General features: G+C 47.4%; 63 protein-coding genes and 4 pseudogenes (1 of these 67 only partly in view). 8 read left to right on the forward strand and 59 right to left on the reverse strand.

Annotation, left to right across the window (positions count from 1 at the left end):
* Positions 1 to 320 (reverse strand): IS200/IS605 family transposase (gene tnpA / locus H8S44_RS16885; protein ID WP_186873410.1); only part of this gene is annotated, 320 nt, incomplete at its 3' end.
* Positions 321 to 494: 174 nt separating this feature from the next.
* Here tnpA (H8S44_RS16885) and H8S44_RS09210 point away from each other — a divergent pair.
* Positions 495 to 1,502: an MATE family efflux transporter gene (locus H8S44_RS09210; RefSeq protein WP_186873411.1), complete on the forward strand. Its 1,008-nt coding sequence runs from the start codon at positions 495 to 497 to the stop codon at positions 1,500 to 1,502.
* An 86-nt stretch (positions 1,503 to 1,588) separates the two neighbouring features.
* Here H8S44_RS09210 and H8S44_RS09215 read toward each other — a convergent pair whose 3' ends face one another.
* The 8 genes from H8S44_RS09215 to H8S44_RS09250 form a co-directional block, all read right to left on the reverse strand.
* Entirely contained in the window at positions 1,589 to 2,797 is a 1,209-nt protein-coding gene (locus tag H8S44_RS09215; RefSeq protein WP_186873412.1) for an ROK family protein, read from the reverse strand.
* 75 nt (positions 2,798 to 2,872) lie between these two features.
* Positions 2,873 to 3,706 (reverse strand): aldo/keto reductase, encoded by an 834-nt coding sequence (locus H8S44_RS09220; protein ID WP_186873413.1) that lies wholly within the window; start codon positions 3,704 to 3,706, stop codon positions 2,873 to 2,875.
* 155 nt (positions 3,707 to 3,861) lie between these two features.
* A complete protein-coding gene (locus H8S44_RS09225; RefSeq protein WP_186873414.1) occupies positions 3,862 to 4,638 on the reverse strand; it encodes a sulfite exporter TauE/SafE family protein in 777 nt (258 codons plus the stop codon).
* Position 4,639: 1 nt separating this feature from the next.
* Positions 4,640 to 5,074 (reverse strand): MarR family winged helix-turn-helix transcriptional regulator, encoded by a 435-nt coding sequence (locus tag H8S44_RS09230; protein ID WP_186873415.1) that lies wholly within the window; start codon positions 5,072 to 5,074, stop codon positions 4,640 to 4,642.
* A 129-nt stretch (positions 5,075 to 5,203) separates the two neighbouring features.
* Positions 5,204 to 6,640 carry a hypothetical protein gene (locus tag H8S44_RS09235; protein ID WP_186873416.1) on the reverse strand — a complete coding sequence of 479 codons (1,437 nt, stop codon included), beginning with the start codon at positions 6,638 to 6,640 and terminating at the stop codon, positions 5,204 to 5,206.
* A 53-nt stretch (positions 6,641 to 6,693) separates the two neighbouring features.
* Positions 6,694 to 7,170, reverse strand: a complete 477-nt coding sequence (locus H8S44_RS09240; RefSeq protein WP_186873417.1) for an RNA polymerase sigma factor — start codon at positions 7,168 to 7,170, stop codon at positions 6,694 to 6,696.
* Between the two features lie 210 nt (positions 7,171 to 7,380).
* Positions 7,381 to 8,055, reverse strand: coding sequence for a hypothetical protein (locus H8S44_RS09245; RefSeq protein ID WP_186873418.1), 675 nt, complete (start codon positions 8,053 to 8,055; stop codon positions 7,381 to 7,383).
* A gap of 31 nt (positions 8,056 to 8,086) precedes the next feature.
* Positions 8,087 to 9,217 carry an LURP-one-related/scramblase family protein gene (locus tag H8S44_RS09250; protein WP_186873419.1) on the reverse strand — a complete coding sequence of 377 codons (1,131 nt, stop codon included), beginning with the start codon at positions 9,215 to 9,217 and terminating at the stop codon, positions 8,087 to 8,089.
* A 372-nt stretch (positions 9,218 to 9,589) separates the two neighbouring features.
* Here H8S44_RS09250 and H8S44_RS09255 point away from each other — a divergent pair, with 372 nt between their 5' ends.
* The gene (locus tag H8S44_RS09255) at positions 9,590 to 10,048 is read left to right on the forward strand and encodes a DUF2798 domain-containing protein (protein ID WP_186873420.1); all 459 of its coding nucleotides are present in this window, start codon (positions 9,590 to 9,592) and stop codon (positions 10,046 to 10,048) included.
* A gap of 121 nt (positions 10,049 to 10,169) precedes the next feature.
* On the opposite strand, the gene H8S44_RS09260 is transcribed toward H8S44_RS09255, so the two are convergent.
* From H8S44_RS09260 to H8S44_RS09305, 10 genes are all read right to left on the reverse strand, one after another.
* Positions 10,170 to 11,450 carry an O-acetylhomoserine aminocarboxypropyltransferase/cysteine synthase family protein gene (locus H8S44_RS09260; protein ID WP_186873421.1) on the reverse strand — a complete coding sequence of 427 codons (1,281 nt, stop codon included), beginning with the start codon at positions 11,448 to 11,450 and terminating at the stop codon, positions 10,170 to 10,172.
* 88 nt (positions 11,451 to 11,538) lie between these two features.
* The gene (locus H8S44_RS09265) at positions 11,539 to 11,712 is read right to left on the reverse strand and encodes a hypothetical protein (protein WP_186873422.1); all 174 of its coding nucleotides are present in this window, start codon (positions 11,710 to 11,712) and stop codon (positions 11,539 to 11,541) included.
* Positions 11,713 to 11,829: 117 nt separating this feature from the next.
* The gene (locus tag H8S44_RS09270) at positions 11,830 to 14,334 is read right to left on the reverse strand and encodes an excinuclease ABC subunit UvrA (RefSeq protein WP_186873423.1); all 2,505 of its coding nucleotides are present in this window, start codon (positions 14,332 to 14,334) and stop codon (positions 11,830 to 11,832) included.
* Positions 14,335 to 14,346: 12 nt separating this feature from the next.
* Positions 14,347 to 15,120 carry a TraX family protein gene (locus H8S44_RS09275; RefSeq protein ID WP_186873424.1) on the reverse strand — a complete coding sequence of 258 codons (774 nt, stop codon included), beginning with the start codon at positions 15,118 to 15,120 and terminating at the stop codon, positions 14,347 to 14,349.
* 81 nt (positions 15,121 to 15,201) lie between these two features.
* Complete coding sequence (locus H8S44_RS09280; protein ID WP_186873425.1) at positions 15,202 to 15,831, reverse strand: DUF3786 domain-containing protein; 630 nt, start codon at positions 15,829 to 15,831, stop codon at positions 15,202 to 15,204.
* A 79-nt stretch (positions 15,832 to 15,910) separates the two neighbouring features.
* Positions 15,911 to 16,318 (reverse strand): hypothetical protein, encoded by a 408-nt coding sequence (locus H8S44_RS09285; protein WP_186873426.1) that lies wholly within the window; start codon positions 16,316 to 16,318, stop codon positions 15,911 to 15,913.
* 34 nt (positions 16,319 to 16,352) lie between these two features.
* Positions 16,353 to 16,802: an AAC(3) family N-acetyltransferase gene (locus tag H8S44_RS09290; protein WP_186873660.1), complete on the reverse strand. Its 450-nt coding sequence runs from the start codon at positions 16,800 to 16,802 to the stop codon at positions 16,353 to 16,355.
* A 32-nt stretch (positions 16,803 to 16,834) separates the two neighbouring features.
* Positions 16,835 to 17,404: an LOG family protein gene (locus H8S44_RS09295; protein ID WP_186873427.1), complete on the reverse strand. Its 570-nt coding sequence runs from the start codon at positions 17,402 to 17,404 to the stop codon at positions 16,835 to 16,837.
* 68 nt (positions 17,405 to 17,472) lie between these two features.
* Complete coding sequence (locus H8S44_RS09300; protein WP_186873428.1) at positions 17,473 to 17,925, reverse strand: 8-oxo-dGTP diphosphatase; 453 nt, start codon at positions 17,923 to 17,925, stop codon at positions 17,473 to 17,475.
* A gap of 71 nt (positions 17,926 to 17,996) precedes the next feature.
* Entirely contained in the window at positions 17,997 to 18,878 is an 882-nt protein-coding gene (locus H8S44_RS09305) for a helix-turn-helix domain-containing protein (RefSeq protein WP_186873429.1), read from the reverse strand.
* Between the two features lie 136 nt (positions 18,879 to 19,014).
* Between H8S44_RS09305 and H8S44_RS09310 the strand changes: the two genes are divergently transcribed.
* The gene (locus tag H8S44_RS09310; RefSeq protein ID WP_186873430.1) at positions 19,015 to 19,917 is read left to right on the forward strand and encodes a DMT family transporter; all 903 of its coding nucleotides are present in this window, start codon (positions 19,015 to 19,017) and stop codon (positions 19,915 to 19,917) included.
* Between the two features lie 181 nt (positions 19,918 to 20,098).
* On the opposite strand, the gene H8S44_RS09315 is transcribed toward H8S44_RS09310, so the two are convergent.
* From H8S44_RS09315 to H8S44_RS09385, 16 genes and pseudogenes are all read right to left on the reverse strand, one after another.
* The gene (locus tag H8S44_RS09315; protein WP_186873431.1) at positions 20,099 to 21,424 is read right to left on the reverse strand and encodes a transposase; all 1,326 of its coding nucleotides are present in this window, start codon (positions 21,422 to 21,424) and stop codon (positions 20,099 to 20,101) included.
* Positions 21,425 to 21,444: 20 nt separating this feature from the next.
* Positions 21,445 to 21,891, reverse strand: coding sequence for an IS200/IS605 family transposase (gene tnpA / locus H8S44_RS09320; protein ID WP_186873432.1), 447 nt, complete (start codon positions 21,889 to 21,891; stop codon positions 21,445 to 21,447).
* A gap of 133 nt (positions 21,892 to 22,024) precedes the next feature.
* On the reverse strand, positions 22,025 to 22,408 hold the full coding sequence (locus tag H8S44_RS09325) for a VOC family protein (RefSeq protein ID WP_186873433.1): 384 nt from the start codon (positions 22,406 to 22,408) through the stop codon (positions 22,025 to 22,027).
* 57 nt (positions 22,409 to 22,465) lie between these two features.
* Positions 22,466 to 23,266, reverse strand: coding sequence for a hypothetical protein (locus H8S44_RS09330; RefSeq protein WP_186873434.1), 801 nt, complete (start codon positions 23,264 to 23,266; stop codon positions 22,466 to 22,468).
* 55 nt (positions 23,267 to 23,321) lie between these two features.
* Complete coding sequence (locus H8S44_RS09335; protein WP_186873435.1) at positions 23,322 to 24,074, reverse strand: nitroreductase family protein; 753 nt, start codon at positions 24,072 to 24,074, stop codon at positions 23,322 to 23,324.
* A 192-nt stretch (positions 24,075 to 24,266) separates the two neighbouring features.
* Positions 24,267 to 24,773 (reverse strand): flavodoxin domain-containing protein, encoded by a 507-nt coding sequence (locus tag H8S44_RS09340; RefSeq protein ID WP_186873436.1) that lies wholly within the window; start codon positions 24,771 to 24,773, stop codon positions 24,267 to 24,269.
* Between the two features lie 46 nt (positions 24,774 to 24,819).
* Positions 24,820 to 25,015, reverse strand: a pseudogene (locus H8S44_RS09345) (cysteine-rich KTR domain-containing protein).
* A gap of 14 nt (positions 25,016 to 25,029) precedes the next feature.
* On the reverse strand, positions 25,030 to 25,644 hold the full coding sequence (locus tag H8S44_RS09350; protein WP_186873437.1) for a TetR/AcrR family transcriptional regulator: 615 nt from the start codon (positions 25,642 to 25,644) through the stop codon (positions 25,030 to 25,032).
* A 301-nt stretch (positions 25,645 to 25,945) separates the two neighbouring features.
* A pseudogene (locus H8S44_RS16240) lies at positions 25,946 to 26,067 on the reverse strand (ABC transporter ATP-binding protein); the annotation flags it as partial.
* Positions 26,052 to 26,654 (reverse strand): alpha/beta hydrolase, encoded by a 603-nt coding sequence (locus H8S44_RS09355; protein WP_186873438.1) that lies wholly within the window; start codon positions 26,652 to 26,654, stop codon positions 26,052 to 26,054. The pseudogene H8S44_RS16240 and the gene H8S44_RS09355, both read right to left, overlap by 16 nt.
* Before the next feature lie 13 nt (positions 26,655 to 26,667).
* Positions 26,668 to 27,108, reverse strand: coding sequence for an XRE family transcriptional regulator (locus tag H8S44_RS09360; protein ID WP_186873439.1), 441 nt, complete (start codon positions 27,106 to 27,108; stop codon positions 26,668 to 26,670).
* An 85-nt stretch (positions 27,109 to 27,193) separates the two neighbouring features.
* On the reverse strand, positions 27,194 to 28,771 hold the full coding sequence (locus H8S44_RS09365) for a recombinase family protein (RefSeq protein WP_186873661.1): 1,578 nt from the start codon (positions 28,769 to 28,771) through the stop codon (positions 27,194 to 27,196).
* 140 nt (positions 28,772 to 28,911) lie between these two features.
* Entirely contained in the window at positions 28,912 to 29,109 is a 198-nt protein-coding gene (locus H8S44_RS09370; protein WP_186873440.1) for a hypothetical protein, read from the reverse strand.
* Between the two features lie 58 nt (positions 29,110 to 29,167).
* A complete protein-coding gene (mobV, locus tag H8S44_RS09375) occupies positions 29,168 to 30,106 on the reverse strand; it encodes a MobV family relaxase (RefSeq protein ID WP_118519989.1) in 939 nt (312 codons plus the stop codon).
* Between the two features lie 183 nt (positions 30,107 to 30,289).
* A complete protein-coding gene (locus tag H8S44_RS09380) occupies positions 30,290 to 30,685 on the reverse strand; it encodes a replication initiator protein A (protein ID WP_186873441.1) in 396 nt (131 codons plus the stop codon).
* Positions 30,686 to 30,796: 111 nt separating this feature from the next.
* Positions 30,797 to 31,210, reverse strand: a complete 414-nt coding sequence (locus H8S44_RS09385) for a cysteine-rich VLP domain-containing protein (RefSeq protein WP_117802308.1) — start codon at positions 31,208 to 31,210, stop codon at positions 30,797 to 30,799.
* A gap of 443 nt (positions 31,211 to 31,653) precedes the next feature.
* Here H8S44_RS09385 and H8S44_RS09390 point away from each other — a divergent pair, with 443 nt between their 5' ends.
* Genes H8S44_RS09390 through H8S44_RS09400 form a run of 3 tightly spaced genes read left to right on the forward strand, consistent with a single transcriptional unit; the run spans position 31,654 to position 33,766 of the window.
* Positions 31,654 to 32,454 carry a helix-turn-helix domain-containing protein gene (locus H8S44_RS09390; protein WP_118521997.1) on the forward strand — a complete coding sequence of 267 codons (801 nt, stop codon included), beginning with the start codon at positions 31,654 to 31,656 and terminating at the stop codon, positions 32,452 to 32,454.
* A 41-nt stretch (positions 32,455 to 32,495) separates the two neighbouring features.
* On the forward strand, positions 32,496 to 33,110 hold the full coding sequence (locus tag H8S44_RS09395; RefSeq protein WP_117802310.1) for an NUDIX hydrolase N-terminal domain-containing protein: 615 nt from the start codon (positions 32,496 to 32,498) through the stop codon (positions 33,108 to 33,110).
* A gap of 26 nt (positions 33,111 to 33,136) precedes the next feature.
* Positions 33,137 to 33,766 (forward strand): HAD family hydrolase, encoded by a 630-nt coding sequence (locus H8S44_RS09400; RefSeq protein ID WP_117802311.1) that lies wholly within the window; start codon positions 33,137 to 33,139, stop codon positions 33,764 to 33,766.
* A gap of 680 nt (positions 33,767 to 34,446) precedes the next feature.
* On the opposite strand, the pseudogene H8S44_RS09405 reads toward H8S44_RS09400, so the two are convergent.
* The 15 genes and pseudogenes from H8S44_RS09405 to H8S44_RS09475 form a co-directional block, all read right to left on the reverse strand.
* A pseudogene (locus H8S44_RS09405) lies at positions 34,447 to 34,560 on the reverse strand (helix-turn-helix transcriptional regulator); the annotation flags it as partial.
* Between the two features lie 30 nt (positions 34,561 to 34,590).
* Complete coding sequence (locus H8S44_RS09410) at positions 34,591 to 35,250, reverse strand: phosphatase PAP2 family protein (RefSeq protein WP_186873442.1); 660 nt, start codon at positions 35,248 to 35,250, stop codon at positions 34,591 to 34,593.
* Positions 35,251 to 35,405: 155 nt separating this feature from the next.
* Positions 35,406 to 36,052, reverse strand: a pseudogene (locus H8S44_RS09415) (ABC transporter permease); the annotation flags it as partial.
* A 148-nt stretch (positions 36,053 to 36,200) separates the two neighbouring features.
* On the reverse strand, positions 36,201 to 36,416 hold the full coding sequence (locus tag H8S44_RS09420; protein WP_186873443.1) for a PF20097 family protein: 216 nt from the start codon (positions 36,414 to 36,416) through the stop codon (positions 36,201 to 36,203).
* 549 nt (positions 36,417 to 36,965) lie between these two features.
* Positions 36,966 to 37,148: a cysteine-rich KTR domain-containing protein gene (locus H8S44_RS09425; protein ID WP_168932829.1), complete on the reverse strand. Its 183-nt coding sequence runs from the start codon at positions 37,146 to 37,148 to the stop codon at positions 36,966 to 36,968.
* A complete protein-coding gene (locus tag H8S44_RS09430) occupies positions 37,126 to 37,758 on the reverse strand; it encodes a TetR/AcrR family transcriptional regulator (protein WP_186873444.1) in 633 nt (210 codons plus the stop codon). Before H8S44_RS09430 ends, H8S44_RS09425 begins: the two co-directional genes overlap by 23 nt.
* 99 nt (positions 37,759 to 37,857) lie before the next feature.
* Positions 37,858 to 38,484 (reverse strand): DUF998 domain-containing protein, encoded by a 627-nt coding sequence (locus H8S44_RS09435; RefSeq protein WP_186873445.1) that lies wholly within the window; start codon positions 38,482 to 38,484, stop codon positions 37,858 to 37,860.
* Complete coding sequence (locus H8S44_RS09440; protein WP_186873446.1) at positions 38,481 to 39,056, reverse strand: TetR/AcrR family transcriptional regulator; 576 nt, start codon at positions 39,054 to 39,056, stop codon at positions 38,481 to 38,483. Before H8S44_RS09440 ends, H8S44_RS09435 begins: the two co-directional genes overlap by 4 nt.
* A gap of 132 nt (positions 39,057 to 39,188) precedes the next feature.
* Positions 39,189 to 39,830 carry a GNAT family N-acetyltransferase gene (locus H8S44_RS09445; RefSeq protein WP_186873447.1) on the reverse strand — a complete coding sequence of 214 codons (642 nt, stop codon included), beginning with the start codon at positions 39,828 to 39,830 and terminating at the stop codon, positions 39,189 to 39,191.
* Positions 39,831 to 40,016: 186 nt separating this feature from the next.
* Entirely contained in the window at positions 40,017 to 40,616 is a 600-nt protein-coding gene (locus H8S44_RS09450) for a TetR/AcrR family transcriptional regulator (RefSeq protein ID WP_330593548.1), read from the reverse strand.
* Positions 40,617 to 40,793: 177 nt separating this feature from the next.
* A complete protein-coding gene (locus H8S44_RS09455) occupies positions 40,794 to 41,561 on the reverse strand; it encodes a zinc ribbon domain-containing protein (RefSeq protein WP_186873449.1) in 768 nt (255 codons plus the stop codon).
* A 317-nt stretch (positions 41,562 to 41,878) separates the two neighbouring features.
* On the reverse strand, positions 41,879 to 42,100 hold the full coding sequence (locus H8S44_RS16960) for a cupin domain-containing protein (protein WP_186873662.1): 222 nt from the start codon (positions 42,098 to 42,100) through the stop codon (positions 41,879 to 41,881).
* A gap of 133 nt (positions 42,101 to 42,233) precedes the next feature.
* Entirely contained in the window at positions 42,234 to 43,616 is a 1,383-nt protein-coding gene (locus H8S44_RS09465; protein ID WP_186873450.1) for a hypothetical protein, read from the reverse strand.
* Positions 43,613 to 44,683 (reverse strand): hypothetical protein, encoded by a 1,071-nt coding sequence (locus H8S44_RS09470; RefSeq protein ID WP_186873451.1) that lies wholly within the window; start codon positions 44,681 to 44,683, stop codon positions 43,613 to 43,615. The genes H8S44_RS09465 and H8S44_RS09470 overlap by 4 nt, the downstream gene beginning before the upstream one ends.
* Positions 44,661 to 46,091 carry a helix-turn-helix domain-containing protein gene (locus H8S44_RS09475; RefSeq protein WP_186873452.1) on the reverse strand — a complete coding sequence of 477 codons (1,431 nt, stop codon included), beginning with the start codon at positions 46,089 to 46,091 and terminating at the stop codon, positions 44,661 to 44,663. Before H8S44_RS09475 ends, H8S44_RS09470 begins: the two co-directional genes overlap by 23 nt.
* 248 nt (positions 46,092 to 46,339) lie before the next feature.
* On the opposite strand from H8S44_RS09475, the gene H8S44_RS09480 reads away from it, so the two are divergent.
* Positions 46,340 to 47,587 (forward strand): zinc ribbon domain-containing protein, encoded by a 1,248-nt coding sequence (locus tag H8S44_RS09480; RefSeq protein ID WP_186873453.1) that lies wholly within the window; start codon positions 46,340 to 46,342, stop codon positions 47,585 to 47,587.
* A 5-nt stretch (positions 47,588 to 47,592) separates the two neighbouring features.
* Positions 47,593 to 47,676, forward strand: coding sequence for a MerR family transcriptional regulator (locus tag H8S44_RS16965; RefSeq protein ID WP_408609383.1), 84 nt, complete (start codon positions 47,593 to 47,595; stop codon positions 47,674 to 47,676).
* Here the strand turns inward: H8S44_RS16965 and H8S44_RS09490 are convergent.
* From H8S44_RS09490 to H8S44_RS09530, 9 genes are all read right to left on the reverse strand, one after another.
* Positions 47,662 to 48,231 carry a methylated-DNA--[protein]-cysteine S-methyltransferase gene (locus H8S44_RS09490; protein ID WP_186873454.1) on the reverse strand — a complete coding sequence of 190 codons (570 nt, stop codon included), beginning with the start codon at positions 48,229 to 48,231 and terminating at the stop codon, positions 47,662 to 47,664. The two genes, H8S44_RS16965 and H8S44_RS09490, sit on opposite strands and share 15 nt — an antisense overlap.
* A 9-nt stretch (positions 48,232 to 48,240) precedes the next feature.
* Complete coding sequence (trpS, locus tag H8S44_RS09495; protein WP_186873455.1) at positions 48,241 to 49,293, reverse strand: tryptophan--tRNA ligase; 1,053 nt, start codon at positions 49,291 to 49,293, stop codon at positions 48,241 to 48,243.
* Between the two features lie 42 nt (positions 49,294 to 49,335).
* Positions 49,336 to 49,557 (reverse strand): hypothetical protein, encoded by a 222-nt coding sequence (locus H8S44_RS09500; protein ID WP_186873456.1) that lies wholly within the window; start codon positions 49,555 to 49,557, stop codon positions 49,336 to 49,338.
* A gap of 84 nt (positions 49,558 to 49,641) precedes the next feature.
* A complete protein-coding gene (gene codB / locus H8S44_RS09505) occupies positions 49,642 to 50,880 on the reverse strand; it encodes a cytosine permease (protein WP_186873457.1) in 1,239 nt (412 codons plus the stop codon).
* 154 nt (positions 50,881 to 51,034) lie between these two features.
* Positions 51,035 to 52,123 carry a hypothetical protein gene (locus H8S44_RS09510; RefSeq protein WP_186873458.1) on the reverse strand — a complete coding sequence of 363 codons (1,089 nt, stop codon included), beginning with the start codon at positions 52,121 to 52,123 and terminating at the stop codon, positions 51,035 to 51,037.
* Positions 52,124 to 52,268: 145 nt separating this feature from the next.
* Positions 52,269 to 53,414, reverse strand: coding sequence for an aldo/keto reductase (locus H8S44_RS09515; RefSeq protein ID WP_186873459.1), 1,146 nt, complete (start codon positions 53,412 to 53,414; stop codon positions 52,269 to 52,271).
* A 139-nt stretch (positions 53,415 to 53,553) separates the two neighbouring features.
* Positions 53,554 to 54,897: an MATE family efflux transporter gene (locus H8S44_RS09520; RefSeq protein ID WP_186873460.1), complete on the reverse strand. Its 1,344-nt coding sequence runs from the start codon at positions 54,895 to 54,897 to the stop codon at positions 53,554 to 53,556.
* Positions 54,884 to 55,339 carry a MarR family winged helix-turn-helix transcriptional regulator gene (locus tag H8S44_RS09525; protein WP_186873461.1) on the reverse strand — a complete coding sequence of 152 codons (456 nt, stop codon included), beginning with the start codon at positions 55,337 to 55,339 and terminating at the stop codon, positions 54,884 to 54,886. Before H8S44_RS09525 ends, H8S44_RS09520 begins: the two co-directional genes overlap by 14 nt.
* Positions 55,340 to 55,523: 184 nt before the next feature.
* Positions 55,524 to 55,968, reverse strand: the end of a protein-coding gene (locus H8S44_RS09530; protein WP_186873462.1) for an aminopeptidase. Its footprint extends 932 nt past the window's final position; the window shows 445 of its 1,377 coding nt (coding positions 933-1,377); its start codon lies beyond the right edge, outside the window — the gene reads right to left on this strand; it ends in the stop codon at positions 55,524 to 55,526.

The following is a 55,968-nucleotide window of genomic DNA, read 5'->3' on the forward strand; positions in this document are numbered from 1 at the left end:
TGCTTTAATTCCGGATGTACAAGAAACATTTGTCTTGCCAGATTTCCTTTCATGATTTTTATCATATCAGAAATAAAAAACTGTGGTTTACAATCCACCAGCAAATGGATATGATCCGGCATAACCTCCATGGCCAGAATCTGAAAGCGGTATTCCTCTGCCAGCTTTTGCAGCATTTCCCTGCATTCTGTATCAAGGCCATCTGTCAACACCTTTTTCCGGTATTTTGTACACCAGACGAGATGATATTGCAAAAAGTACACATAACCTCGACCATATGAAAGAGTGTTTTCTCTGATAGTGAATATATCTTTTCCCATGTTTATATCTTACCATATGTAGTACAGAAAGTAAACATCAGTTCTGTTTTTTGGTCAAAAATTTGCACGCCTAACTCATCACTGAAGTAACGAGAATGCGGCGTGCAATTATTCAAATCAGATAAACCTATACTGACATAGGCATCTGTTTTTACAAAAGAGAGGGGCTTTACCATGTCTGAAACCATAGGAAAAAAGTCCTCCGGGCAGCACGGGATGCTGATGACGGAGGAGGTGCTGGAGGACGCCGTGCTTTATCTGCGGATTTATTCCGGCGGCATGGTTTTTAATGTCCTTTACAATATGATGGCTGGTATTCTGAACGCTGCCGGCAATTCCAGGCGTTCGCTCCTCTATCTGGCTGCCGCAGCCTTCACGAACATTTTCATGGATGTACTTCTGATTGCGGTTTTGAAAATGGGCGTGGCAGGCGCGGCTATCGCTACGGATATGAGCCAGGCGGCGTCCTGTATTCTGGCTTTTCTGTTTCTGCTTCGCGTTCCGGCGGATTATCAGGTGCATATTCCAGAGCTTCGCCTGAATGGCTTCATGGCTTTACAGATTTTGCGGGTGGATCTTCCCACGGGTATCCAGAATATGGTCATTTCTCTGTCCAATATTCTGGTACAGGCTGCCGTCAACGGATACGGCACGGCTGCGATGGCCGGTTTCGGCGCTTACTTAAAGATCGACGGCTTCAATATCCTTCCGGTTTTGAGCTTTAGTATGGCGATCACAACCTTCGTGGGGCAGAATTACGGCGCCGGAAATCTGAAGCGCGTGAAAAAGGGCATGTGGGTGACTCTTGGCATGTGTATTATATACACGATCGTTACCGGCGCGCTGCTGCTGTTCTTCTCGCGCCCGGCTCTCGGACTTTTCACAAGGGACGCCACGGTCATCGACTTCGGGCAAATCGCCATGCGGTATTTCTGCCCCTTTTATTGGCTACTTGCCATTCTTCACGCGCTGGCGGGCACCGTCCGTGGAACCGGCAAAACGGTGCCGCCCATGGTGGTTCTGCTTCTGTCCCTCTGTCTGTTCCGTATTCTCTGGATCCGGCTCATTCTGCCCGGCTTCCACGGGATCGAAGGCGTCTACATCCTGTACCCGGTTTCCTGGGCGCTGGGTATGCTGCTGATGATTTTGTATACCTGGAAGGGAAAATGGATGAGTGCATAAAAGAAGCTCCCCGATATTCTAAATATAAAAATATCGGGGAGTTTTTATTTTTCTGAAATGCTGTCTGTAAAAGGTTTATCAAAACCTCAAATTAATGCTCCATGAAAAATCGTGGTCAGCAGTGCTCCGGTGCAGCCCACCACTGTAGCCTCGGATCCAAATGCGGATTTTACAATCGGTATCCGCCGGTAACGTCTCGCAATCTGACGGCTGTTCAGAAGCCGTTCTGTCTGCTCAAGATACAGATCCGGAAGCCAGAAGCCTTCATGGCCGATGATGATTTTCTGTGGATTCAGGCCGTTACAGAAGTTCACAAGCCCGCAGGCCAGCTTCTCCGTCATTTCCGAAAATATTGCATCTATCCGGTTTTCCTGCTCCGTAAAGGGACGCCCTTCCGCCTCTTTTTTCTGAATTGCCTCGCTCATCTGCAGACAAAATTCCGCAAAGCTTTTCGTCTCCCCTGCTGCTTCCTGCAGCTGCTTTTCCAGTACATTGCTGGAGATATAGCGTTCCAGACACCCACGGTTTCCACAGCTGCAAGGAATCCCCCGCCAGTCGATGCTGGTGTGGCCCAGCTCGCAGATCATGCCGCTGGTGTTCTGATAGATCTGGCCGTTCACCACCAGTCCTGCGCCCACGCCATTTGCCAGATCCAGGTAAATGAAATCCTCACAGTCGCTGCCATTTCCGTAATACTTTTCCGCAATAGCCGCGCAGTTACTCTCCACATCAAAATAGGTGGGTAACTGATACCGCCTTTCAGTTTCCCGTTTCAATTCCAGATCGTGAAGTCCGTAAAAATTCGGCGGTTCCAGAATCTCCCCGTATTTCGTATCCACCGGACCGATAGCACCGATGCCGATACCATAGACGCGTTCCCCGTCTGCTTCCGCAAGCGTCGCGTCAATGGCCTGAAAAATACGGTCCAAAAGCTCCGGCGCAACATCTTCATTTAACGGAATCTCCGTTTTTCGCAGGATATGAAGCTGCATATCACAAAGCACCACGCTGCATTTCTCCCGGTAGACATGGACGCCAATGAGCTTCGGCGCGCCAGACGCGATGCAAAGTTGCACCGGATTACGGCCCTTGCCCTCGATCTGCACCTTTTCCCGTTCCTCCAGAATCCCCTGCTCCAGAAATTCATTGACAATATAAGTTACCGTCATTTTTGACAGCCCGGTTTTCTGTGCCAGCCCGATACGCGAGCTGCATTCCCCCGTGGCAATAAGCCGGAGAACCAATCCCCGGTTTTGCTGCTTCAGACTTGTGTTGTTGACTCCCGCTTTCGGCATGCGACTTGCCTCCGATATCTTTTTCTCTCGTCTCAAGATTTAGAGACAGGGACGTTGCTTAAGTAAACTCTTACCTTAAAAAGTAATCTGATCCGGATCATTTCCCGTTCCAAAGCCTTCCAATACATCCAGGGCTTTCATGTCCTCTTCTTTCAGTTCAAAATCATCTACACTTCGATTCATTTTCATTCTCTCCTCATGCAGAGACTTTGGTAATGGCAAAAATCCATGCTGGATACTCCATTTTACACAGATCTGGGCCTGACTTTTTCCATAACGCTCGGCAATCATTCTAAGGGAATCGGAATTCAACAGTTTGCCGTTTCCTAAAGGGCTGTACGCTTCCGGAAGAATATCGTATTCCCGGCACAGAGCTATTGTATCATCCTGCGTCATTCCCGGATGCAGTTGCAACTGATTCACCATGGGAATGATTTCTTCTTGTAACAACGGGAGTAAATGCCGGCGGCGGAAATTCGATACGCCAATCGCTCTTACTTTTCCTGCTTTATAGAGATCCGTTAATGCTTCCCACGTTTCACTGTTCAGTTCTTTCCAGCATTTATACTGACTCGGGGAAGCGGGCCAGTGAATCAGATAAAGATCCAGATAATCTGTCTGCAAGTCCTTACAGGTTTTTTCAAATGCGCGCATGGTACGTCCGTATCCTCTCTCCGTATTCCACACCTTTCCTGTAATAAACAATTCTTTTCTTTCTACTCCGGAATTTTGAAGGGCAATTCCAACACTTACCTCATTTCCATATACTGCCGCCGCGTCAATATGACGATAACCTGTTTTAATTGCTGTTTCAACTGCTTGAATACAGGTGTCTCCATCTGGCGTTTTCCAGGTTCCATATCCGATTTTCGGAATTTCAACTCCATTTCTCAGAACATAATTCTCCATGGCAAATCCTCCTGCGCTCATTTTATACCTTATATAATACATCTCTTTTACTATTTGTCAAGTTAAAAGTAAAACTATTTTACAAATATAAAAAAATCGAGTAGGAGGCGGTGACTAGCCGCCTCCTACTCGATCGCTCCCGCGTCATGCCCTTTTTACGCAAACATGGAAAACGCCATCACCACGATTCCCAGAATCACCAGAATCACACCCGTCACCCGGTTCAGGGTCTTCGGGGTCGCTTTATTGGCAAACACCGCCGCAATCCGCGCCCAGAGCAGTGTAAATACTACGCAGAGAATCCAGACCGTCCAGTCCGGCATGCCGCCGATGGCGAAATGAGATACCGCGCCGGTCAATGCTGTGAAGGCCATGATAAATACGCTGGTTCCAACCGCTGTTTTCAGTTCGTAGCCCAGCACGGAGGTCAGGATAAGAAGCATCATCATACCGCCGCCTGCGCCCACGAAGCCACAGATAAAACCGATGAGCACGCCACAGATCACCGACTGAATGGCCCGCTTCTTCGCGGATACGCCCTGCATGGCTTCCTTCGTGGTCATAACCGGCCGCACGATGAATTTGATACCAAGCAGGAAGGTCATGAAGACAGAAAAGGTACCCATGGTCGTGGAAGGCACCAGACTGGAAACCCAGCTTCCCACCACCGTAAATACCAGCACGCTGACCATCATAATCAGACCGTTTTTCACATCCAGATTTCCGTTTTTCTTATAGGTATAAGCAGATACAGCACTGGCAAGCACGTCCGAGGACAGGGCGATGCCCACCGCCATGTAAGGCTCCATACCCAGAAAGGTGATCAGCATGGGGCTGATGACTGCCGCCGCGCTCATGCCGGCGAATCCGGTTCCCAGGCCTGCGCCCATACCGGCAAAAAAAGTCACAAGTAAAGTAAATAAGATTTTCATTTTAATATTCTCCCTTCAGGATTTCTTCTACGTTTTTTCCAATGCTGTTCAAAGTCTTCATAAAAGCCTTCCGGGCTTCCTGATCCATTCCGTCAAACAGCTTTTCCCCAAAGGCCTGCTGCACTGCCCGGCCCTCTTCCATCAGTGATTTCGCCTTTTCTGTACAGATGAGCTCCGTCTTCCGACGATCCATCGCCACGCTCCGGCGCTCCAGATATCCCTCCTGCACCAGCCGATCCACATTGACAGAAACAAGATTAGCCTTGATATTCCGCACCTCTACGATATCCCGAGCTGTCTTGTATTCCGGGTTATTGCCGAGAAACATCAGAATATCGAAGGCCGTCTGGGGCAATCCCAGCTTTCTGCACAGGGGTTTGCACATGGCATTATAAGCCAGCAGAAGTTTCCTTGGAAATTCAATTTCCGTAACCATTTGATTCTCCTTTTATTCTTTTTTGGATAATTCATTTTTGAACTATTATAACACAGACAATGAAAAACACAAGAGAAAAAGACCGGAAACTTGATTCCGATCTTTTTCCTTTATTTTGGATTCCATATCTTACTTCCGGATATCCACCATCCATCCATTTTCCAGTGCACTCTGCGCTTCGCCCGTGCCGTCCAGGTTCAGATACATTTCGCCAAGCTTGTCTGCAGGAACCGCAAACGCTTCGTGAACGGTGACCGTCTCGCCGGGTTTCAGTGTATCAATGTAATTGTTCCCCCGCTCGCCGCCGCGAACATCGTAGGCGCCTACTTCAGCCGTCAGCATCAGGCCTTCCTCCACGACATAGTTCCACTCATCGCCTGCAGCGGGTGTTTCCAGTTCCCGATGCCATACGCTCGCCCGGTCGCCTTTGGTCTCCAGAAGCTGGATTGAACCGTTGTACATGATATCGGTCAGTATGTCGCTTCCTGTATTGGTATATTCGACGGTCACATAGATCAGCTTATTTTCGGATTTTTCCGTCTTTACTACCTGATCCAGGGTATCGACACCGTCTCCTTCCCGGATATAGGAAATGGTGCTGCTCTTCAGGTTTCCATTTGCGTCAAAGGCAGTGGCTGCGTCCGCGTCCAGCATGCCCTCCGGCAGGATGTTTTTGTTATCAGCCACCTGTACATCCGTCACCTTCGCGGTCAGACCCGGCAGCTTCTCCAGACTGTTGTTTTCCATATCCATGGTCGCGCCGATATTCTCTGCTTTTTCCAGCAGCTTTTTGGAAAAGGTCATTCCTACCGAATCCGTACTTTCTTCTGCCAGGGCATTCGCTTTCTCTGCTTCCAGATAGCTGCTCCAGTTGTAGCAGAGCAGCACATCGTCCCCGGTGGTCTCCTCTGTCGGCATTACGGTTACGCCCTGAGCGATTTTCAGGGCTTCTTCTTTTGATACATCAGAGCTTATCAGCATTTCCAGTACCAGATGCTCCTCCGGGTAGGCCACATACAGACTCTGGTTGTAGGCATTCAGCGCGGTTTTCAGATAAACACTGTCGCGCCCATTGACCTTCCGTTCTTCTTTTTCCGTCACGTTGTAGCTGAGTTTTTCAAAGGAAGTGTCTCCGGTGTCCATGTAGTAGCAGCCCATGGTCACACCGCCCCGGCCATCCCGGTAGTTGTATTTGCCCTCCTCGGTCTGTACCATGCCGTCAGGCAGGTAGGATGCCTGTATCTTCACATAGTGCTGTTCGTCTGCGGCGGACACTGCGCTGTCCTGCGCGCCGTCCTGACGCTCCAGCTTCGTCTCGTAAGCATATCTACCCACCCGGTTATTTTTCAAGCCATAGAGAACCCCTGCAAATACTGTAGTACCAAGGGCCAGTGTGGCCGCTGCCACAGCGATGGCCAGCCGTTTCTTTGAAATATGGCGTCCGGTTTTTCGATTTCCGGGAAGCATATCCGGTTTTGCCAGCTGCTTTTCTACCTCCTGTTCGATCATCTGCCGCATCTCCTCCGGCATTTTGGGAAAATCACGGTTCATATTTTCTAATTTCATACCCTGCTCCGTCCTTTTCTTTTTACTAAAATTTGTTCTACATTACATTCCTTTTACTGCGCTGCCCGTTCGGCCAGTTCGTTTCTAAGCCGCTGTCTGGCCCGGGCCAGGCGATTTTTCACGGCGCTTTCTGTGGTCTCCATCATAGTCGCAATCTCCCGCACGCTGTACCCCTCCAGATAGTAGAGAGTCACGCTTAACCGCATCTCCTCCGGCAGCCGGTAAATGGCCTCATAAAGATCCGAATAATCCTTCTGCTCCTCCGCCTTTTCCTCCTGTCGGTAATCCTCCAGAGATACGACGCGCTTTTCCTTCCGCATGACGCTGTAGCATTCATTAAGCAGAATCCGCATGAGCCAGGTTTTCGCATAAGCGTCCTTTTTCAATGTATATAATTTGGAAAATGCCTTTACAATGGCCTCCTGAATGGCGTCGGCGCAGTCCGCGTCGCTGTATAACAGGGTCTTGGCCACATGATACATGGCGTCCTCCGATGCCATGATCAATTCTCCCAGTTCTTCTTTTTTCATTGTTTCCTTCCCGCCGGCTTTGGTTATTTGCTTGCGCGCTGCATTTGCTTTACATAGATTAGATGCATGGGAACAGGGTTTGGTCGCATACGTCCGGAAAAAATTTATTTCCACTGTATTATATCAAAAAACGACTGTCCGGATCCTACAGCAGATCCATTCAGCCGTTTTTATTATTTCACTTTCTATTTTCCAAAACAGTCCCCTACCTTAGCCGCCATAATCACTGTTGACCTTATATCGGATCCCCAGGAACGCGCACATCTTATCTCCGAAATCCATCTTTCGTTCACTTCCTTCTTCCTCCTTCACCTCGATGGTATACTCATCGTAATGGAAGAATCCGCCAAAGGAAAAACTGCCCGTGGCAATCACATTTCCATCGTAATCAAAGATCCGCATGATATCGTCATCGGCCAGATAATCTTTTGGATTGCCGTCTGCGTCCATGAATACCGTATACCAGTCCCTTTCCAGGGTATCCGTTTCCAGGATCTGCTTCTGGGCGTAACCCAGACAGTTATCATTCATGTCATAGTATCCGTAGGTGTTGCCGCTGATGACCCCCTCCACATCGTTGATGGGCTCATCGGTCACATAGCGCAGATAAAACCAGGATTCGTCACTGCCTGTGCTGATGGTGTATTTACTGTCCCAGAAGCCCCGCTCCTGTATGTGTCCGGCTGCCTGTCCGTCTGCCCAGATATCCGAATCCGCCACGATATCATCCAGATCCCCTTTCATGGTAAGGACACTGGCATTTTGAAGAGCCTCCTGCCCTTCCTCCGTGGGCGGCAGCTCCTCCTTTGAACTGCCGCAGCCCGTCACGGCCAGAAGCAGCACTGCCGAAATGAAGGCTGCACCAAACTGTATCTTTCTTTTCATAGCATTCTCCTTTATCGGAAATGTTTCAGAACTATGCGTTCTCCTTCTCGTCGTCTCTCGCAATCTCCCGCGCCACCATAATGGCCATTGCAGTCAGCAGAGGCAGATACTGCTCCTCATAGCAGATGACCACAGAATTGTCAAAGACCACATTTTTCAGGGTAAATTCCAGATTCTCCATGATACTGCCCAGCATCCGGTCATTCAGCAGGACGAAGAAATTATGCCCCAGGGAGCCTGCGTACTCCCGCAGCACCAGCTTACCTTCTTTGACATTCATGGTAAAGGTATCCCTGATCAGCTGAAACTTCTTTTCCAGTCTGCCATACTCCTCTCCCCGGTAATAGAAATCGTAGGTGGGAAGGGCGTGGAGGATCCGTTTTTCCACCCGGAAAATCTCGGTATTCTGAGCGTCATAGATGTAAAACTGCTTCAGCGGCATGGTTCCCTCGATATGGTAAATCAGTTCGCCATCTTCGTTCCGCAGATCAAAGCGCTGTCCCATGAGCTTGAAATCCTCGGTAAAGGTGTAAACTGTGGAATGCCTGGACTCCAGCACCGGAAGTACCTCTCCCGTTTTTACGAAATGCTCCATGCTTTTCTTAAGTCCCTTCTGCATCAGCATAATGTCTGAATGGTAACAGATATAAGCCGCAGCATTGGTTCCGAAATTCTCATTTAACGGATGCAGAGGCTCAGTGATTCTTTCTTTTATCATACTTGTCAGGAACGAATAACCGATGTAGCCCAGATTACCGTCACCAGTCAGCCAGAAATACAGATAATCTCCCTCGCTGCTGGGGCCAAAGGCCAATGCGGGCCGTCTCATGGTGCGGAATTTCGCCAGATAGCAGGAACCCAGAGGTGTGGGCACATCTTTATAGGCCTCGTAAAACTCTTCAATTTTTCGGGGACGATCCATGGCAATCATCTGTACCATATCCGTGGACGAGTTATAGCTGTCCGGTGACGCCATCATCCACATGGCGATGCCGATAATCAGAATTACCGTACCGACACTGATGAAAAACCTACTGTAATAGCCTTTCACGATAAACATGGCCCCAGCCACGATCACTGCCAGGCTCAGAAGCCGGTAAATCACGTAACGCAGCTTCAGGCTCGCCGACATATCACTGAATTTCATTTTTTCCTCTGACATAAGATTTCCCTCCCTTGTCTATCCTGCCTAAATTATCTGGGACTGTATGTCTCAAATTATGCCTTAAAAAAGTGTCGACTACAACATTTGCCACAGTTCGACACTTTATTTTACCAGTTTCCGGGTGGTTCGTCAATTCTATTATACCTTCCATATTTATTTTCCAAAGGATAATATGTAACATGTAAAAGTAATTTGTCAAATTTTTTTCTTGACATTTGAATCCCTTTTTCCGTATAATAAGCGGCGGACAATTTCACAGAACAAATCAGAACTGGTATAGAATTGGAAACGACACAAGCGCTTCGCTCTTGATAACGAACAACACATGTGTCTTTTTTGTACCCATTTTTCGAAAAGGAGAACAATTTTATGCCAAAAACAAAGTTTCAAAATGTCATTTTCACTCTTATGATGGCTTTCCTTATGGTCTATGCCATGATCTGCTACAACATTTCCCTGAATATCGGAGAAATGAGCAATCAGGTCTTTCTGATGGCTTTTCATGAAATGGTCATCATGTGGCCGGTAGCTTTTATCCTGGAGTTCTTTGTGGTTGATAACCTGGCTCACAAGCTCGCTTTCCGCATGGTAACGCCGCAGGATCGCCCGATCGTTATCACGCTGGCTATCTCTGTCATGATTATCTGCATCATGTGTCCGGTCATGAGTCTGATTGCAACCCTGCTGTTCAAAAACGCCGGCTCTCAGTTTATTGCTGTTTGGCTGCAGACCACTTTCATGAATTTCCCGGTGGCTTTCTTCTGGCAACTGATGTACTGCGGACCGTTTATCCGGCTGATTTTCCGGAAAATGTTCCCGGAGAAATAAGTGATATTGAATGGGATTCCAAAGGATTTTCCCCTTGCATAAAATCGTCTGTATCTGCACCATTCCTGAAAAACAGTTGCAAATACAGACGATTTTTTCACAAAAATTGAATTCTATTGCATTAAATCGCATCCAGCGCCTGGGCGATATCCGCAATCAGATCCTTCTTATCCTCCAGTCCGCAGGAAATCCGGATGAGCCCGGCCGGAACCCCGGCAGCGGCCAGCTGCTCATCGTTCATCTGTCTGTGGGTGGATGTGGCCGGATTCAGGCAGCAGGTGCGGGCGTCCGCCACATGGGTCTCAATGGCCGCCAGCTTCAGGTTCTTCATGAATTTTTCCGCCGCTTTTCTTCCGCCCTTCAGCTCGAAGGAAACCACGCCGCAGCCGCCGTTGGGCAGATATTTCTTCGCCAGTTCATAATATTTGTTGGAGGGCAGCGTCGGATAATTGACAAACTCTACCTTCTCATGCTGCTCCAAGAATTCCGCTACAGCCTGGCCATTTTCCACATGGCGGGGCATCCGCACATGCAGGGACTCCAGACCCAGATTCAGGATAAAGGCGTTCTGGGGAGACTGGACACAGCCCAGATCCCGCATGAGCTGGGAAGTACATTTCGTGATAAAGGCTCCCTCTTTACCGAATTTCTCTGCATAAGTGATACCATGATAGGATTCGTCCGGCGTACAGAGCCCGGGAAACTTGTCTGCATGGGCCATCCAGTCAAACTTACCGCTGTCGATGATGGCTCCGCCCAGGGCTGCGCCGTGGCCGTCCATATATTTGGTGGTGGAATGGGTGACAATGTCAGCGCCCCACGCAAAAGGCCGCAGATTTACCGGCGTCGGGAAGGTATTGTCCACAATGAGCGGTACGCCGTGGGCGTGGGCCGCCTTTGCGAATTTCTCGATATCCAGTACCGTCAGGGCCGGATTGGCAATGGACTCTCCGAATACAGCCCGGGTATTATCCCGAAATGCCGCGTTCAGTTCTTCCTCTGTGCAGTCCGGGGCCACGAAGGTGGATTCCACGCCCATTTTCTTCAGGGTCACATCAATCAGGTTATAGGTACCGCCGTAGATGGAGGAAGACGCCACGATATGGCTGCCTGCCTCGCAGATATTAAACAGGGCGAAGAAGTTCGCCGCCTGTCCGGATGAGGTCAGCATACCTGCCGTACCGCCCTCCAGGGCCGTGATCTTCGCTGCCACATAATCATTGGTAGGGTTCTGCAGTCTGGAATAGAAATAGCCTTCCGCTTCCAGATCAAAAAGCTTTCCCATATCCTCGCTGGTGTCATACTTATAGGTGGTAGACTGAATGATCGGAATCTGTCTGGGTTCTCCGTTTCCCGGTGTGTAACCGGCCTGTACGCATTTGGTATTTAATGAATAATCCATGTGTATTCTCCGCCTTTACTTTCATTTTCATGGCTTCTATGTTACACCTATTTTACATATCTGTAAAGATAGTGAACGCATGTTTTGCTTATTCCTGTCGCTTTTTGATCTGCGGCGGCCGATAATGATAGAGTTCGTTGTAGGCCTCCAACTCGTCCACATCCTTCACCCCGCCTGGAATCAGGCCCGTACAGTCCTGGGCTGATGCAGCATTGGCCAGATAATCATAGGAATCAATGAGCTGCTCGTTCGGTTTTCGCATGGCAGAACCTCCTGTTATCTATAAGAAAAATCATGAAAAAGGGACAATCCGCTGTATTTTCTGTGACACAGCTATTGTCCCCTGCTTTTGTATTCTTATGTCTGCCGTTTTCTGGCTTTATTTTTTCTGCATATATTTTCCGGTCACACTTTCCGGATTGGCTGCCACCTGCGCGGGCGTACCGGCAGCTACAATGTATCCTCCGGCTTCTCCGCCGCCCGGTCCCATATCAATGATATAATCAGCGTTCCGGATCACATCCAGATCGTGTTCGATAACCAGCACCGTAGCGCCATTGTCCACCAGGGTCTGGAAGACCTGCAACAGAGTCCGGACGTCCAGCGGATGCAGACCGATGGTGGGTTCATCGAAGACAAAGACCGAATCAGACTGACCTTTCCCCATCTCACTGGCCAGCTTCAGACGCTGGGCTTCGCCGCCGGACAGGCTTGGCGTCTCCTCGCCCAGGGTCAGATAGCCCAGCCCCAGCTTTTCCAGAATCTCCAGGCGCTGATGAACAGTCTTCAGATCTTTCGTGGCCTCCAGCGCCGTATGCACATCCATTTCCATAAGCTCCGGCAAGGAATACTGCTTTCCTGATTTCGTTTCATACCGAATCTGCCAGGTCTTTTTCCTGTACCGGGATCCGCCGCACTCAGTACAGGGGATATCCACATCCGGCAGAAACTGCACATCCAGGCTGATTTCTCCGGTGCCATCGCAGATTGGACAGCGCAGCGCCCCTGTATTGTAGGAGAAATCGCCCGCCTTATAACCGTCTCTTTTTGCGTCTGCCGTTCTGGCAAATACCTTCCGCAGTTCATCATGGACGTTGGCATAAGTGGCCACGGTGGAGCGTACATTGATCCCGATGGGCGTGGCGTCGATAAGCTTTACATGGGAGATGCCTTCGGCTGAAATCCCTTTCACATGCTCCGGCAGCTTTGTTCCGGTTGTCACTGCCTGCAGACCCGGTACCAGACTTTCCAGTACCATGGTAGTTTTTCCGGAACCGGATACGCCGGTTACGACCGTCAGTCTGCCTTTGGGAATGTCTGTTTCCAATGGTTTTACCGTATGAATCTGCGCCGTGGAAAGATGAATCTTTCCCAGGGAAAACAAGTCTGTTTCTGCCGCCTGGCAGCGTATCCGAGTGTCTGCCTTTCCTGACAAAAACGGGCCAATCATGGAAGCCGGATTTGCCACAATCTCCGGGATACTGCCCTCGGCAATCACGTGTCCCCCGCCTGCGCCTGCCTCCGGTCCCATCTCGATAATCCAGTCGGATTCTGCAAGGATCTGGATATCATGGTCCACCAGAATGACAGAATTACCGTCGGCGATCAGATCCTGCATCACTGCATTCAGCCCGACGATATTGGAAGGATGCAGACCGATAGAGGGCTCGTCCAGCACGTAGAGCACGCCGGTGGTCCGGTTCCGGACGGCTCTGGCCAGCTGCATCCGCTGACGCTCTCCGGTAGACAACGTCGAAGCCGCCCGATCCAAGGACAGGTAAGAAAGTCCCAGATCCATCAGACGCCTTGCCGCGCTCCGGAAGGACTCGCAGATGCTTTCGGCCATGGGACGCATCTCTTTTGGCAGAGATGCAGGCACACCGTCCACCCAGTCCGCCAGCTCCCCAAGGGTCATCCGACAGGCCGCCTCTAACCCGATGCCGCGAAGTTTCGCCGCTCTGGCCCGTTCGGAAAGTCTGCTTCCGCCGCATTCCGGGCAGATCTCTTCTTTTAGAAAACGCTCTACCCGCTTCATGCCCTTGTCATCCTTTACCTTCGCAAGAGCATTTTCTACGGTATAGACTGCGTTAAAATAAGTAAAATCCAGTTCTCCCGCCTGATTGGTCTTCTTTGCTTTATAAAAAATGTGTTTTTTCTCCGCCGGACCGTGGTAAACGATCTCCTTTTCCCGCTCTGTCAGATCCCGGAAAGGCACATCGGTACGAACGCCCATTTCCCGGCACACATCGGTCATCAGGGACCACATGAGGCTGTTCCAGGGAGCCACCGCACCCTCATCAATGGTCAGGGACTCATCGGGCACCAGCGTATCCAGATTTACCGTATGAACACTTCCGGTACCGCCACATTTCGGGCATGCCCCCTGGGAATTGAAGGCCAGCTCTTCCGCCGACGGCGCATAGAAATGCTCGCCGCATTCCGGACAAATCAGCTCAGAACCGGCCGCTACCGCAAGGCTTGGCGCCACATAATGGCCGTTCGGACAGCGGTGGCTTGCAAGTCTCGAGTACATCAGTCTTAAAGAATTCAGAAGTTCTGTTCCGGTACCGAAGGTACTTCGGATGCCCGGAACGCCGGGCCGCTGATGAAGAGCCAATGCCGCAGGGACATACAAAACCTCATCCACCTGGGCCTTGGCTGCGCCTGTCATACGCCGCCTGGTGTAGGTGGACAGGGATTCCAGGTAACGCCTGGAGCCTTCCGCATACAGAACGCCCAGAGCCAGAGAGGATTTCCCTGAACCGGAGACACCTGCGATTCCCACGATTTTATTCAGAGGCACATCCACGTCAATATTTTTCAAATTGTGTACTCTTGCGCCGCGCACCCGGATGCACGCAGGCGCTGTATGCAGTTCTTTCATTTATTTCCCCTTTTATCCGATAATGGTGGAACCGTTTCCATAGAGATAAACGAGAAGCAGACCCATCAATACCAGATGCCCCACATAAAACCAGTAGAAAAACCACTTCATGCCTTTCCAGCTTCCCCTGGTTCCATTATAGTAATACATAAACGGCCACACAAGGATGATGCCATATTGCAGCAGACCATATACCACGTCGATGCAGAGACACCATACCAGCACATACATGGAGATGTAAGCCAGCATCCCAAGCACCTGTTTTCTCAGATTTCCCCGGTTGTTGTAGATATGCAGGGAGCATAAGACCGGAAAACAGGACCAGTCAGACGGAAACGCCAACAGACATAGCAGAAGAATCAGCAAATTCTTCTGCCACTCCGTCAAAGCAAAGCTCCGGCGTTCATTATCATTCACATACAACGCCAGCGCCGCGCAGAACAGAGCCCAGATTACGCTGGTCTGATTCAGCACGGAACTCCGGAATGAGATCCAGGAAATGCCGAAGCAAAAGGTGTAAGCAAAATGGGATATGACTGCGAAAACGAACAGCCTCTCCAGATACTTTTTCAGATTTCTCGTATAATGATAGCCCTCGGCAATCATAAACCACATGGTGGGAGCCGCCAGGCGGCCAATCAGGTGAATGCCCAGAAGCCACCAGGCCTTGTTATCGTAGCCCGGCCACAGGGTCCAGGCCAGATGGTCAAGAGCCATGGCCAGGATGGCAAATACTTTCAACTGATTTCCGGAAAAGCCGGTAAAATTCTTTCCTTTCGTCTGCATTCTCTCCCCCTTTCTGAAGTAACGAGAATGTGGCGTGCAGTTATTCATCATGCCATCTCCTTTCTTCGCGTTTTTGTCATTTCATGATTTTGCCGCAAACATTTTCAACCGTTCCAGCAGATCACCCTGTAAATAGTATGTCGTCTCGAAATTCAGATACCGCATGGTCTGGTCGTCCCACATGATTTTGATCTGTGCCGGGAATTCGTCGTCAGCGTCCCAGAATTGAATCAAAACCGGGAAAAAGGGAAATGCAGAGATCTCTGCCGTCACGTCCGCGCCTGCCAGCCTGGGCTTTATCTGACCGCCCAGGCGAATGCAGGATTGTTTTAATTCTTCCACTTTTCCGGAAAAATAATCGGCGTATTTTTGTGAGAAAATATCCGCGCTGGGGCTTGCGCCTGCTGCTGCGAAATTCGCCACCAGCGTCCATTTCCCACTGAGGGGCGGAAGCTCCGGCTCTGAACTGTGGCAGAGCATGTCGTAGATGGTCATGACGGTCTCGTAGGAACGGCACTCTGTATATGCCTCCCCATTCTTTTCATAGACCGTACCGGTGACCCGCTCGATGCGGCAGGGTGTCCCGATATAGGTCAGGTACAGATACCGCTCATCCATTTCCAGATAGAATTTCACTGCTAACTTTTCCTGATCATATTTCAAAAAATAACTCTTTCCGATATCAACCTGTTTGTCATAGTTTGATGCCATTTGTTTCATCCTTTCCTGCATTAGCCCTTCCCGTTTCTGCACCTTTCCTGGAAAAAGCTTGCCAAAGCTATGCTCTCTTTTATAACTTTATTTTCAGAGTACTGAGCGCCGCAATCAGAATTCCCACACAGGCAATCACTATATCAAATCCATAGGGAATCCCAAGCATAAGCGACACCACCGTATACGCCAGAAACGCCAGCGCAAAGTACCCGAACCGCTTCATATGCGCCAGAGCGAACGCCTTTCTCCGCTCGCTGCCTGCGGCTTTGGCTTCCTCGTAGCTGGTACCGTTGTACCAGTAGACAGACTCTGTCTGATAAATCAAAAGAGTCAGGATAAAAATGCCAATGGTCGACGCATTATCTACGACAGCCAGCGTAAGCTGTATTCCAAGATTTGGCAGAAAGCACGCGCCCACCACAACCACGCAGAATCCAATGAGCCAGACCACAAACCCGGTGTAGCTTTTCTTATATACCTCCATGAATAACTCCTCCTTAGTTGACTGATACACGTTTTCACGCCCTGTTTGTCTCCATCCATTTCACCGCAAAATCCACAAGCTCTCTCTGATACATCAGCCTGACAAGGGCATTGCCAATCCGGACCCCAGGAACCACATACGCTTTCTCATAATCCTCTCCGATTTTTTCAAAATCATTGCCATCCACAAACAGGGTTTCGTAGGCTTTCCAGACTCTTTTCCCCGCTTCTGACACTGCGCTGTGTTCCACACAGGTATGCTTGCCCGGATATTTCGCATATCTGCCCCACGCGCACACAGACCGAGCCGGATGGTCGCTCCGGACACTGCCGGGCACCTGCCGGAACATTTCCGCAACAGCACCCATCGTATTGGTCGGGGTCAGATTTTTGTCATAAGCCGGCCAGTTGTCCCGAATGAGCTGCCAGTCCTTTTCCTCTGCTTCCCAATGAACCCCCGTCTCCGGATCCAGGTTTATTCCAATCCCCCTCCATGTCTTGAAATCAACGCTATCCCCTACAAAACCTTCCGCCCGTTCACCGTCAGCTTAAACGTGGTTCCCAGAATCTCTTGAATTTCTGACAGATTCCCCGCAAAATAAATGCCCTGCTGCCGTTCCCCGGAAGAAAGCCCCTTTGCAATCATATGTTCAAGCAGCGCCTTCAGGCTATCGTAGTACCCGTTCAGGTTGTAGAGAATACAGGGCGCATCAAGCTGCTTTAAAGATACCTTTGACATGACCTCCGCAATCTCCTCCAGGGTTCCGGTGCCGCCCGGAAAGGCGAGAAAAGCATCCCCAAGCTCTATCATTTTCGCCTTCCGCTCCGCCATGGTGGGTGTCACATGAAGCTCCGTCAGGCCTTCATGCTGCACGTCCTCGTCCACAAAGCACTGGGCTTCAATTCCGATCACTCTTCCGCCTGCTGCAAGCGTACTGTCTGCCAGCTCGCCCATCAGGCCGGTTCTGGAACCGCCATATACCAGCGTATTGCCGCTTTTACCGATCCATTTTCCAAGCTCCTGTACAGCCGTTTTTAAAGCCGGATCATTTCCTTCATTTGCCCCCAGATAAACGGTTATCTTCATATTCTATCCTCTCTATTCCTGTTCTTCCGCAGCCTTTTCAAAAAATGCGTGAAAAAACCGCTTGACTGCTATTGCATCTTTGTAAGAATTCCATCTTCCGTTAAAATCTGAAGGCATTCCATGGCATGATCGGCGTGCATCATCTGCCACACCTGTTCCATCCCGGCTGCCAGCGGCTTCTTCAGAAATTCCTCTCCGGAGATCCAGTACACACGCCCTTCCTCCGAGGAAATCAATTCGCCCTCAAATTCATTGGTCTTATAAAGGAGCCCCACATTCCGCACATTGCCTTCCATCCAGTGATAGACACCCGTCAGCCTCGGATTTTGAATGGTCAGCCCGGTCTCTTCCCGGATTTCCCGGATCACCGATTCCCGAAAGGTCTCGCCCGGCTCCACATGCCCGCCCGGAAATGTGGTTCCCTCATAGCTTTTGCTTACTTTATCCAGCGCCAGCACCCGTCCATGTTCGTCATAAACCATGCACATATTCATAAAGACTGCTTTTTCGATTCCTGCCATAATCTCTCCTCTTTTGCATTTTCTTATATTATAGCCCTTGCTTTCACGTATCGCAATGAAATTCAGGCTGATTAGCCTTGCCGTAACCGATACTGCTTCGGCGTCATTCCTGTCAGCTCCCGGAATCTTTTCGTATAGTAGCTCTGGCTGGAAAAGCCACAGGCCTGCGCCACCTCTGCAATCCCCGTGTCTGTCCCGGTCAGCAGATTCATACTTTTGTGAATCCGGTACTGAAGCAGATAATCGGAAATGGTCTGTCCCGACTGTTTTTTGAAATAGCGGCAGCACTCGCTCCGGCTGAGACCAATATAATCTGCTACCGCATCCAGGCTGAATTCCACAGCGTAATGCTTCTGCAAATACGTCAACATGTTCTGAAATCGAATATCCACTGTGTCCATCTGCTGCGTCAGTTCCCCATCCAGAAGTGTCCGCATCCGCTTCCAGATTTTGAACACATTTCCCATAAGATCGAACTGATAACCATCCTCTTTCGCATCAAAGGTTCTCGCCATTTCCGTCAGAATATCCAGAATTTCCGCGCCATGTACCGTATGACAATCTATCACCTTCCGGTTCAATGCCGGACCCTGCAGCACCGGAAGCACACTGTTTTCATACAGGCTTTCCTCCCGGACCGGGCAGATAAAATCCGGTGAAAAGTTTACACAAAAGAAAGCTGCTTCTTTTCCGAGTGGCTTCGCCATATGGGTTCGTTGGGAATTGATAAATATCGCTTTTCCCTCCGAAACCGCATCTCGGCATGACTCGGTACTCCAAAGAACCGTTCCACGCACCGTCAGACAGAACTGAAAATCCACATGCCAGTGCCAGTCAATATAATCGTAGGTGTCCTGGCTAAAACGGCTGTAATAACAGGATATGGGAAAGCCAGGAATATTCTTCATGATTTCCTGCTTCCGGGAATCCAGATTGATCACTTTTTCTCTCATGATACGCCTCCTGTCCCAAGCATAACACGCATTTTTCCCAAGCGCAATATTTTTATAAATTTATGCAAACACAAGTCTATAAGTGAAATATTAATCGCAATATAATAACACTATAAATCAATGGAGGATATGACAAATGAATCGTTTTAATACAACCAAAGGCTTTCTGTACGCTTCTCTTGGCAGCATCGGCTGGGGTGTCTCCGGTGTGTGCAGCCAGTCTCTTTTCATGAACTATGATCTGAGTTCGGAATGGCTGACCGCTATCCGCATGGTCTGCTCCGGCGTCGTCCTGCTTCTGCTTACCCTTCCCAAGGCCAAATCAGACACCTTCCGGATCTGGGCAAAAGCCAGGGACGTCCTGCAGCTCCTGGCTTTTGCGTTAATCGGTCTTCTGTTGTGTCAGTATACGTTTCTCGGAGCAATCAAGTATTCCAATTCTGCCACTGCCACGGTGCTCCAAAGTCTCAACGTGATCCTGATGGCTGTTTTAATGGCTGTGTGGAGCCGGACACATATGAGCGGGCGGCAGCTTCTCGCAATTCTTCTGGCTATGGCCGGTACTTTTCTCATCGCCACCAATGGCGATCCAGCCCGCATGAGTCTCTCAACTGCAGGTCTGATACTCGGTCTACTGGCCGCCTTAGGCGTAGTTACATATACTCTTCTGTCCCGGCCCATCATTGCCTCCTGGGGCAACCTGACTGTCACCGGCTGGGGTATGCTCATCGGCGGTCTGGTGCTGGCTGTGGTCACAAAAGCCTGGATACTCCCGGAAAATCTCGATGGAACAGCGTGGCTTTTGATTGCCGCTATCGTCTTGATTGGCACAGCTCTCGGTTTCTCTGCCTTTCTGGAGGGTGTCAAGCTCATCGGTCCCGTAAAGGCAACCCTCATCGGCTGTCTGGAACCTGCCTCCGCCACGGCACTTTCCGCCCTGTTTCTGGGAACCCGCTTTTCCCTGCCGGAGCTTAGCGGATTCTGTTTTATTATTCTGACGGTATTTTTATCTGTGACGGGATCTGAAAAGCAGACATGATTTTTGTTTATTCGTGAACCTCACATGACTAAAGTCACGTGCTTCTCAGCCGCTTTAAGCGGCAAGACTCTATATCGGCGGATACGCCTGTGACTTAGAAGCTGTACGATTACGCACATATCCCCGGCCGGTTTCGGCCGGTTTCCACATCCCAAGTAGTCCGCTGCATATCTGCCTGTATCTATGCTGTATAACGGCTTCCCAGTTCCTGGCTGAGCAGCCGCAGGTCTGCATAAACACATGAGGTTCTACGCTTCACTGCAGGTACTTTTGCCTCCAGTGAAGACCTTTCCGTCTCCGGCAAGGGTTTTATAAGCTCCCGTATAAAATATCTCGCTCCGATATTATAGGCTGCTGACAGGTCGCAGTTGTATTGTTTTCCTGCTGTAAAGGTACACAGGCTGTGGTTCTCCGGGTTTCGTGCCACTATCCCGCTTCCGTCATAAGCCAGCCTGCTGGTATTGCAGGCGCTGACTCTGGATACACGGATTCCGCTCCTGTGAGCCTGGTGTTCACACAGCTTCTGGATATCCCGTTTTCTCCACATATGAAGCCTTTGCTTCCTGCTCCCTGTCTTCTTTCCCTGCATTTTCAGATACTCAAAGACAATCACATCTGCCTGATATTCCCGGGCACAGGCCGTAATGGCACCGGATACTTTCCGGGACAATTCCATATTCAGCCGCTTTGCGTATGCCCAGCGGCTATGAATCTGCCCGGCTCCATGCTGTCTCTGGAATCTGCGGATTCTGCCAAGCACCCGGTACAGCCGGTCTTTATCACTGGGGAAGCTTATAAACCTTCGCCCCAGGACAGTTCCGTCTGCCCGCATGATCGTACAGACCGCATCCGTATTGATTCCCAGATCCACGCTGCAGATGGTCTGAGCTTTTACAGCCGTTTTAGACAGGTTTTTCTCTTCTGTATAAGAAAACCGCAGAAAATATTTGTGATGCCGTTTCTCCAGAGTGGGGGCAGACGCTTTTTTTCCTGTCCAATGCTTTCTAAGGTATTCCATATCCGTATGTAACAGTCTGACCCGGAACCATTTCCAGTCATGGCCATCATACAGCTTCAGATACGCTGCATCCTCTGTCTCCCCTGCTTCTCTGTACATCACATCCCGGTAAAATACGGGCATGGCATGGTTTTCCTGTGTAATCTTCGGTTTCCCGGTCAGCTTTCCGTTCTTCCACAATTCCCGCCGCGTCTCATAGGATGCTACGCTCCCCAGTGCATGCTGAATCGCAGAACGCCTCAGATAGGACGGAAGTTTTGGAAAATGCAGGTCAAAATCGTACCGGGCCTGATTCTTCTTTGTCCCGTGAACCAGATGCTCCGCCTCATTAAACCGTTTCTTTGCATTCGAAATTTCGGAAAGTTCACCCCAGGCTTCCTTATATACCTGAATCAGATAACTGACTGCAGAACGGTAAATACGCAGCGTATGGCGGATGGGAATATTCTGTTTTCTGATTTCTACACCATAGCTGGATGTTACCTGCATACACGACCTCCTTCTCCGTTTTAGGAACTCTTCGTTTTCTCTTTTTCTTTCTGGCCTTCGATATAGGTTAAAATCTGCTCCCGGCTCCGGTCACTGACCGTCACCGCACAGTAGGAGGGGTTCCATAAATGACCGCTCCACAGCTGCTTCTTTAATTCCGGATGGGAAAGGAACAGCTGCCTTGCCAGATTTCCTTTCATAATCTTGATCATGTCGGAAATAAAAAACTGCGGCTTACAATTCACCAGCAAATGAATGTGATCCGGCATAACCTCCATGGCCAGAATCTGAAAACGGTATTCCTCCGCCAGCGCCTGTAGCATCTTCTCGCATTCCACATCTAATCCATCTACCAGAACCTTTTTCCGGTATTTTGTACACCAGATAAGATGATACTGCAATGAGTACACATAGCCTCTACCATATGAAAGTGTGTTTTCTTCGATAGTAAATATATTTTTTTCCATGTTTCGATTATACCATATGTTAGCCAGAGAGTAAACACCAGTTCGATAACTTGGTAAAAAATTTGCCCGCCTAACTCATCACTAAAGTAACGAGAATGCGGCGGGCAGTTATTCAAATACCTGCATTTTCCCATTATACTGTAATCTCAATTTGATTATCCTCAACCGCAACAATGCAGCTTTCGTAATATCCATCCCCCGTAGTCCTTGGTCCACTGATAACCTCATAACCATCCGCTTTTAATTCTGCTGTCAATGCATCCACTTTTTCCTTACTTCCCACGCTAAATGCTATATGTGAATATCCAGTACGAACTATTTTCTTCGGTAAATCTGCCATTTCCGGTAAATTCATGATTTCAATACGTGCACCATCCTCAAATGTGAGAAAATAAGAACAAAAGCCTGTTTTCTGATTGTAGTATCCATCGTTTGATTTTGCTCTGAAATATTTCATAAAGAATTTTTTTGTATTTTCCAAATCATTTACATAAAGTGCAACATGTTCAATTCTCACGATTATTCCTCCACTTCTGTATTGATAAGCTGTTTATAATCTGCCTTTTCTCTTCTACTATTTTACAGTTTTGTTCCATTCCACTCCCGATTCATCTGTCCATGTATCTTTTCCATCATAAATATAAACAGCATTTATACGATCCATATAGCGACCATCTGCCAGTAAATAAACTGTTGTCTCATCGCCCCTTTGATTAACCAGTTCTTCGACATCCGGCCAATTGTCCTTATTCTCGAATATTTCAGTTGATGAACTTGAATCATCCATTGACGGTTCATCCGGGAGTTGTACTACCTCTACAATTGCTTCAATTGTTTCAACCGGAGCATCACCCCATGGATATGCCGCATCATCACAACCTGCCTGCTCAAGTAATTCTTTTGCATCAGAACCTAATAATTTCTGATATGCATCATACACAGCTGCAAGCTTATTCGAAAATTCCACCTGATCAGAGTTTCCTTTATCAGAAAGCCATGATACTGTTTCTTTTTTTATCTCATCTGTCGTCATGCTGGTTCCAACTCCCCAGTCAAGCAAATGCGCAGCAACCTTAACAGAAATCAATCCATTTCCTGTGGTTCCTGGCTGAATATCCGTATTGATTTCATCTAATACATCTCTGAATTCTTTATATGACGGCTTCACATCCTGTAATTGATTTTGTTCCTTCGTCTCTGTTTGTTCCATATTATTATCTTCTGCTGTTGCCGGCTCACTATTATCTTCGCTCGCAACAACTTGCTCTGTACTGCTATTTTCGGTATTTGTCATAGTTTCGGTTTTCTGCTGCCCGCATGCACACAATGAACATACCATAATTACAGAAATCATCAAAAATAACTTATTCTTCATATCTTTTTTCTCCTGTCATTCTACATTATTATTCGTTCCATGATGATATATTAGTTTAGCAGCAAATTGCATAAGTATATTTTGCAATGAGCGTCTGCACAACACCATCATCCTCTGCATCTACATACAATATTCTATTGTATGTATAACCCTCATGTTCAAGACAGCTTTCAAGTATAAAAAGGAATATCCCCATATCTATCTTATTGTAATATAGTACCTTATCAATGGGCATGATTCCTCTTTTCCCTGGCTGTTTAAATCTATACACCATCAATTCTTTACCTGTATTCTCAACTACCCAAGGCTGTGCATTGCAAGCACTTGGAGCGTATCGTGCAATTTCAGCCACTCCCAACGAACTACCTCTCCAAATCTCTTGCAAAGGTTTTCTCTTTGACTTAAAAATATCTTTTCGAAATTTTTCTTCAGGCATTTTGGCAATCGAGATCATAATGACAAAATCCAGCCCATTGATCTGCACATCCTTCGGTCTGCCTATTCCAAACCATAAAGCACCGATATTCTTTGATGCAAGGTACAAATCAATCTGCTCCCCAAGATATCCTATGTTCTGCAGATATCCTTCTTTGCTTTCGCTGTAAAATAAAAGGCAAAACTGTCCCCCCCGTTTACATGTTGTCTCATTTTCAGGTACAATACGAACTTCCGTTTTAATTTCTATATAAAGCGGTTTTACTGTTCCAATAAAATCTTCAAGCTCCCGAATATCCTGGTCTGTAATCATACCAGTATCCCGAAACAAGTGAAAAGATTTTCGCTTAAAAATTTGCTTATAATAATCCATACAATCTCCATAAAATATAGATGGCATTAGTCTATCAGGCAAAGGTTGAGAAATAGTTAAGATTCTATTTCACTATTCCACAAGTTGACATTTATTAATCTAACACAACAAGGTCAGACTTTTCATAACGATTGTGTCCTTGCATACTCTTTTTATATTTCCAAAATAGAGTTTCATTTGTTTTACCTCCTGTTAATACACACTTTTATACCACTCTGTAATTGCCTTCATATTCTGTAAAGATACTCGTTTTCCACCATTTACCATCATATCTAACATATCATCCTCTTCGGGCGTACGGTCGGTTTTATTTGCCAATCCCTTTCCGGCAGTTTTAACCATGACATTCATCATGAAACGATATGCTCCATGAAGCTTCTTCACATCAAAGTTCCCCTGTAACGTAAATAAAGGAATCCTCTGCGGAATAGCGTTTTTATCCCTGACCTCTTTTAGCTGTGTGCCTGTCTGTCCCATGCCGACACCACAGACTGCACGCACTTTATACAATTTTGCTGCCTCTTTATATCCTTTGATTCCTCCTGCCATAATCCAGCCGAGATAAATAATTTCACTGCCGGCAGGCACCTTGTTTTTTGCCTGCTGTAAACTATGTACCGGAAGATTCAATTCATTTCCCAGTAATTGTGCATACTCTGCTGTGCTTCCGGTATTTGATGTATATATGATTGCTTTCATTCTTCTGACCTCCATAATATAAACGACGCAGTGCAAAACTGTAATATTACAATCTGCACTGCGTCTTAGCGTCTGGCTTCCTTTACTATAAATTTTTCTGCATCAATCAGGCTTTCTTCTTTACACTTTGGACAAAACAAAGGAAAATTTGTTAATACCGTATCTTTCCTTAATTTCAATCTTGTCTTATTTCCACATTTAGGGCAAAGAATCCATTCCTGATGCTCTGATTCATCGTTCAAATTGCTTCACCCTTTCAACTTATCTGCATTTCCTGTAAGAAATGATCCATATGCTCTTCCAGTAACTTTATCACATAACTTTTGTCTTCTGCTCCATCATATATGCTGTAAAGCAAAAAAATAGGACCATAAAAATCAAGTGCTGTCTGTCTGGCTTTTCCTTCATCCTCCAGCATTCCTGAAAACAAAGCTTCCATATAAGTTAATGGTCCGCTTGCAAGATAATTCTGATATAGCTGTGCCATCTGTGGCTCTCTGTACTGTTCCAATGTCAGCATCTTACGGAAACAGCATGAGAACTCTTCCTCTGTCCAATGAAGAAACTGCACCTTTGTGAACTGCTTAATCTTATCAAATGCCGTTTCTTTATACTCAGCTGTAACCTTTTCCAAATCACCCTCCGGCATTTCATACAGCTTTACTCTCTCAATATCCAATTCATTCATTTTTTCAATAATACTGTCCAATATCTCCTGCTTGCTTTTATAATGCTTATACAATGCAGCCTTGGTCACTCCAAGTTTTGAAGCAATATCATTCATGGATGTTCCCATATATCCTCTCTGTGCAAATAACTTCAAAGCTTCTTCCAATATTTTTTCCTTTGTGTTCTTTTCTTTGCTTTCCATGTCTATCTCTCCTAATTTGAATCTGTTATCAAGTTACCTTTTGGTTACTTTAATTATAGTTACCTATCGGTCACTTGTCAACAGTTATGATTAGAAAATACAAAAGAACATCTATTTTCCCTTTACCTGATAGTGCTTATAAGACTCTCTAGCAATCGCTATAAATATCATTGAAGCATTCATCCAAAAAACAGGTGCCATCTGCAAGTTATTAAAGAATTTTCCAAATATATGAATCAGCCTGTACTCTGTAAATGTCCATGAACCAATATATGCTCCAGGGAGATAGCTCCATACTTTTGCCTAACTGCTCAAAAATATGTCGGAAACCACTCTTTCTTTTGGGTCCAGTCCGGCTGTCGGTTCATCTAATACAATCAGCTTCGGATCATTTAAAAGTGTCTGTGCTATTCCAAGTCTCCTCTAATCCAGTCATCTAAAAATGACATCTGCTCTGCTGTATGAAACCAATGTTCTCCGTTTTGCATTATTGTTAGTTCTGCATTGACATCATTGGCAAACTTATGGATAGTCTCCTGTGATGTCAGATTATCTTTATCTCCATATAATATATAAGTCGGAACCGACCAATTGACCGGATGATTACGCACATAACACAAATATTCCCAGGACAATGTTTCTCCAAATCCTGTGGTTATCAACTGTTTTTCACGTAACTTTTCTTCCGTTATATCTGCCCATCCCATCATATCAAGAATCAGCTTTTCCATATCAACGATTGGTGAAATGAAAAAGGCTTTGTCTATCTGCTCATGATTAAAAGCATACATTGAAAAATAGGCTCCAATGCTGTTCGCTATTAGAATAATAGAATCATGCCCTTTCCTATATCCGTGAAAGAACTCTTTAAATTCACTTATTGCCTCCCACGGATTGTCTGCATGGTAATCCAGTCCTACCACATCATATCCTGCAAATAATGTTTTATAATGGTCTGCTTCCATAGCATTTCCACCTTTTCCATGAATATATAGAACTAATTGTCTCATGAATCTTACCTCTCTATCTTCCTTTCATGTATAAACCTGCTTTCAACACCAAAAGCAGAAATGCCAGTGCTGTTGCATATGTCTCCCCTGTCAAAGCCAGAAACAGTACTGCTGCGATACCAAGCAATATGGAAAATACAATTACCATCTTGTATACTTTCTCAATTTTTGACTGCGTAACTATAAGCTCTGAAACTCCAATTAACATTAATAAAAAGAACAATACCCAATAAACCATCCTGTTAAAAGCTGATGTTTCTGTATAGCCGAACAGGTTCACGGATGCAATATATTCTTTCATTGATTTTGGATACAGAGGCAGCACAATCAACAGAAAATGAAACAAGTCAATAGCCCCGATCAGAATACTGCATAGATTCTGCATATTGGATTTATTTTCTTTCTCCGCAATTGAAAGTAATTTTTCCCCAGACAACAGTTCATCAATTGTCACAGAAAAAAACGTTGAAATTTCTTTTAGCGAATCAATGCTCGGATACCCTCTGCCGGTATCACATAGTTAAAGATATTGGTGTCATTCAATCAATTTTGCCGATAAAGCGGTAGAAGATTTCTACCTCCTGTTCCCGGCTTCCGTCCTCGTTCTTGACCGCTTCATGGACAAGGATTTTCTCAATCAGCGTGTTCAAGAGTTCGGCGGTGAGTTCCGTGGGATTGACGCACTCTTTCATCAAGGCAATCCATTTTTCTGCGTCTGCGGTGCTCTTGCTTTCAGCGGCAATAGCGGATTGAAGCTGTTCAATCTTTTCTTCCAGTTCCGCCTGTTCGCTTTGGTACTTCCCGGACAGCATATTGAAGTTGTATTCCGTGATACGCCCCGCCGCCCAGTCCTCATACATCCGGGCAAACAGGGTATCGACCTCGGCTTTCCGCTTCTCCGCTTTTTTCAGTTCAGCGGCCTGCTTCTTCCTTGCGGCGGCCTGTCCTTTGTCATTGGCGTTCAGCAGCCGCTTCAAAAGCTGTTCTTCATCGTGCTGTACCAGCCCCGACCAGTATTGCAGACGGGAGAGAACATAGGCGTAAAGCACATCATAGCGGATGTAGTGCATGGAGCATTGGCGTGTGCCTTGCCCGTTCTTGCTGCAATGGTAGTAGCCATAGGGCTTGCTGTTCTGCCTGTTCTCCCCGTAGGCCAGCGACCAGCCGCAGTCCGCACACTTTATCAGTCCCGCAAAAATCTGTGTCGTGCCATTCTTGCGCTCCCTCCGGCGGCTTGCAATCTGTTCCTGTACCTGCCGGAAAACCTGTTCGCTGATAATCGGCTCCTGCGTGTTCTCCACCCGCACCCATTCACTTTGGGGCTTGCGTATCCTCCGCTTGTTCTTAAAGGAAATATTGGTCTCCCGGTAGTGGATGGTATGGCCGATGTAGGTTTCATCTTTCAGAATGCTTTTGACCTGCGCTATCGTCCATGCGTAGCCTTTTTCCTCTGGTGCGCCAGCGTAGATATTGGCGAAAGTCCCGTCACGCTGGAAATTGATAAATCCCGGCGTCGGTACTTTTTCCGCAATCAATATCCTTGTAATGCTGGCCGCCCCTTTGCCGTGAATAGCAAGGTCAAAAATCTTCTCCACGATCCAGCGGGTTTCCTCGTCGATTATCAGCTTGTTCTTGATTTCCGGGTGCTTCTTGTACCCGAGGGGAGCATAGGCGCTGATACGCTGTCCGGCGGCAAACTTTGCCTTGAAAGCAGTCTTTACCTTACGGCTGGTGTCCTTTGCGAACCATTCGTTGAACAGGTTTTTGAATGGCACAAAATCGGACAGTCCCTTTTCTGTGTCCTCGTTCTCCGCAACGGCGATGTACCGCACCCGTTTTTCCGGGAACAGAAATTCCAGATAGTAGTCCATCATCACATGCTCCCGCCCGAAACGGGACAGGTCTTTGGTGACAATGCAGTTTACTTTTCCGGCTTCCACATCATCCATCATGCGCTGGAAACTCGGACGCTCGAAGTTTGTCCCACTCCATCCATCGTCCACATATTCCCCGACCACATGAAGCCCCTGCTCCCTTGCGTACTGTTGCAGGATTGTCCGCTGCGTTTCAATGCTTACGCTGTCGCCATAGCTTTCATCGTCACGGCTCAACCGCATATAAAGAGCCGTGTTGTGAATGGTAGTATTGTAAGGTTGTTTCACCGTAAAAATCCTCCTTCTAAAGAAACAACCCACGCTTACAATACTTTTGCTCTATGGCAATTATATCATAAGCGTGGGCGTGTATCAACGATGGGTCACGAAGAAGCGGCCTTTGCCGCCGTGTGCCGGACTACATCAACGATCAGATCTCTAATCGGACGACCGCCAGCGGCGAAATGTTCGGAGATTTTGATACGGTTTTTCCCACATACAAAATACTGTGTGCCGTTCTCGTCAGTAATGACCTGCCCGGTGTGTATTGTATCAATAATGTCGCTTTCGCTTTTTACCATCCAGTGTCCTCCGTATGATTATTTTTCATCATGCAGCTTGAATTTCTGTTCATAGCGTTTACCTCTCTCTTGTTCGCTGCTGCCGTTTCAGTTCCGCCAGTATATCCGGCGGAATACGGTCAACCAGCCGCTGTAAATCGTCCAATTCGCTTTTCAGCTTTGCCCGTTCCATCGTATCTTTTATCTTGCCTTTTTCACTGGCCTTCGCCCTTGCTTCCAGCTTCTCATTTTCCGCCAACAGGTCATTGATTGTGACCTTGTACTTTTTCAGTTGCCCGGAGAAATTCTCCATCTGCGGGAACCACTTTTTCAGCATGGAAAGGGCTTCCTCTTTTTTCTTCCCGGCGTTCAGCGGGTTGATGCCGTCAAGGGTGGCTTCAATGGCTCTGGCCTGCCGGGAGAGGGAAACCGCCTGTTTGAAAAGCCGGGTGGGGATATGCTTCCGGCCTGTCTTGCTGGCGCTCTCCCCACGCTCCAAGTCGGGATATTTCTCCACCATATAGGCGTGAAAATCGTCCTGCCACTTCGTCAGGTTTGCCCGGTTGCCGATAATCTCCTTAGCGCACAGGCGATTGTCCTTTGTCAGCGGAACAAAGGTCAAATGCAGGTGGGGCGTTTTCTCGTCCATGTGTACCACCGCCGACACGATATTTTCCCGTCCTACCCGGCCAATGAGGAAAGCCGCCGCCCTTTGGAAGAACGCCTGTATCTCCTTTGTGGATTTCCCCTTGAAAAACTCCGGGCTGGCGGTTATCAGCGTATCGACAAACCGGGTGCTGTCCTTGCGGGTTCGGCACCCGGCCTGTTCAATCCGGCTCTGAATGAAGCGGTAATAGCGTCCCTCCGGCTTGACGATATGGAAGTTGTACTTGCTCCGGCTGGTGTCAATGTCGGGGTTGCTGGCGTATTGTTCTTTCTGCCGTTCGTGATGGGCTTCCAGCGGCCTTGCCGGGTTGCCCTTGTGCTTCTCAAACCGCAAGATTGCGTGTTGCGCCATTCTACTCCTTTCCCCATTCCTTTCCTATCCGGGGTTTTCCACAGGGAAAATCCCACAGAAAATAGCTCGGATAGGATTGGAATGGATAGAATATAAATCAATCATTTTAATCTTTGTATTTCTATATACCGTTCGGTTTTCGTACTTCAAGAGGGCGGTTTCCGTACTTCATGGGTACGGTTTTCAGTCCTCCGGCGTACCAGAACCGGATTTCTTGAAGTCGGTGTTTGGAACCGCTTCATGGGATTTTGGGAAAATGCGGTTGGGTTTTCCACAGCCCTGCTTCTGGATCTCCACCAGCCCGGCGTATTGCAGTTCCCGCAGGGTGTTCACCGCTTTCTGCCGCCCACAGTGAAGCAGGTCAACCACTTCACAGATAGGGTAATACAGGAAAATCCGTCCGCAGTCATCCGCCCACCCATTTTTGCAGGATAACTCTGTCCGGCGCAGGATAAAGGCGTACAGAACCTTTGCCTCGTTGGACAGGGGCTTGAAGGTAGGGGCTTCAAAGAGGAAATTCGGGAGCCGGGTGAAGCTGAACGCCTGTTCCGGCTGGTGAATGTAAATCGTGTGTGTCATATCGTGTTTTGTGGACGGTTAGAAGCCCGTTTTCCGGGGCGGGCGATACTTTATACCACCTGCCCCGGTTTGGGGCTTGCAAAGCCTTATAAATCAAGGCTTTTTTCGCTCCTAACTGTCCACAGCTGACCTCCTTTTCCGTTCACTTTCTGTTTTCTGCCGCCTGTGAACTCTGGCGGCACAGCCGGGGCAGTATTTTGCCCGGTTGGATTTGGGGACGAACACGCCGCCGCAGACCGCACAGCGTTTCAAGTCCTTATCCCGGAAAAGTTCCGCTTCCAGCGTCCCGTCCAGCGGCAAGACTGCCCAGCGGAACCACTTACAGCAGACCGAGAAAGAAATCGTCTGCGGGCAGATGCAGGTGTCCCCATCGTCAAGGGCAATGCAGTTGCCGCCCTCACAGTTACAGCACTCTCGGCGTATCAGGCTGGCCGCCTGTTTCCTCTGCGCCGGTGTCATGCGGTAAAGGGAACCGTTCGGCCTGCGTTCCAGCGGCGGCAAGTCTTTATAGGGGTTATCTCTCATGCGTTCCCTCCATTTTTCTTTCCGTTGCCGTTCTCCCCGAAAAGGTTTCCTGCCTCGTCGTCGCAAGCTGCGTATCGCTCGTTTCGCCGCAAGCGGCAAAACTCACTCGCTCCGCTGCTCCTCCTCTCCCCACAAAGCCATGCGGCTTTGCGGGGGCCCCGACAATAGCGGCGTGTTCCGGCGTTGGCACGCTCCCCGCAACTTCGGGACATTTTGTCCCGAAGTCCGGCTCCTTGCGGTGCTTCCCCAGCCGGGGTATTCCTTTTCGGACGGTCATTCTGTTTTCAAGGTGCTGTCCATCGATGAACTACCCTAAGTCTACACGAAAAAAATGCAATTCCCGGAATTTTGCGAGAATTGCATTTTGATGAAGTTTACACTTTGGAAATTGCATTTTTGCAATCATTCTGTATAATGGAAGTATGCGGAGGAGGTGCGTGTTTATGGCTTTACCCGGAACACCCGGACAACGGATTTCCGATTTATGCAATGGGAACCACATCACACAAAAGGAACTTGCGGAGAAGATAGGCGTTTCCGCTTCCCAGTTGAGCCGCATTGTCAGCGGCGAAACAAGAACGGTAAGCAGTGATATTCTCATAGGTGTGGCAAAGGAATTTAAGGTATCGACAGACTACATACTGGGCTTGTCTACCGTGAGCGTCCGTAAAAGCTACGATATTTCTGAATTAGGCTTGTCGGAGGGAGCCGTGAGGGGGCTTGTGACGGGTGCTGTTGATGTGCAAATCCTCAACCGCCTGTTGGAACACAGGAATTTTCCCAAGCTGATAGATTTGATACGGATTTATTTTCAGGACACGGCGGCAAAGGGCATAACAGCAAGAAACCAGCTTATCGAGATAGCAACGGCTTCCCTGTCCGATCTGATGAAAGAACACCCGGAACACCGGGCGGAAGCAAAGCAGGATTTACAGCTTTTGAACACCCAAAAGATGGGGGAACATGAAGCAGAGATTGAAAAAATCAAAAATGTGTTCCTGGCTATCCTGCGGGATATTAAGAAAGATATTGACAACGGGGAACAGCCGGGAGAAGCTGTGACCGCCGCTATGTTCCAAGCCATGCGGGACGCACTGGCGGAACAGAAGAAAAACCCGCTTTCCATTGACGATGTAACGGCGATGATAGCCGGACAGATCGGACAGCTTGCACCGATGGATGAAGAAACTGCCGACTTGTTCCAAAAGTTGTTAAAGAAAGTGATGAACCAAAAAAATGACTGATATTTTATCAGAGAAAATCACAGTAGCAAGGGAGGATAACCATGAAAGAACAATGGCTGGAATGGGCAATAGAATTACAGAGTCTTGCACAAGCAGGATTGACCTATGGAAAAGATATTTTTGATAGAGAACGCTATGAAAGGATACGGGAAATTTCTGCTGAGATAATGGCATATAAGACAGATATACCTGTTCAAAAAGTGAAAGACCTTTTCTGTAATGAAACAGGATACCAGACACCAAAACTTGATACCAGAGCCGCTATTTTTCAAAATGGAAAAATTCTTCTTGTTAAAGAGAATAGCGGAAAATGGTCACTTCCCGGAGGTTGGGTTGATGTAAATGTGTCTGTCAAAGAAAATACTATTAAGGAGGTCAAAGAAGAAGCAGGCTTAGATGTAACTGCTGATAAAGTGATTGCAATTCAAGACCGCTCTAAACATAACTTGCCAGTATATGCTTATGGCGTATGTAAAATATTTGTACTTTGCACCATTATCGGAGGTGCCTTCAAAGAAAATATAGAAACTACGGGCTTTGCATATTTTTCAGAAAATGAACTGCCGGAACTGGCCACGGAAAAGAATAATGAAGAGCAAGTAAAAATGTGTTTTGAAGCATATCGAACCAAAAACTGGTCAACTCTTTTTGATTAGACCGAGGGAAAAGGAGGAACAGTCCTATGGGTTATAAGCAGATTGTTTTTGATGTAGACGGAACTCTGATTGATACAGAATATGCCGTCATTCATTCTTTGCAAGATACTATAAGAGCAATAAACGGAAAGATAATCTCCGATAAAGAATTAACATTTGCTTTAGGAATTACCGGCGAAAATGCTTTGCAGCGTTTAGGAGTGAGTGATATAGCGTCAGCACTATTTATGTGGGACAAGAACATGGAAAAATACAGGGACACGATTACTGTATTTCACGGGATAAAAGAATTGCTTGAGACTATTTCGGAATTAAAATTAGGCATAGGAATTGTTACCTCTAAAACCCATGAAGAATTTAGAAGCGATTTTCAGAAATTTGATATATCATCTTACTTTGAAACCGTGGTCTGTGCTGATGATACGCTACAACACAAACCAGAACCAGACCCGCTTTTGAAATACATGGAATGGACAAAATGTCAAGCAAATGAGTTACTGTACATTGGCGATAGTATCTACGACATGCAGTGCGCTAAACATGCAAATGTAAACTTTGGATTAGCAAAATGGGGTGCTGGAAATAGAGTGAATGCTCAAAAATCATTCTGTACTCCTTTTGATTTAGCCAAAAATCTTGCTTCAACCAAAAGCTAATACTTGATACAAGCAAGTAGCAAAGACAGCCGAGCCAGTCACGCCCGTCTTTGCTAAAGGGTAATCAAGGCGGGAAAGCCCTAAAATGGCTTCCCGCCCATTTCAATTTTTAGAAAAGAAACGCTCCAAAATCAGAAAGAGAGCGGCCAAGCACTTTGAGGGATTGGCCGCCTTGTCCACCCATTCAACGGGGCGGCGGGCGGCGGTCAAGACCGGGTGCAAACCCGTTCATTTCAGTCTTGACGGTTGCCCACTGTCCTGCTATTTTCCGGGAGTGTGGCCACTACTTCGGGACACTTTGTCCACAAGTCGGAGCGTAGGACGAGGGACGGGGGCTTTCATATACCTGCCGCCGTTCTCTGAAACCAGCCCGATTTTTTGTTCATTCCCATTCACAAAAAGTCAGCCTGTTTTCCTACCGGAGCAAACGGGGCGCAAAAAGCACCGCACCCCGTTTCCCCCGTCAGCCACGCCAGCAGGTATAACACACTACACTTTGCTTCGCAAAGTCGTGTGCCAAATGGGGGCTTTGCCCCCCTTTGGAAACCCCCACAAGAAAAGGCGGTACGCTACCCCTCCACGGGGCGCATACCGCCTTTTCTTGTTATCCAGCCCTCCGGCTGTATCGGTTGAGCAAAAGTCAGCGTGGGATTGGTGTGGTATCTTTATCTAAGCGAACCCCCCGATTCCCACTTCGAAATAGCTGTTCTTGAAACAAACAGAGCTTCTGCCAGTTCTTCCTGTGTTAAGCCCCTGCTGCTTCTTAACTCTTTCAGTTTTTCATTAAATTCCATGGCAGAACCTCCATTCATTCTCACTCATAATTACTTATCATCACAAAATAACAGAACTATTGATTTATACAAGCAATACAGCCCTGTACTCAGAATCACAGCACCAACGATATCCGTAAACCAATGCACTCCTGCAACCAGTCTTCCAATCACCATAAATGTAGAAAAAATAATTGACATTACACTCACACATCTTCTGAATAGCAGATTTGTGCTTCTGCGATTCACCTGATATACCAAAGTAGGCATAACACTTAGTACAAGCAGCGTTGTAGATGATTGATAAGATGCCTCAAGCATCCCATCAATCAGAATTGGTCTGTAATTAATCGGAATCATCTCAAAAATCAGATATCCAAAAATCACTACTACATAATAAATACCAAGGAAAATCAAATCTCTGTCAACCTTAAAAAGACTTTTTCTTTTTATCAGTTGTACGAAACCAACTCCACCAAATGTCATACATACAAATATCGGCACAAGACCTAACCAGTCGGTAATCGTATAGATTGCCATGTGTACTCCGGTAACTCTGTGAAACCAGCAGTTAAAGGTTGCGAATCCAATCTCTGTGCCCTTCGCCCCTGCTGACTGCACATCCACACATTGTATTAAACATGTCCAGGTTGCAAACATTACAAGTAACACAGTTCCTAAAATTAATAACTTCTTTCCGTTTTTCTTCATTTTGTTTTACCTTCCTTTTATTTTTTGCCTGTTGGCTGATTGGAAGGTAACATATATTACGAAAAATAGTAAGAATCGTGCTGTCACATGAGAGACACCTATCGTGTCATCAGCTAAAACACTAGGCTTTCACCCGCTAAAAACAACATTTCCTATCATCCGCCTTCACCCTCTGGCAGCAATGTAACCACATAGTAAATAATTCCAAATACAGCTATACTCCCCATCATAATACCAATCATCTGATTTACACTTACCATATTTCCATGAAATACCGGATTGCAATCAAGAGTGTCTCTTATCGCTTCAACCATTTCATCCGGATAATGTTTTCTCTCCATCTCCCTGAAAACTCCGTGAAGCATATGATTCTTAATCAATGAAGTGGCATATGTACTCGGAAGATACGACAGTGCCTTCTGAAGACCTGAACCCAAATTTGAAATCGGCATATAAGCACCACATATAAAACCATAACCTGCGCTGACAATGGTACCCACAGCCGAAAGCTGTCCCTGTGTTGTCAACGGAAAGCTAATGATACTTGAAAGCGTACTTCCAAACAGGACGAGCAATATCATATCAAATAAAACCCATAATACATCTGCTGCATTCATATACCATCCCATTTTAAGTAAATATCCCAGACATAATACAAACGCAAGTCCATTGACCATCAATGAATTAGCAACTGTTGACAGAAAATATCCCAAATAGATTTTCCCCTGCTAACCGGTGAAACATTAAAATCCTTCCTTGTTCCATTTGCCTTGTCCTGCACCATAGTCAGATTCACACAAAAAACTCAGTATTTCCACCTTTTCGTGCGCTTCCTGATAAAACAACAATATTACTCCCTGCCTGTTGTTCCTCTCTTTCCTAATATAATCACAAAAGACGCAGGCAATAAAAGTGCTGCTCTGCGTCTTAGCGTCTGGCGTCTATCACTCTTAGTAATTAATCACTATCATTCTGCATTCTTCACAGCAGTTCGCTTCCACTCTTGTCCTGTGACTTGGTTTGAGTTTTGTTATTTCTACAAAACCCTCTGCGTTTTTTGCATTCTCAAAAACTCCAGGTACTTCATTTGCAAAGCTGAAAGCTCCGTCCTTACTGCTGAATAAATATCCTTTTCTCATTTCTTTACCACATTTTAAACACTTCATCTTCTAATCCTCCTTCTGTGCTTTCTTCTGCTCTTTCCAATTATGATATACACAGACAATTGCTAACACAATTCCTAATGTTACAAATGGCAATGATGCCATAGTAAATTCTCTCATATACTTATCTTACCTCCATTCTCTAGTTACCATTTGGTAACTTGCATTATGGTAACCAAACGGTAACTTGTCAATCTTTTTCTAATCTTCTATCACTTTTATCGGATGAGCATCCGAAACATAAATCATCGCATTATAAAGTTCTGCTGGAGATGCCCATACACGATAGCCTCTTGGAAGAATTCTGTATAATGCACTGTATATTTCCCCTAAACTTCCCATCCAACTGCATTTAGATACCTCTTTCCAGAATACTATCCAGCCTAAGCAATACAATACTACGAGTATCACTCCTATCCAACAGAGCGAGATACGCTTTGCGAATCTCGCTCTGATTAGCGGTCGTCAAATGCACTGCATAAATGCGTGCATTTTCCTCGTCGCCCTAACAAAAAGACGCAGGCAAAAAACATTTCGTTTCTGCTCTGCGTCTTAGCGTCTGGCAATGGATTTGTAATCCACTATATGATCCTTTACATTGATAATAAAACTTTCTTTACATTTTGGACAAAACAGCGGAAAATGTTTTAACTCCGTATCATCCAGTATCTGTGTCCGTGTCTTTGCACCGCATACCGGACATAGTATCCATTTATCCGTTACTACTGCTTTCATCTGACCTGTCACCTCCTGATAAATCACATAAGGTGCTATCCTTCACACCTAAGCCTTTTAAATATGTCATACCTGTATTATGAAGCATATGATACATATTTTCTTTCGTATCCCTGACGATTCCTGATGCAATAAGGGTTCCTATCCCCTGTGTATACACCATCATTGTCATTGCAAAATCCATTACCTGTTTTGGTGTAATCCCAAGCAGTTCCGCCATCTCCTGATACATATTAGCGGCATCCTGATTATTCGTCTGTAACTCGAAGCCTGTACTTAGTAACTGGCTTCGCTCTCCCGTGTAAAGGAAACGAAACAAATTAGGATTTTCTAATGCTAAGTCAATGGTTCCTTTTCCTCTTTGTTCGAATGTTGCAAGTTCGTTTTCATTCCGACTGTAATATTTATCCTCTACATACTGCTCCGCAAAAGGAATCAATTCCTCACGCAATCCATCCATTCCACCAAACTGCCATGAAATCGGTGCTGTAGAGCAACCCAGTTCCCCGGCTACGGCTTTTATGTTAAGAGCGGCATATCCATTTTTTGAAACAAGCTCCAGTGCAGCCTGCAGCATATCTTCTTTTTTTATTTTTGGACTACTTGGCATATAAAATCTCCAATACCATAAATTAGTTTACTATAAACTTATTTATAGTATATCGCTTTATACATACATGTCAATGACAAGTATATATTTTTTCACTTTCTAAAACTTCATCCGATACAGTTCTATTCCAAGCACTGCATTATACCCTGTCGCAGCAAACACACTGAACCTTTCAACAACCCCGAAATAATTCTTCGGTACAATATTCATTCCCATTGCTCCTACCATCATCACTCCAAGAGCAATTGCTGCAAAAATGCCATATGAACGGCAGCTTTTATCCTTTGCTCCGGCAATAATGATCAAAACCAGAGATACTATGGACAATAACACAACGATCACTGTCGAAAAAATATGCATCTTATCCTGAAATGTTCCTGCATAGCCACTGTCACTTAAAGGAAACATGCCAAATCCCACTGCTGACACCCACTCCATAATCGTGAACAGATAGATGCCTACCCGCAGGAGTCTGTTTTTCTTACCCTGAATGCCTACGCATACCATCATTGCACACACCAGAGTACATACATTGTACAGACTGCTTAGCTGGTTCCATAACCGAAGCGATGGTGCATTCGATGCGCTAAGATCACTTACCGCCTGTGCCATCCAGTCATAGCCCGGATATGCGAGCGGTGAAAATACAACCGCTGCTGTATATGACAAAAAAGCTGCTACTCCAAGTAATCCACAATAATTCCATAAACTCTTTTTCTTTATCATACTGCATTCTCCTCACAAAACCACTTCAGATAGTCGTCCAAAAGATTTTTATCTGTTTCATAGCTACACTTACCATTGCTCTGATCCAGTTTGTAATCCATCAGTCCATGTACGGTCATAGCAAAGCTTACTGCACTCATATCCGGATTTGTAAAATGAAGTAATTTATGTACTTCCATCGCATAAAACAGCTGCTTCGTTGCTATCATCATCTTATCCGTCTCTTCTGCGACAATTTTGGCTGCCATGGGATTCAGGCTTCTTTCGGAATAGATAACCTTGTAGAAATTTAACATATGTTCCTGCTGGTTCATGTTAAAATATCCTCCGACCATCATCTTCAATATTTCCAAAGCACTCTTTCCGGCAAAAATGATCGTATAATCAATTGCGCCTATATTGGCGTTTTTCTTAGCCTCTTCTCGGAGGAATTGATACATTACTTCAACAAGCTCCTCTTTGGATGCAAAATGATTGTATAATGACGGTTTTTTTATCCCAACTTTGTCTGCAATCATATTCATGGATACGTTACCAAGTCCTTTATTCGCCGCCAGCTCCAATGTAGCCATGATAATCTCTTTTTTTCTTGTATCACTCATTGTTTGTTTTAACCATCTCCTATATATTACCTATTAGTTTTGTTTTAACTACCATTCGATAGTTTTAACATATCACACTGTTCTGCATAATTCAAGTACAGGTTAGCATAACTGTCCCGGCAGTTTCTTTTTCTCTTTATATGGAAACTGCTTATCAAACTCTTCTGCTTCCTGCTCATCTACAAGATAGCCTTCCGGTGTTGCATACTCTCCAGTAATCCCATCAAGATAACCAGGTACGAGTTCTTTACACAAAAAGAATGATGCATCTTCCCCCTCTGGCAATCCATGATAACGGATACCATACTCGCTTGCCTGCCTGAATCCACTTTTGCCATAAAAATCAATATTTCCTTCAAAGCATAGTGCTCCACAGCTAAGCTCTGCAGCTTTCTCCAATGAATAATCAAGCAGGATTTTACCATATCCTTTCCTCTTATATTCATTCTTAATACAGATTGGTCCCATCGTCATAATTGGGATATTTCTTCCATCATCCGCTTTAATACTCGTTCTCATAAACATATTCTGACCAATCAGCTTACCATCTTCATCATTTTCTTTAAGAAGCATCACAAAATCCAGTTCCGGAACAAATGCCGGATCATTTCTGAGCTGATGCAACACATAATGCTCCAGGCATCCTAGGCGGTATACATTCCAAAAGCTGTCTCTTACCAGATTTTCTACTTTTCGTTGTTCTTCCTTTTTCTCTAAACGAATCATAATATTACTTTTTTCCATTTCTTTTATGTCCTCTCTTAAAACTATGAGAAACACGCTCCGCGAGTTTCTCAAGTTATCGCGGCAGTCGCCAAGGTCTCGTGCAAGCACGAACTTTGGCTCGTTGCACGCGTAAATAAAAACCGATAATCCTGATTTTCAGTATCAGAATTAACGGCTCTGCGTCTTAAGCGTCTGGCTCTTATTTTACTGCTTCATTTCTTCTACAATTTTGCCCATCATCTGTTCAAACTGACATTTTGCTTTCGTCTTATCTGTTGCTCCATCATATACACTATAATAGAAAAACATATTTGCATAAAATTTAATTGCATTCTCTTCTGGATTTTTTATTTCCATATTTTTAAACAGATCCTTCACGTATTCTGCCGGTCCGGATACCAGATATTGCTGATATAAATTCTGCATCTCTTCACTGCGAAACTGCTCTATGGTCAGCATCTTCCGAAACGATGATGCAAAATCATCCTCTGTCCAGTATTCAAACATAGACTTACTGTATTCCACAAAATCATCCAATGATACTGTCTCATACTTTTCAGGCGTTTTCTCTTTATCCTCTTGTGGCATATCATATTCTGTTGCCTGTTCGCCATCCTGCTGCTCCATACGCTGCACAATACAGTCAAAAATGTCTCTTTTGCTTTTATAATGTCTGTATAATGCACCTTTTGTCATGTCAAGCTCTCCTGCTATCTGGCTGACAGAGACAGCCTCGTAGCCATCTCTGGCGAACAGATGCAGTGCCACAATTAATATTTCCTCTTTCCTATTACCCATGCACATTTCCTCCCAACTATGAGAAACACGCTCCGCGAGTTTCTCAAGTTATCGCGGCAGTCGCCAAGGTCTTGTGCAAGCACAGACTTTTGCTCGTTGCTCGCGTAAATAAATAAACGACCGTTTACATTTTTATAATAGTAAACGGTCGTTTATTTGTCAAGACTTTTCTTTTTGTTTATATTATCTCTTTTTGTAAATCAACAGCTCTGGATTTTCACCAGCTTTCTCATATGTACATACTAGAATAAAATCCATGCCTGCCAGAATACCGAAGCACCTGTCTCCTCCAAATTCAGACTCCAGTTGATTCCCCAGATAGGTTTTCTGATCATCAAGGAATTTCACTTTTTGTCCATTAGGCAAAGTATATTCCAGATTCACATAGTTCCCCACAAGTGCATTTAGTTTATCTACCCTTGGAAGTCCGTCTATATGCAGATCATTAATTTCATTTATCAATTGCTTTTTAAACTCTTCAAACTGCCCATTGTCACTAAGTTCATCATACCTTTTCCAGTAATCTAACTTTGGAAGCATTTCTTTCAGATAAGTGCGTGCCTGTTCTTCGGTAAAGTTTTCATTTACCATATTCTTTACACATACATCAATCAATTCATCCATATCATTATATGTGTATGTTCCATCTGCATAGCACCATTTACAATACTCCTCATTTAATGTGCCATCCTTATCACGTCCCAATATGGAATCATCATCAATTGGCATCCCGCAGCACTGGCAGATCAGCTTTCTGGGTTCTCCCAAAAGCGTATTGATTGAGACATCAAATTCTTTCGATAATAGCTTAAGTGTATCAGTATTGGGAATGGTATCACCATGTTCCCAGCGTGATACTGCCTGCCTTGTTACCATAATTTTATCTGCCAGCTCGTCTTGTGACATTCCTCTTTCCGTACGAAGTTTCAAAATAATATTTTTCGTTTCCATAGTCGTCACCTCCATAACCATATCATACAGATAAATTCATGTTCTGAAAAGCAACCTGCTGTTGCCATACCCTGTCTATATGATTTAATTATCACTCTTTGGCCATGACTTTCTTGCACCAGGTTCATGTCTTACAGTGAGGACATTTTAAATATCTTGTACTCACAATATGCATTTCCATATTATATTGCATAAATGTTGGAGTAAACAGTTCATTACAATTCCTGCATTTAAAATATCCTATCTTCCTGTCTCCCCACATTGCAACATATAATCCAACGCCGAACACACTTAACGCAATCATCATTAGCACAATCTTAATTGGTAATGCAATCACATCTGTGTAAAAACAAACCACTAATCAGCAGGTGAGAATCGATCTGACAATGTTCCTGATTTTCCATACTGCAAAAAACATTGGTATTGATGAAAAATCCCTCTCCCTTTTCAAAGCTCCGCTCCTGACCTGCTGTCAGCAGACGCATACTGCCCTCCCGGACATAGACAAATTCTACCTCCTCATGCCAGTGCCAGGGAATATTATTACCGCTATCTTCACCGCTGTTATTCTGCTCTGTGTTCTTGAGGAAAGCATGAAAAACGGAAACATCTAAACCCCAAAATAAGGGTTTCCGGAAGCAAAGCTCCGGAAGCCCTTATTCCATACACGTTTTATTTCCAATGAATGACCGCTTCCACGGAATCAGTATACTGGTCGTCGCTGATAGCTTTATAGCGGGAACCACTATACCAGTCGGTGAAGCCATTGTCAATCTTGTAGATCTCCCCGGTTTCCGTATCCACAATACGCTCATAACCCAGGGTAGCGTCGCTCTGCTTCTGGCTCATAATATCCTGGCTCTTATTGCGGTTTTCCCAGGAGGACATGATACTGTCGGACATTTCGCTGGCTGACTGACTGAGAGACTGGGAAGTATCCGCCGCCTGATTACTCTGAGACATGGCAAAGCTCTGGAATTCCCGGGTGTAGTCCAGGCTGCTCAGGCTCTTGCTTAAGGTGGGCTGCCAGTCCTGAAAAGTACCCTTTTCCGCGCTGAGTACCGTCAGATTATAGACGGAATAATACCCCATTCCCGTGCCCATGGCAAAGGGTACCACGTCCGCTGTGAACATCCCCTCTCCCGCCGTTCCGTCCTGGGTGAAATCCGCCCGGAGAATGGCCGGAGAAATGGAGACGCTGCTCATTCCCTGGGTGCTTTCAAAACTCTCTGTTACAGAAAAATCTGCAATGTACGGTGTCTGAATATCCGCGTAATCAGCTGTTGCATTCATTGCGTCTGCAAACTGTGGGAATATTTCAAAGACTCCCTGTGTCGATACATTCGTAAGAATAGGATATTTTCCAAACAAGTCACTGGAAAGCGCCATCATGGCCCGGGAATTCTCATCCGGAAACATCGGCTCCATTTTCAGCATAAAGAAGATTTGATTCACCGGCTTCTCCGGATCAAAAACATGAATCGCGTGAAACATACCGGTATACATGGCAGAAGATCGCACGGTCCAGCCTTCCGGAATATCCATGCTGAATTCCGTACAGCTATAGGGCACCAGAGCCTGTGCAGACGCCAGCGGCTCTACCGTCCAGCTTTCCTCGACAGACTGTTCTGACGCCGCTCCTGCTGCCAAAGTCTCCTGCCCCGCCTTGGGAGCGTCCGGGGACGCCAGGCTTCCGGGTCTTGTAAATACCATCTCCGTATCTTCGTTGGCTATGGTCAGTACCCCATCCTCCAGCGTATAGCTGTCGGCCACACCGTCCGTAGTGATACTGCTCCCGTCCCAGGTCAGCTCATAGACCAAACCGTCATATTCCATGGTTCCGGTTCCATCTTCCAAAAGCGACAGAGTCATGGTGATATCACTGTTATCCAGATCTTCTTTTCCAAGCGTCATGCCACTGTAACTCATACTGACCAGCTCCCAGTCTCCTGCCGCCGTATCCGCCAGAGCCTGTTCCTCCTTCGTCTTTCCGCCGCAGCCGCTCAGCAAAAGTCCTGTCAAAAGCACTGCTAAAAGTCTCTTCACATATCTCATAGCATTCCCTCCCCTTCCAGTTCGTCCTTCAAAAGCAGCCTTATCCTGTTCCAGCCTTCCGTCTTATAATACCTTTCATTTCGACGCAGATTCCCCGCTTCGAATTCCAGTCTCCAGGTGCTTCCGTCCGCAAAGGTAAAAATCAGCGTATCCCCTGCGTCTGAGGCTCTCTCGTCAGTTTTCTCTCCAATCTCCAGCTTCTTCACCGCTTCCAGGCACTCCGCAATTACAGTCCCACCTGTAAGCTCCCATTCCTGGCGGGCTTCCGCATCCTGTATATAGGTCAGCTTCGACGGGGTTCCCATATATTCCGCCAGTTCTGCCAGGGAAAGTTCCGGCAGCTTTACTTCATTTCCGAACACATCGTCCTTCCCTTTTCCATAAGCGTCCACCGTATACCAGGCGGAAGTACCCGTGTGGCTGGTTTCTTCATCATCCTGTACTATTTCGTAAAGATGAATCGTAAGGGTCCCGTCCCCGTTATCGACGCATTCTGTCTCTGGCGCGAGGAAATTCGCCTCCTTCTGATAATACGCCCGGGCCATAGCCACAAGCTCCCTGTCCTGCCAGGGTGCCAGACTGTCTGTCTCCGCCTGTTTTTCTCCTGCCGGAGCGCTCCCCGGCTTCCAGTCTGAAGCCGTCAGCGTGTATTCCCCGGTTTCCAGGTTATCGGAAGCCCCTCCGGCCAGAAGATCCGTATCTCTCTCCACCTCCATGATAACCCGCTCCGGATAAAATGAAAAATCAAATTTCCGGAAAGAAGCGGTCAAATCCACACCCTGCCCATCAATCACCTGCTCCACAGAAGCCTTTGCCCCTTTTCCCGGTAAAAGCTTCAGCTCGTAGATATTCTCGGTATACTCCGGTGAGCCGGACTGGAAAAAGCAGTGCAGCCGGATCCCGTTTTCTGTCTCCAGGCCATACTTTATATGGCCGCTTTCGTCCTGACAGGCATAGCCCTGATAGGCCTCATAGGTATCCGCAGCCTCTTTTTGCGCGCTGCAGCCCCACAGCATGACTGCGGCCACCAGAAGCGCCATTCCTCTAATCCTCTGTCTCCTTTTCATTTCTTATCCCCCTGTCGTATCGATAATAAAACTGAACCAATCCGATTCTGGATTTTGTCCCCGTCTTTTCATTGAGACTGGTAAGGTGCCGGTACAGCGCCGCCCGGGATATCATCAGCTCCTCTGCTATGTCCTGGACATTTTCATCTGATACCAGCAAAACCTTCAGCACCTCTCTTTCCCGTTCCGTCAGCGAAAAGCTGTCGGCAAAGATCCGCAGCCGTTCCTCCTCGCTTCTCTGAGCGGATTTCTTCTCACCGGCTTCCTTTTTCCTTTCTCCCGGACGGATCGCGCCGGAATAAAGAAAAAACAAGACAGAAATCAATACAAGCAATCCAAGCAGAATACTGTCTTTTACAACCGGACTTCCCGACTTCAGAAGAAGCAGGGACAGGGAGCCGGTGCCAAAGGCGCAGATATTATTGACGGCCCTGCCCAGTCCCGCCCAGAGCCTCGGACATTTCATCCGGGCAGAAAGCCGCATAAAGCTGCTTGTAAAGAATACCACAAAGAACCCGGCGGACAGATAGAACACAGCCAGTCCGGCCCGGAAGGAGCCTCCGTTTTCCAACACCACGATACAGAGAACCGACAGCACCGTCACACAGTACATGAAAAGATTCACATACCGGTGTTCCCGGCTGTCAAACAGGATACCAGCCAGAAGTCCGCTTCCTGCCAGAAGAAGCCGGGGCCACTGTCCCACGTCCCCTCGGCCTGCCACGTGTACCAGCGTCACTGCTGCATCCAGTGTAGAAAAAATGCAGGTAATCAGCGCCACGACCAGAATCAGCCAGATCCCCGCCCTTCCGGCGTTCTCCGGCGCAGCTTCTCCGGGAATTTCTGCCATTTCCGGTTCCCCGGCCTCCACATTCAGAAGCAGTACCGAAAAGATGGCTGCGGAGACAGCCAGAACCACCGATTCGACCATATCGTTTTTCACCAGGTTGTTATTCAAAAACTGAAGAAAAATTCCGGCTGCATAGGAGATACCGACTGTCCTGGCCAGCCGCTCCTGCTCCGCCCTCTGCGCCAGCCAGTAGTGTACTGCACTCCCGGCCATTCCCATCAGAATGAAGCAAAGGCAGCCAGCCGTCACAATCGCCCTGTAAGAGGTATGCTGCCAGATCACGAAAATACAAATCACACCGGCCAGAGCTCCTGCAAATACCAGAATCTGCCGAAGCTTTTCCTTTACTTTTCCATAGAAAGCCATCGCAGGATAAAGGAGAAATCCCAGAACGCTGGATCCCAATACATAGCCCTGGGCCGTCACCACCTGCTCCGGTCCTGTAACCAGAGCCGCCATATTATCAAACTGATATTCGGTTCCCAAAAAAATAAAATTGAAAAATGCCAGCGCCAGCATAAGTGTGAGCACATTTCCATCTATCTTTTGTAGTTTCATCTACTTTCACTCCGTTTGTATCAGTCTTTGATAATTTTATTATAAACAAAAGTCTCACTTCCACAAGGTGACATTCGTCTCAAACTCTTCTTTTTCTTTCAAAAGGCTCTTTTTTCTCTTCTGTCCTCTTTTCTGTGGATCCGTTGCAAATGATACATTTGTCAACTGCAAGACCTTTTCTGCCTGTGTTAGACTGAAGACAACCGTATCAGGCCAAAGAATAAAACCACTGAAAGGAGAGTCCCTCTATGGAATACCAGGAAGTAAAATGCAGAAACTGCGGAAGCCCCATGCGCGTCCCGGATACTGCCAACCGAATCCGCTGCCCTTACTGCGACACCGAATACATTTTAAAATCTCACAACAATCAGAAAAATTCCGTCCATATTATCAACTACGGCGGACGGGGCGCGCTGTTTCAGTCCTACCTTCCTTCCGGGTGGGATTACCGCGTCTTTGATGACATTGATTCCGTCTCCACACTGGCCACTGTATGCAAAGGACTTCAGGTTTTTCCACAGGACATGTCCGCCCAGCTTCTGTTCTATCCCTTTGCCTTCTACAGAGATTCCTCGCCAAGGGCTTCTATCTTTTTCTCCCTGGGGATTCCGGGACTGGCCTCTGGAGGCGAATATCAGTTAGATCCTATGTCCATGGCCTGCAACTGCCAATGGCTTGATCTTCCCCAGTATGCCCGGCGAAGAATTATCGGTATCGTCTCACGCCTTCTTCCGGGTTCTCTTTCTGAACCGGAGATCTATCCGGTCTCCGGGGAAGCCCTGCAGCCAAAAGCTCTGCTTTTTCAGCAGACAGCCTCCCGGAAGCTTCAGAAACAGACAAACGTATTTCCCGGCAAATTTGCCTTTCGGATCTCGGCAGGCGGTCAGCTTTATGAAGGCTTTTTTGCTACCATTCTCGCCCGGGTTCCGAAAAATCCAAATGCTTCCTCCGGAGATCGGATTACGGATTTTCTGAAAAAAGGAACCGCCTTTATGGGCGCTATGTACGGCATTGGCGGTCCGGATACCTCCAACTGGGGCCGGGCCTTCGATGCCCTGATTCTCTCTCATTCTTCCGGCTCTGCCGCTTCCTCCTGTGAGGCTGTCTTTGACCGTTTCCTGAAGGAACTGAAATATGGCCCCCTCTATTTCGCGCTTCAGGAGGAGGAGCTCCAGCGCGTCCGGCAGGTACAGCTTCAGGGAGCCATGACCCGGCAGCAGAATGCCATACGTGCTTCCCAGAACCTTTCCCGCACACTTTCCGAGACCTCAGACATCGTCAATCAGGCCTGCCAGGATCACAGCCGACAAATGGATCACATTTACGCCCATTCCACCGATGGTATCCGGGGTGTGGAAAATTATCGGGATTCCTATGGAAACACCTATCAGGCAGATGTGAGATACGATCACATCTATAAAAACGGAGACACCTTTGTGGGCAGTGCCGACGGCAGCCTCAAGCTGGGTCCCGACTGGGAGGAATTGAAGAAATAGCGGAATTGTCGGGACTGCTCACTTCCACTCTGCGCTATTACGCCAAAAAAGGGAGGCTGCCGCAGCCTCCCTTATCAGATTTCCTGTAACTTATTTTTGATGTTTTTACTATAGCAGGAGAAAGACCTTTTCGGGATAAAGAAGCCACTCATATCCGTATGCTCCAGCTCCAGCAACGCTATTTTTTTGTCCATTCCGCCCGCATATCCTGTCAGACTGCCATCCGTACCTACCACGCGATGGCAGGGAATAATAATGGATACCCCGTTGTGCCCCACTGCTCCGCCGACTGCCTGAGCAGACATATGGGGAACCTTTTGTATGTCCGCCATCCTGCGGGCGATCTCACCGTAGGTCATGGTCTGCCCATAAGGAATCTGTAATAATATCTGCCATACCGCCTGCCGGAATGCGGAACCGACGGGATGAAGCGACGGTATAAAGTCTGGTTCTTTCCCGGAAAAATAAATATCCAGCCATTGTTTTGCTTCTGCCAGGACAGGTGTTTCCCGGGAAATATGTTCTCCCGGAAGCGTATTGGCGAAGTATTTCTGTCCTTCAAACCACAGACCGATCAGGCCGATTTCATCCGCAGCCAGTAATATATCACCCAGCAGTGATTTGTATGTATCTGTATATACCATAGCTATACCTTAAATATTGTTATCAAAATAGTTGATCTGCATGGCATTTCGTACAGCATACAGGGTCTCGGCCGCTTTCTTCTCAGCCTTCTCGCTGCCTGCCCGCAGGATCTCTTTGACCTCTGGCAGGCGCTGCTCCCACTCCTTCCGGCGTTCCCGGATAGGCGCAAGCTCTGCCTGCATGACATTATTCAGGAACTTCTTCACAGTCACGTCTCCCAGGCCGCCGCGCTCATAATGAGCTTTGAGTTCATCCAGATTCTGATAGTCCGACAGGAACTTGGTAAAGTGCTCTGGCCGGCTGAATGCCTCCAGATAGATGAAGACCGGGTTGTTTTCCGTATGGCCCGGATCGTCCCTGCGGAGATGGGTCGGATCCGTAAACATGGACATGATTTTCTTTTTCACGTCCTCCGGTTCATCCGACAGGTAAATGCAGTTGCCCAGAGACTTGCTCATCTTTGCCTTGCCGTCGATACCCGGCAGGCGCAGGCAGGCCTGGTTGGATGGCAGCACAATCTTCGGTTCGGTCAGGGTCTCGCCGTAGAGGTCATTGAACTTCCGGACGATTTCCCGGGTCTGCTCCAGCATCGGCTCCTGATCCTCTCCGGCCGGAACTGCCGTAGCCTGAAACGCAGTGATATCTGCCGCCTGGCTGATGGGATAACAGAAAAAGCCCACCGGAATGCTGGTCTCGAAATTCTTCTGCTTGATCTCGGCCTTTACCGTCGGATTCCGCTGCAGTCTGGATACCGTCACAAGGTTCATATAGTAGAAGGAAAGCTCGGTAAGCTGCGGCACCATAGACTGGATAAAGATACAGGACTTTTCCGGCTCCAAACCGCAGGCCAGATAGTCCAACGCTACCTGCATGATATTCTGACGCACCTTCTCCGGATGCTCCGCATTGTCCGTCAGTGCCTGGGCGTCCGCGATCATAATATAAATCTCATCATACGCGCCGGAATTCTGCAGCCGCACGCGCTCCTTCAGGGAACCCACATAATGTCCCACATGCAGGCGTCCTGTGGGCCGGTCGCCGGTTAAAATAATCTGTTTCATCATTTCCACTCCTGTTCTAAGATATCCTTCAGGCATTGCTTTTTACTCACTAAAAGTATAGCGAATAAGATATCCTTTGGAATCTCCGGTAATGATCGTCACATCTCCGTTCGGATTCTCGATGATCTCCAGAATCGGGTATTTGCCATGCTCCCGCACATAGCTTTCCGGGCTCTCTGCCTCTGCCTCGATAAATTCTTTCTTGGCATGGGAAGCTCCGCCGCAGGGATTCATAGTTTCTACTAAAATTTCATACTCTTTCATGATACCGGTCTCCTTTTCAAAGATTGATGTCTTTATTATAGCCAATCTTTCGCCGGGAATCAAAAGACATTTTCACTAAATTTTTTATTTACTTACCTTCTGTCCAATCACATACAGCAGTGCTGCCACCGCCATACCATTGATGGACGCAATACCCCAGGACAGCACATTTGCCACAACGGCGCCTGCGATGACACCGATCACCGCGAACCAGTTCACAGTAGCCAGCGGCGCGTGTTCGTCCTCGTAGTCTTTCTTGTTCATAAAATAAGACAGCACCAGAATGATACCCACCGGCGGCAGAGTACAGTTCAGAATGTTCAGCCAGCCGCAGAAGTTGTAGTACAGCCATACGGAAAGCAGCGTTCCGATGATGCCGGCCACCAGAACCATGGGCTTTTTCTTCTGATGGAAGATATTTGCCAGACCCAGTCCGGAGGTGTACAGAGCGTTATCGTTGGTGGTCCAGATGTTCAGGCCCAGCACCAGAACTGCCAGGTAAAACAGATTCAGACGCAGCATGACCTCGAAGATATCATTTCCGCCTACGAAAATATAGGCGATGGCGCCGAAGAAGAACATCAGGGAGTTACCGATAAAGAAAGCCACAACCGTCGCGATGGTTCCGGTCTTGGCATCCTTGGCGAACCGGGTAAAATTCGGCGTGGCCGTTCCGCCCGATACGAAGGAGCCGACTACCAGGCCTGCGCCGCCGACTACACTTAAGGTACCGCTGGATACGGCAAACTGATCCACGATAGTTCCCTCGCCCTGTGCCACCGCCATCACCATAGCGATGGTTCCGAGAACTGCTACCGCTGGAACAGCAATGTAACTGATGATGGTCAGAGATTCGATTCCGAAATAAGCGGACGCGGTCATACAACCACCTGCCAGAATAATCAGCGCCCACATGGCTATCTTACTGTCACCTAAGAACTGATTGGCCACCGGAATGGCAAACATGGCCACACCTACGCCAAACCAGCCGATCTGGGTAAAACTGATCATAGCGGAAGACAGATAGGATCCCTTCTCACCGAAGGCCTTTCTCGCCAGCAAATCCATGCTGAGGCCGGTCTTGGCGCCCACATAGCCCAGAAGTCCTGTATACAATCCCAGAATGCAGCCGCCCAGAATCAAGGAGCCCAGGAACTCCCAGAAATTCTCGCCTGCTGCCAGCTGCTGACCTACCCACATGCTTGCGGAAAAGAAGGTAAAGCCCAACATAATCATGAACATGGTCACGAAGCCCTTGCGGCCCTCCTCGGGGACTGCCTGCTCCGCGTAGTCTACGTCTTTTTTTTCTTTCACGTTACTCATTTTTTCATCTCCTGTTATATTTTATTGTTAGAAATTTCAAATCCATAAGCCTTATCATGCAAGCATGAACGGCTTCTGCCCTTGAAATTCTGCTGCCTTAAAAAATCAGGGCGGAACCTTTTGCATCAGTCCGTCCTGATTTTAAAATTCTTATTTACAAAATGTATTTCCGAAGTGCATCGGTAAACTCCCCGATTCTCTGCTCAGCAAGCTCTTTTAAGGTGATGTTCTTCATGCTCTCGATATAGCCTTGCTCCTGACGGTAGAGCCACCTGGTATCAGCCGGTCGGATCTTCTCATAATGATTATCATGAACCCAGTCCTCATAGCTTATCGGAAGCGGATAGCCCAGCTTCTCAGCCAGCAGCTCCTGGAAATCGATCCGGTCCGCGCGGTCACGGATGCCTTCCCAGAACTCCAGTACTTCCTCCACATGCTCGTGGATCTCATAGCGTCTCGCTCCGCCGTCGTAAATAATACATTTCTCAAAAAGCGGACTGCACATGGAAAGGGTTTCTCTGCGGAACTCCGGCGCTACGATGCCGCCCTTCCAGTAGAAATCCACATCCGGCAGATTGATGCCGGACACGCCTTTGTCCTGGTAGGTGCTGAAAATACCCTCATAATAAATGGTAATAAAACCTTCAAACTCCGGCCAGAACTCCCGGATATCCCGGGTCAGATCCTCCAGGATGTCGATACCCTTGGTTCCGCCGATGGTGAAGATGATGATATTGCGGAGCTTCGCGCCGTGATCCCGGTAGAAATCAGTCACATAGCGGAGACAGTGAATCAGCGTCTCGCCGCTGGCAATGATATCGCCGATCATCAGAGTGCTGTCCGGCACCATGGTCAGCTTGCTGTACTTGATCTCCAATCCTGCGATCTCCTCATCTTCAAAGACACGCTCACTGGACAGGAAACTGATGTCATGAACACGGATGTGCTCCCGGTAACAGCTCTCCTCCAGCGGATAGTTGAGAGCGCCTCTCAAAATAGAAAGAATATTGGCGGTGGTCACCTTCTTCTGCTCCTTCAGATAATAAAGCATCTGGGATGTGGCGGAAATCAGGCAGTTATACACCTCATAGCCTACAATCTCCGGCGTATTCAGAAGCTTTCTGGACTCCGCCTCTGATACAATATAATACTCATTCAGGTAGTTTCCGCCGTCCAGCCGATAACAGGCCACGCCCTGCTCGTCAAATTCCGGCACCAGAACCACATTCTCCCAGTTATTCATTCTTATCTCCTTCGTTTTGCTGTATTTCACGTAACTTTTACGTTATCTTTACACACCTTAGAATATATTAACGGGTCGGTCGGGTTCCGTCAAGGGGAATTGGACGGAAATCCGCCAAATTTTTTCCAATACAGGGTACTCATTTTTAAACGCCGAAGACCTTCGCCGCTTTCTCCATCCGCTCCGCAATCTTCACACCAAAGGGGCAACGTTCCTCGCAGGACCGGCAGCCGATACACTCGGACGCCTTATGTTCCAGCAGCTCATAGTGGGACTGCACCGTAACCGGAACTTCAGGCTGCATGGTGGCCAGGTCGTAAAATTTATTGATCATGGCAATATCCAGATTGACCACGCAGGGCTTACAGTGACCGCAGTAGGTGCAGGCTCCACGATAGGAATGAAGCGGTGCGTTGGCGATGACGGAAGCGTAATCTTTTGCCTCGTCGGACGCGGTTTCGTAGGCTGCAGCGTCATCCACCTGCTCTTTGGTATCGTAGCCGCACAGGATGGAACAGACTGCCGGACGGGTCAATGCGTAGTGAATACACTGAACCGGCGTCAGCTTCACGCCGAAGGGCGAACGCTTTTCATCAAAAAGGCGGCCTCCCGCAAAACCCTTCATGACCGTGATTCCCACATCGTTCTGCTCGCAGACCTGATACAGATGCGCCCGCTCCGCGTCGATACCCTTCAGGGCTGTATCATACTGCTCCGCAAACATGGTCTCGATGTCTTCGCTTGCCGGAAGCATGTCAAAGGCCGGATTAATGCTGAACAGAATCATTTCCACATAGCCGGACTGAGCCGCTTTCACAGCCACCTTTGGGTTATGGGAGCTGATGCCGATGTGACGGATGGTGCCGTTCTTTTTGAGCTCCATCACGTAATCCAGATAGTCGGAATGCTGAATTTTCTCCCACTCTTCCTCGGAATCCACGTAATGAATCATCCCCAGATCGATGTAATCGGTCTGCAGCCGTCGAAGCAAATCTTCAAAGGCCGGCTTTACATACTCCATTTCCCGGGTACGGTAATACTGGCCGTCCTTCCAGGTGGAACCGATATGGCCCTGAATGTACCACTGCTCCCGGTTCGGTTTGATTCCTTCACCGATGATATCTCTGGATTTCGGATCTGCCATCCAGCAGTCCAGAATGTTAATTCCTTTTGCATGGGCGTAGCGGATCACCTCCACGCTCTCTTCCATCGAATGCCGCTCCAACCACTCGCCGCCGAAGCCGATCTCGCTTACCTCTAATCCTGTTTTTCCAAGTCTTCTTGTTCTCATCTTAATCCTCCCCTTGCCTGTTCAGATACGGATCTGATACTGGTTTTATCTTAGTACAGGTAAGAATAATTTGCAAGTTTATAAAACATGCACTGAAGTACAGAAAACCTGAATTCTATTAGTTTCGTATAAACCTATATTACTGCGCTTTCTTCTCTCCCCGCTGCATATACAGATAACACCCGATACAAAGCACGATTCCCACCGCCGTGGATATGGGCGCGGCAAGACCGATCCGGGTCAGGCTGGCGTCCGGCTGAATGCTCATGTAATAGGACAGGGGCAGGCGGACCAGAAGGGTCTGTATCATGCCCTGGGCCATGACGAATACTGTTTTGTTGTTACCGTTAAAATATCCCATCATGCTGAACAGGATTGCGGTTCCCAGGGTCTCCGGGGCAAAGCCCTTCAGATAATCGTAAGCCCTGGCGATAACTGCCGTATCCGTGGTAAAGAAACCGGAGAGCGTATCGCCCTGCAGAAGTACCAGGACAAATACCACGCTTCCCACAGCCAGGCCTACGCCCATGCCGGTAAAAAGGGACTGCTTCGCCCGTTTGTGCTTGCCCGCTCCCACATTCTGGGAGACGAAGGAGGCCATGGACTGCATCAGGGCGCTGGGTACCAGCATGGCGAAATTGACGATTTTACACGCTACGCCGTAGCCGGAGGAGGCCTCCAGACCCAGACGGTTGATAAAGGCGCAGAGGGCCAGGAAGGAACACTGGGTCATAATCTCCTGAAAAGCCAGCGGAAGTCCGATTTTCAGAAATCTCGGGCACTGGGCATTCCAACGAAAATCCTCTTTTTTGATGTCAAAGGGCAGTCCCCGCTTTACCAGAAGCAGCACCGCAAATACCACGCTGCAGGCCTGCGCCGCCACGGTTGCGATGGCCGCGCCCGCCGCGTCCATATGAAGGCCTGCCACCAGCACCAGATCGCCGACAACATTGATGACACAGGCCACCAGCACAAACAGAAGCGGGGAGTTGCTGTCACCTAAGCCCCGGAAAATGGCCGCCAGCACATTGTAAGCCACGATGAAAAAAATGCCGGCTCCACAGATCCGCACATAAGACGCAGTCAGACTCACTGCCTCCGCAGGTGCCTGCATCAGCACCGCAATGGGCCGCGCCAATCCTACCATAATCAGGAACAGCACTACAGAAATCACAGCAAATACCACAGCGCCTCCGCCGATAGCCGGTCCGATGTACCGGGGCCTTTTTTCACCCAGATACCGGGCAATGAGCACCGTGATACCCATAGCCAGCTGGGTCACTGCAAAGGTCACCAGATTCAGCACTTGGCTGCCGGTGGAAACTGCGGAAAGTCCCGAGGTGGATCCAAAGCGTCCTATCACCAGCAGATCCACCGCGCCGTAAGCCGCCTGCAGGATCAGAGCGCCAAGCACCGGCAGCATAAAGGCCACCAGCTTCTTTAAGATATTTCCCTGGGTAAAATCCGCTTTATCGTTTGTCATAGGTCTCTCTCCTCCCGCTCATAATCTGATAAAACTTTTCGATGGTTGCAATCATCGTTTCGGCCTCCTCATCGGAAATGCTGTCAAAATACGGCAGCAGACCACTGAAGTATTCCTCGTCGTATTTCTGATGCAACTTTCTGCCCTTTTCCGTGGCGGTAAGGAAGGTCACCCGGCCGTCGTCTGGCGAAGCAATTTTCTGAAGATAGCCCTTTGCTTCCATCTCCTTGACCGTGCGGGTCACGCCGGGTCTCGGAATATTCAGGAATTCACTGAGATCGGAAATCCGGATCTGTTTTCCTTTCTCTTCCAGCTCCTGCATGCAATCCAGGTAATGAATATAGGACGGCTGTACGCCCTCCGGCAGTGGGGGAAGCAGATCCCGGGTTCGCTTCGCCATGTAACAGGCATCGAACATCTGCTTAATTAATCGGTTGTTCATCTGTATGTCTCCTTGCATTTAGTTACCAACGTTAATTACCATTGATAATTATATGGAAAATCAGATTTTTGTCAAGTATATTTTTACTGAATTCCGGTAACCGGCCGTTCTATAACCGCATACACAAATCAGGGGATAAGATCACACGCGATCTTATCCCCTGAAGCTTTACTTTTTTCACTTTTTATTGAATAAACGCCTTAAAGGCCAGATAATTCTCATACAGATCCGCCTTGGATACCACCTCCCAGGGAGAATGCATGGAAATCACCGGAACGCCGATATCTACCGTGTCGATGTTGAACTTGGCGATGAATTTCGCTACGGTTCCGCCGCCCCCTTCATCTACCTTACCAAGCTCCCCGGTCTGCCATACTACGCCGTTCTCATCGAAAAGCTTCCGCAGATACGCAAGAAACTCCGCGTTGGCGTCGTTGGATCCGCTCTTTCCTCTGGCTCCGGTAAACTTCATCATACCTGCGCCGCAGGACAGGAACACAGAGTTGGTCTTTTCGCAGACCTCCGGATAATTGGGATCGTAAGCCGCTGTCACGTCCGCGGACAGGCACTTGGAATGGGCCCGTACCGCTGCGGCGGACACTCCAAAGGCTGCTGCCAGTTCGTCGATG

It is taken from the genome of Anaerosacchariphilus hominis (assembly GCF_014290175.1).
GTDB classification, from domain to species: Bacteria; Bacillota; Clostridia; order Lachnospirales; family Lachnospiraceae; genus Laedolimicola; species Laedolimicola hominis.

Excerpts from the sequence above, each read along its gene's own strand:
- H8S44_RS09470 (WP_186873451.1), bottom strand. The coding sequence starts at position 44,683 with ATGAAAAGGAGACAGAGGATTAGAGGAATGGCGCTTCTGGTGGCCGCA.
- mobV (WP_118519989.1), bottom strand. The coding sequence starts at position 30,106 with ATGGCGCAACACGCAATCTTGCGGTTTGAGAAGCACAAGGGCAACCCG.
- H8S44_RS09480 (WP_186873453.1), top strand. The coding sequence starts at position 46,340 with ATGGAATACCAGGAAGTAAAATGCAGAAACTGCGGAAGCCCCATGCGC.
- H8S44_RS09295 (WP_186873427.1), bottom strand. The coding sequence starts at position 17,404 with ATGAAGATAACCGTTTATCTGGGGGCAAATGAAGGAAATGATCCGGCT.
- H8S44_RS09285 (WP_186873426.1), bottom strand. The coding sequence starts at position 16,318 with ATGGAGGTATATAAGAAAAGCTACACCGGGTTTGTGGTCTGGCTCATT.
- H8S44_RS09500 (WP_186873456.1), bottom strand. The coding sequence starts at position 49,557 with ATGAAAGAGTATGAAATTTTAGTAGAAACTATGAATCCCTGCGGCGGA.
- H8S44_RS09265 (WP_186873422.1), bottom strand. The coding sequence starts at position 11,712 with ATGCGAAAACCGAACGAGCAGCTCATTGATTCCTATGATTATCTGGCC.
- H8S44_RS09220 (WP_186873413.1), bottom strand. The coding sequence starts at position 3,706 with ATGGAGAATTATGTTCTGAGAAATGGAGTTGAAATTCCGAAAATCGGA.
- trpS (WP_186873455.1), bottom strand. The coding sequence starts at position 49,293 with ATGAAACAGATTATTTTAACCGGCGACCGGCCCACAGGACGCCTGCAT.
- codB (WP_186873457.1), bottom strand. The coding sequence starts at position 50,880 with ATGAGTAACGTGAAAGAAAAAAAAGACGTAGACTACGCGGAGCAGGCA.
- H8S44_RS09440 (WP_186873446.1), bottom strand. The coding sequence starts at position 39,056 with ATGGCTACATTGGAGCTGGCGGCGAATAAAGGACTTGGTAACGTATCC.
- H8S44_RS09225 (WP_186873414.1), bottom strand. The coding sequence starts at position 4,638 with ATGAAAATCTTATTTACTTTACTTGTGACTTTTTTTGCCGGTATGGGC.
- H8S44_RS09230 (WP_186873415.1), bottom strand. The coding sequence starts at position 5,074 with ATGGTTACGGAAATTGAATTTCCAAGGAAACTTCTGCTGGCTTATAAT.
- H8S44_RS09270 (WP_186873423.1), bottom strand. The coding sequence starts at position 14,334 with ATGAAAGAACTGCATACAGCGCCTGCGTGCATCCGGGTGCGCGGCGCA.
- H8S44_RS09455 (WP_186873449.1), bottom strand. The coding sequence starts at position 41,561 with ATGGAAACGAAAAATATTATTTTGAAACTTCGTACGGAAAGAGGAATG.
- H8S44_RS09330 (WP_186873434.1), bottom strand. The coding sequence starts at position 23,266 with ATGAAGAATAAGTTATTTTTGATGATTTCTGTAATTATGGTATGTTCA.
- H8S44_RS09350 (WP_186873437.1), bottom strand. The coding sequence starts at position 25,644 with ATGGAAAGCAAAGAAAAGAACACAAAGGAAAAAATATTGGAAGAAGCT.
- H8S44_RS09475 (WP_186873452.1), bottom strand. The coding sequence starts at position 46,091 with ATGAAACTACAAAAGATAGATGGAAATGTGCTCACACTTATGCTGGCG.
- H8S44_RS09260 (WP_186873421.1), bottom strand. The coding sequence starts at position 11,450 with ATGGATTATTCATTAAATACCAAATGCGTACAGGCCGGTTACACACCG.
- H8S44_RS09430 (WP_186873444.1), bottom strand. The coding sequence starts at position 37,758 with ATGCCAAGTAGTCCAAAAATAAAAAAAGAAGATATGCTGCAGGCTGCA.
- H8S44_RS09365 (WP_186873661.1), bottom strand. The coding sequence starts at position 28,771 with ATGCGGTTGAGCCGTGACGATGAAAGCTATGGCGACAGCGTAAGCATT.
- H8S44_RS09515 (WP_186873459.1), bottom strand. The coding sequence starts at position 53,414 with ATGAGAACAAGAAGACTTGGAAAAACAGGATTAGAGGTAAGCGAGATC.
- H8S44_RS09315 (WP_186873431.1), bottom strand. The coding sequence starts at position 21,424 with ATGCAGGTAACATCCAGCTATGGTGTAGAAATCAGAAAACAGAATATT.
- H8S44_RS09385 (WP_117802308.1), bottom strand. The coding sequence starts at position 31,210 with ATGAGAGATAACCCCTATAAAGACTTGCCGCCGCTGGAACGCAGGCCG.
- H8S44_RS09435 (WP_186873445.1), bottom strand. The coding sequence starts at position 38,484 with ATGATAAAGAAAAAGAGTTTATGGAATTATTGTGGATTACTTGGAGTA.
- H8S44_RS09520 (WP_186873460.1), bottom strand. The coding sequence starts at position 54,897 with ATGACAAACGATAAAGCGGATTTTACCCAGGGAAATATCTTAAAGAAG.
- H8S44_RS09465 (WP_186873450.1), bottom strand. The coding sequence starts at position 43,616 with ATGAGATATGTGAAGAGACTTTTAGCAGTGCTTTTGACAGGACTTTTG.
- H8S44_RS09280 (WP_186873425.1), bottom strand. The coding sequence starts at position 15,831 with ATGGCATCAAACTATGACAAACAGGTTGATATCGGAAAGAGTTATTTT.
- H8S44_RS09210 (WP_186873411.1), top strand. The coding sequence starts at position 495 with ATGTCTGAAACCATAGGAAAAAAGTCCTCCGGGCAGCACGGGATGCTG.
- H8S44_RS09450 (WP_330593548.1), bottom strand. The coding sequence starts at position 40,616 with ATGTGCATGGGTAATAGGAAAGAGGAAATATTAATTGTGGCACTGCAT.
- H8S44_RS09510 (WP_186873458.1), bottom strand. The coding sequence starts at position 52,123 with ATGAATAACTGGGAGAATGTGGTTCTGGTGCCGGAATTTGACGAGCAG.
- H8S44_RS09420 (WP_186873443.1), bottom strand. The coding sequence starts at position 36,416 with ATGAAGTGTTTAAAATGTGGTAAAGAAATGAGAAAAGGATATTTATTC.
- H8S44_RS09215 (WP_186873412.1), bottom strand. The coding sequence starts at position 2,797 with ATGCCGAAAGCGGGAGTCAACAACACAAGTCTGAAGCAGCAAAACCGG.
- H8S44_RS09445 (WP_186873447.1), bottom strand. The coding sequence starts at position 39,830 with ATGGAAAAAAGTAATATTATGATTCGTTTAGAGAAAAAGGAAGAACAA.
- H8S44_RS09490 (WP_186873454.1), bottom strand. The coding sequence starts at position 48,231 with ATGGTATATACAGATACATACAAATCACTGCTGGGTGATATATTACTG.
- H8S44_RS09250 (WP_186873419.1), bottom strand. The coding sequence starts at position 9,217 with ATGTCAGAGGAAAAAATGAAATTCAGTGATATGTCGGCGAGCCTGAAG.
- H8S44_RS09395 (WP_117802310.1), top strand. The coding sequence starts at position 32,496 with ATGAAAGAACAATGGCTGGAATGGGCAATAGAATTACAGAGTCTTGCA.
- H8S44_RS09390 (WP_118521997.1), top strand. The coding sequence starts at position 31,654 with ATGGCTTTACCCGGAACACCCGGACAACGGATTTCCGATTTATGCAAT.
- tnpA (WP_186873432.1), bottom strand. The coding sequence starts at position 21,891 with ATGGAAAAAAATATATTTACTATCGAAGAAAACACACTTTCATATGGT.
- H8S44_RS09400 (WP_117802311.1), top strand. The coding sequence starts at position 33,137 with ATGGGTTATAAGCAGATTGTTTTTGATGTAGACGGAACTCTGATTGAT.
- H8S44_RS09525 (WP_186873461.1), bottom strand. The coding sequence starts at position 55,339 with ATGAACAACCGATTAATTAAGCAGATGTTCGATGCCTGTTACATGGCG.
- H8S44_RS09240 (WP_186873417.1), bottom strand. The coding sequence starts at position 7,170 with ATGAAAAAAGAAGAACTGGGAGAATTGATCATGGCATCGGAGGACGCC.
- H8S44_RS09245 (WP_186873418.1), bottom strand. The coding sequence starts at position 8,055 with ATGAAAAGAAAGATACAGTTTGGTGCAGCCTTCATTTCGGCAGTGCTG.
- H8S44_RS09355 (WP_186873438.1), bottom strand. The coding sequence starts at position 26,654 with ATGAGACAATTAGTTCTATATATTCATGGAAAAGGTGGAAATGCTATG.
- H8S44_RS09425 (WP_168932829.1), bottom strand. The coding sequence starts at position 37,148 with ATGAAAGCAGTAGTAACGGATAAATGGATACTATGTCCGGTATGCGGT.
- H8S44_RS09370 (WP_186873440.1), bottom strand. The coding sequence starts at position 29,109 with ATGGTAAAAAGCGAAAGCGACATTATTGATACAATACACACCGGGCAG.
- H8S44_RS09335 (WP_186873435.1), bottom strand. The coding sequence starts at position 24,074 with ATGGATTATTATAAGCAAATTTTTAAGCGAAAATCTTTTCACTTGTTT.
- H8S44_RS09255 (WP_186873420.1), top strand. The coding sequence starts at position 9,590 with ATGCCAAAAACAAAGTTTCAAAATGTCATTTTCACTCTTATGATGGCT.
- H8S44_RS09340 (WP_186873436.1), bottom strand. The coding sequence starts at position 24,773 with ATGAAAGCAATCATATATACATCAAATACCGGAAGCACAGCAGAGTAT.
- H8S44_RS09310 (WP_186873430.1), top strand. The coding sequence starts at position 19,015 with ATGAATCGTTTTAATACAACCAAAGGCTTTCTGTACGCTTCTCTTGGC.
- H8S44_RS09305 (WP_186873429.1), bottom strand. The coding sequence starts at position 18,878 with ATGAGAGAAAAAGTGATCAATCTGGATTCCCGGAAGCAGGAAATCATG.
- H8S44_RS09380 (WP_186873441.1), bottom strand. The coding sequence starts at position 30,685 with ATGACACACACGATTTACATTCACCAGCCGGAACAGGCGTTCAGCTTC.
- H8S44_RS09410 (WP_186873442.1), bottom strand. The coding sequence starts at position 35,250 with ATGAAGAAAAACGGAAAGAAGTTATTAATTTTAGGAACTGTGTTACTT.
- H8S44_RS09235 (WP_186873416.1), bottom strand. The coding sequence starts at position 6,640 with ATGAAATTAGAAAATATGAACCGTGATTTTCCCAAAATGCCGGAGGAG.
- H8S44_RS09275 (WP_186873424.1), bottom strand. The coding sequence starts at position 15,120 with ATGCAGACGAAAGGAAAGAATTTTACCGGCTTTTCCGGAAATCAGTTG.
- H8S44_RS09300 (WP_186873428.1), bottom strand. The coding sequence starts at position 17,925 with ATGGCAGGAATCGAAAAAGCAGTCTTTATGAATATGTGCATGGTTTAT.